At 47.8% G+C, this 57,671-nt stretch carries 45 protein-coding genes (2 of these 45 only partly in view); 43 read left to right on the forward strand and 2 right to left on the reverse strand.

The genetic code is table 11. The features are described 5' to 3' along the window. The 40 genes from NSU14_RS34815 to argH all read left to right on the forward strand — a co-directional run. A protein-coding gene (locus tag NSU14_RS34815; protein WP_340948780.1) for an S-layer homology domain-containing protein crosses the window boundary here: on the forward strand, positions 1–815 show its end. 2,821 nt of this gene lie to the left of the window's left edge; only the last 815 of its 3,636 coding nucleotides appear in the window; its start codon lies off the left edge, out of view; it ends in the stop codon at positions 813–815. Between the two features lie 172 nt (positions 816–987). Then, positions 988–1,329: a hypothetical protein gene (locus NSU14_RS34820; RefSeq protein ID WP_042140234.1), complete on the forward strand. Its 342-nt coding sequence runs from the start codon at positions 988–990 to the stop codon at positions 1,327–1,329. A 584-nt stretch (positions 1,330–1,913) separates the two neighbouring features. Next, positions 1,914–4,736 carry an S-layer homology domain-containing protein gene (locus tag NSU14_RS34825; protein WP_076246377.1) on the forward strand — a complete coding sequence of 941 codons (2,823 nt, stop codon included), beginning with the start codon at positions 1,914–1,916 and terminating at the stop codon, positions 4,734–4,736. An 85-nt stretch (positions 4,737–4,821) separates the two neighbouring features. Continuing rightward, positions 4,822–5,391: a hypothetical protein gene (locus NSU14_RS34830; protein WP_340948781.1), complete on the forward strand. Its 570-nt coding sequence runs from the start codon at positions 4,822–4,824 to the stop codon at positions 5,389–5,391. A gap of 191 nt (positions 5,392–5,582) precedes the next feature. Then, positions 5,583–5,855, forward strand: a complete 273-nt coding sequence (locus tag NSU14_RS34835) for an alpha/beta-type small acid-soluble spore protein (protein WP_039303766.1) — start codon at positions 5,583–5,585, stop codon at positions 5,853–5,855. A gap of 203 nt (positions 5,856–6,058) precedes the next feature. Then, positions 6,059–7,261: a methionine adenosyltransferase gene (metK, locus tag NSU14_RS34840; RefSeq protein WP_076246382.1), complete on the forward strand. Its 1,203-nt coding sequence runs from the start codon at positions 6,059–6,061 to the stop codon at positions 7,259–7,261. A 196-nt stretch (positions 7,262–7,457) separates the two neighbouring features. Then, complete coding sequence (locus tag NSU14_RS34845) at positions 7,458–11,492, forward strand: SwmB domain-containing protein (RefSeq protein WP_340948782.1); 4,035 nt, start codon at positions 7,458–7,460, stop codon at positions 11,490–11,492. Positions 11,493–11,743: 251 nt separating this feature from the next. Then, positions 11,744–14,461 carry a stalk domain-containing protein gene (locus tag NSU14_RS34850; protein WP_340949041.1) on the forward strand — a complete coding sequence of 906 codons (2,718 nt, stop codon included), beginning with the start codon at positions 11,744–11,746 and terminating at the stop codon, positions 14,459–14,461. A 57-nt stretch (positions 14,462–14,518) separates the two neighbouring features. Then, positions 14,519–15,676, forward strand: a complete 1,158-nt coding sequence (locus NSU14_RS34855) for a sensor histidine kinase (RefSeq protein WP_042141753.1) — start codon at positions 14,519–14,521, stop codon at positions 15,674–15,676. 4 nt (positions 15,677–15,680) lie between these two features. Next, positions 15,681–16,403, forward strand: a complete 723-nt coding sequence (locus NSU14_RS34860; protein ID WP_039303779.1) for a response regulator — start codon at positions 15,681–15,683, stop codon at positions 16,401–16,403. A gap of 320 nt (positions 16,404–16,723) precedes the next feature. Further along, positions 16,724–17,167 (forward strand): hypothetical protein, encoded by a 444-nt coding sequence (locus tag NSU14_RS34865; protein ID WP_340948783.1) that lies wholly within the window; start codon positions 16,724–16,726, stop codon positions 17,165–17,167. Between the two features lie 502 nt (positions 17,168–17,669). Further along, on the forward strand, positions 17,670–19,766 hold the full coding sequence (locus tag NSU14_RS34870) for a helicase-related protein (protein ID WP_340948784.1): 2,097 nt from the start codon (positions 17,670–17,672) through the stop codon (positions 19,764–19,766). A 532-nt stretch (positions 19,767–20,298) separates the two neighbouring features. After that, positions 20,299–20,706, forward strand: coding sequence for a ComF family protein (locus NSU14_RS34875; protein ID WP_340948785.1), 408 nt, complete (start codon positions 20,299–20,301; stop codon positions 20,704–20,706). Positions 20,707–20,848: 142 nt separating this feature from the next. Continuing rightward, positions 20,849–21,256 carry a TIGR03826 family flagellar region protein gene (locus tag NSU14_RS34880; RefSeq protein WP_039302660.1) on the forward strand — a complete coding sequence of 136 codons (408 nt, stop codon included), beginning with the start codon at positions 20,849–20,851 and terminating at the stop codon, positions 21,254–21,256. 106 nt (positions 21,257–21,362) lie between these two features. Beyond that, a complete protein-coding gene (flgM, locus tag NSU14_RS34885) occupies positions 21,363–21,650 on the forward strand; it encodes a flagellar biosynthesis anti-sigma factor FlgM (protein ID WP_039302663.1) in 288 nt (95 codons plus the stop codon). A 12-nt stretch (positions 21,651–21,662) separates the two neighbouring features. After that, entirely contained in the window at positions 21,663–22,163 is a 501-nt protein-coding gene (locus NSU14_RS34890) for a flagellar protein FlgN (protein WP_039302665.1), read from the forward strand. Between the two features lie 57 nt (positions 22,164–22,220). Beyond that, positions 22,221–23,816: a flagellar hook-associated protein FlgK gene (flgK, locus tag NSU14_RS34895; RefSeq protein WP_336100735.1), complete on the forward strand. Its 1,596-nt coding sequence runs from the start codon at positions 22,221–22,223 to the stop codon at positions 23,814–23,816. Between the two features lie 14 nt (positions 23,817–23,830). After that, positions 23,831–24,748, forward strand: coding sequence for a flagellar hook-associated protein FlgL (gene flgL, locus NSU14_RS34900; RefSeq protein WP_076246394.1), 918 nt, complete (start codon positions 23,831–23,833; stop codon positions 24,746–24,748). A 30-nt stretch (positions 24,749–24,778) separates the two neighbouring features. Further along, positions 24,779–25,330 carry a DUF6470 family protein gene (locus tag NSU14_RS34905; protein ID WP_256703972.1) on the forward strand — a complete coding sequence of 184 codons (552 nt, stop codon included), beginning with the start codon at positions 24,779–24,781 and terminating at the stop codon, positions 25,328–25,330. Between the two features lie 114 nt (positions 25,331–25,444). Next, entirely contained in the window at positions 25,445–25,900 is a 456-nt protein-coding gene (gene fliW / locus NSU14_RS34910; protein WP_256703961.1) for a flagellar assembly protein FliW, read from the forward strand. A gap of 1 nt (position 25,901) precedes the next feature. Next, on the forward strand, positions 25,902–26,144 hold the full coding sequence (gene csrA / locus NSU14_RS34915) for a carbon storage regulator CsrA (protein WP_076246401.1): 243 nt from the start codon (positions 25,902–25,904) through the stop codon (positions 26,142–26,144). Positions 26,145–26,389: 245 nt separating this feature from the next. Beyond that, positions 26,390–27,772, forward strand: a complete 1,383-nt coding sequence (locus NSU14_RS34920; RefSeq protein WP_076246404.1) for a flagellin N-terminal helical domain-containing protein — start codon at positions 26,390–26,392, stop codon at positions 27,770–27,772. Between the two features lie 1,046 nt (positions 27,773–28,818). Next, positions 28,819–29,220, forward strand: coding sequence for a flagellar protein FlaG (locus NSU14_RS34925; RefSeq protein WP_083705651.1), 402 nt, complete (start codon positions 28,819–28,821; stop codon positions 29,218–29,220). 17 nt (positions 29,221–29,237) lie between these two features. After that, on the forward strand, positions 29,238–30,752 hold the full coding sequence (fliD, locus tag NSU14_RS34930) for a flagellar filament capping protein FliD (protein ID WP_256703962.1): 1,515 nt from the start codon (positions 29,238–29,240) through the stop codon (positions 30,750–30,752). A 29-nt stretch (positions 30,753–30,781) separates the two neighbouring features. Beyond that, positions 30,782–31,180, forward strand: a complete 399-nt coding sequence (gene fliS / locus NSU14_RS34935; RefSeq protein WP_076246406.1) for a flagellar export chaperone FliS — start codon at positions 30,782–30,784, stop codon at positions 31,178–31,180. Further along, the gene (locus tag NSU14_RS34940) at positions 31,173–31,508 is read left to right on the forward strand and encodes a flagellar protein FliT (protein ID WP_076246409.1); all 336 of its coding nucleotides are present in this window, start codon (positions 31,173–31,175) and stop codon (positions 31,506–31,508) included. Before fliS ends, NSU14_RS34940 begins: the two co-directional genes overlap by 8 nt. A 228-nt stretch (positions 31,509–31,736) precedes the next feature. After that, positions 31,737–31,934, forward strand: a complete 198-nt coding sequence (locus tag NSU14_RS34945; RefSeq protein ID WP_019915069.1) for a cold shock domain-containing protein — start codon at positions 31,737–31,739, stop codon at positions 31,932–31,934. A 440-nt stretch (positions 31,935–32,374) separates the two neighbouring features. Further along, a complete protein-coding gene (locus tag NSU14_RS34950) occupies positions 32,375–33,817 on the forward strand; it encodes an S-layer homology domain-containing protein (RefSeq protein ID WP_340948788.1) in 1,443 nt (480 codons plus the stop codon). 260 nt (positions 33,818–34,077) lie between these two features. After that, the gene (gene hpf / locus NSU14_RS34955; protein ID WP_042140221.1) at positions 34,078–34,635 is read left to right on the forward strand and encodes a ribosome hibernation-promoting factor, HPF/YfiA family; all 558 of its coding nucleotides are present in this window, start codon (positions 34,078–34,080) and stop codon (positions 34,633–34,635) included. A gap of 312 nt (positions 34,636–34,947) precedes the next feature. Further along, the gene (gene secA, locus NSU14_RS34960; RefSeq protein ID WP_042140220.1) at positions 34,948–37,452 is read left to right on the forward strand and encodes a preprotein translocase subunit SecA; all 2,505 of its coding nucleotides are present in this window, start codon (positions 34,948–34,950) and stop codon (positions 37,450–37,452) included. Positions 37,453–37,900: 448 nt separating this feature from the next. Then, positions 37,901–38,101, forward strand: coding sequence for a hypothetical protein (locus NSU14_RS34965; protein ID WP_340949051.1), 201 nt, complete (start codon positions 37,901–37,903; stop codon positions 38,099–38,101). Continuing rightward, positions 38,027–39,140 (forward strand): peptide chain release factor 2 gene (gene prfB / locus NSU14_RS34970; RefSeq protein ID WP_152679813.1). Its coding sequence is split into 2 segments (ribosomal slippage): positions 38,027–38,098 and positions 38,100–39,140, totalling 1,113 coding nucleotides; the frame shifts between segments, so codons are not numbered across the junction. The genes NSU14_RS34965 and prfB overlap by 75 nt, the downstream gene beginning before the upstream one ends. A gap of 97 nt (positions 39,141–39,237) precedes the next feature. Next, positions 39,238–40,122 (forward strand): YitT family protein, encoded by an 885-nt coding sequence (locus tag NSU14_RS34975; protein ID WP_042140219.1) that lies wholly within the window; start codon positions 39,238–39,240, stop codon positions 40,120–40,122. A gap of 183 nt (positions 40,123–40,305) precedes the next feature. Then, the gene (argC, locus tag NSU14_RS34980; protein WP_445670077.1) at positions 40,306–41,361 is read left to right on the forward strand and encodes an N-acetyl-gamma-glutamyl-phosphate reductase; all 1,056 of its coding nucleotides are present in this window, start codon (positions 40,306–40,308) and stop codon (positions 41,359–41,361) included. Between the two features lie 22 nt (positions 41,362–41,383). Beyond that, entirely contained in the window at positions 41,384–42,616 is a 1,233-nt protein-coding gene (gene argJ / locus NSU14_RS34985; RefSeq protein ID WP_042141746.1) for a bifunctional ornithine acetyltransferase/N-acetylglutamate synthase, read from the forward strand. A 112-nt stretch (positions 42,617–42,728) separates the two neighbouring features. After that, entirely contained in the window at positions 42,729–43,544 is an 816-nt protein-coding gene (gene argB / locus NSU14_RS34990; RefSeq protein WP_340948789.1) for an acetylglutamate kinase, read from the forward strand. Between the two features lie 151 nt (positions 43,545–43,695). Beyond that, entirely contained in the window at positions 43,696–44,988 is a 1,293-nt protein-coding gene (locus NSU14_RS34995; protein ID WP_340948790.1) for an aspartate aminotransferase family protein, read from the forward strand. Further along, complete coding sequence (argF, locus tag NSU14_RS35000; RefSeq protein WP_340948791.1) at positions 44,985–45,953, forward strand: ornithine carbamoyltransferase; 969 nt, start codon at positions 44,985–44,987, stop codon at positions 45,951–45,953. The genes NSU14_RS34995 and argF overlap by 4 nt, the downstream gene beginning before the upstream one ends. A 687-nt stretch (positions 45,954–46,640) precedes the next feature. Beyond that, complete coding sequence (locus tag NSU14_RS35005) at positions 46,641–47,876, forward strand: argininosuccinate synthase (RefSeq protein WP_039302739.1); 1,236 nt, start codon at positions 46,641–46,643, stop codon at positions 47,874–47,876. A gap of 138 nt (positions 47,877–48,014) precedes the next feature. After that, entirely contained in the window at positions 48,015–49,430 is a 1,416-nt protein-coding gene (argH, locus tag NSU14_RS35010) for an argininosuccinate lyase (protein WP_042140215.1), read from the forward strand. A 234-nt stretch (positions 49,431–49,664) separates the two neighbouring features. Here the strand turns inward: argH and NSU14_RS35015 are convergent, their stop codons facing one another. Next, positions 49,665–50,468: an alpha/beta hydrolase gene (locus tag NSU14_RS35015; protein WP_340948792.1), complete on the reverse strand. Its 804-nt coding sequence runs from the start codon at positions 50,466–50,468 to the stop codon at positions 49,665–49,667. Positions 50,469–50,674: 206 nt separating this feature from the next. On the opposite strand from NSU14_RS35015, the gene NSU14_RS35020 reads away from it, so the two are divergent. From NSU14_RS35020 to NSU14_RS35030, 3 genes are read left to right on the forward strand one after another with little or no spacing between them, the layout of a single operon-like run. Beyond that, positions 50,675–51,277 (forward strand): type IV pilus modification PilV family protein, encoded by a 603-nt coding sequence (locus tag NSU14_RS35020; RefSeq protein WP_340948793.1) that lies wholly within the window; start codon positions 50,675–50,677, stop codon positions 51,275–51,277. Then, complete coding sequence (locus NSU14_RS35025; protein WP_340948795.1) at positions 51,261–51,854, forward strand: PulJ/GspJ family protein; 594 nt, start codon at positions 51,261–51,263, stop codon at positions 51,852–51,854. The genes NSU14_RS35020 and NSU14_RS35025 overlap by 17 nt, the downstream gene beginning before the upstream one ends. A gap of 15 nt (positions 51,855–51,869) precedes the next feature. Beyond that, complete coding sequence (locus tag NSU14_RS35030; RefSeq protein WP_340948796.1) at positions 51,870–53,747, forward strand: hypothetical protein; 1,878 nt, start codon at positions 51,870–51,872, stop codon at positions 53,745–53,747. A gap of 75 nt (positions 53,748–53,822) precedes the next feature. On the opposite strand, the gene NSU14_RS35035 is transcribed toward NSU14_RS35030, so the two are convergent. Then, positions 53,823–57,671, reverse strand: the 3' portion of a protein-coding gene (locus NSU14_RS35035) for a DUF5057 domain-containing protein (protein ID WP_340948797.1). It continues 963 nt past the right edge of the window; only the last 3,849 of its 4,812 coding nucleotides appear in the window; its start codon lies off the right edge, out of view; its stop codon occupies positions 53,823–53,825.

Raw genomic sequence — 57,671 nt, forward strand, 5'->3', positions numbered from 1 at the left:
TGGGCAGATGGATGGAGCCTACCCAGCAAGGGAAGATCACACTGAAATACGACTCGAGCATTGTTAATGCTGCAACGTCTAATATCTCTGTATGGAAGAATGTTGACGGCACGTGGTACAACATGGGCGGGGTAGTTAATACAGGCAGCAAGACGATCACTGCTACTTTTGACGGTTTCGGGTATTACACCGTAATGAGTCTGCGCTACAGCTACGATGACATCGTATCTCATACGTATGCACGCAGCGAATTGGAGACTATTCTCTCCAGAGGGATTATGAACGCAAAGGATGCCAATGAGTTTGGTGTCTATGAGAATGTTACCCGTGGTGAGTTTGCTACCATGCTTGTCAAAATAATGGGTATACAGCTTGATTACGAGCCAAACAATCTAACCTTCTCGGATGTAGTTAAGTATAGTGACTATCACTGGGATTACCGGTATATCGAGACAGCCGTACGCAAAGGGATTATACGTGGGACAGCACCGAGAATCTTCTCGCCTAACCGTACGTTGTCCAGAGAGGATGCAGCGGTGATGATCGCCAGAGCGATGAGCCTTAAGCTGGGCAGCAATGCTACTGACCTGGCAGCCCTACAGAAGCTCTTTACAGACACGGGTTCAATTGGATCAGTTTACTCTGCACCTTCCATCCTTGCGGCCTACAAGGCTGGTATAATATCAGGAATTGAGAATAAGCTGGTAGCGGGACAAAAGAAGGCGACTTACCGGTTTGATCCTCAGGCTAACTTTACAAGAGCGGATGCGGCTGTCATGGCACAACGCATCATGGCTAAAATGAAGAGATTGTAGTATAACACCTCTATATATGAAGCGAAGAAAGCCTCTGACTCCCTGTTTGCGGGAAAGAGGCTTCTCTTTTGCATTTTCCATATACAAATCTTTGAATTGTGGGTTACTTTGCGTTACAATGGCCTAAGAAGCTGTAAGTACAACATTTAAAGCAAGAAGGAGAAAGCCATCGATGAAACCGATTTTATCAAAAGCACAATTGGATTACATGAAAGCAAAGAATATGTTTGAGAATAGAGCTAAGGTTATGGAAAAGGAAATTGCAGCTAAACGGGCGCTGCAGGAGATCACTCAGGAAGTAATGGAAGAACTTGTTCAATCTACAGGATTCCATGACGCCTATAATGAGCTGGTCATTTCCGAGAATGCCTTGATCGAATGGTCCCATACCACAATCAAACATGAGAAGAGCTACCGCGAGAACCGCGCAGCGATCGATGCTATGTATGAGAATGTGAACGCTAGTCCTGAGAAGCGTCAGGAATTGATACAGCTTTCCATGAAGATCCGATAGACCCTTTTGTATAGAAACAGTGTAACAGGCTGCCGGCATACGCTCGGTAGCCTGTTTTTATGTTCATTATTAGATAAATGCATTAGATAAATGCGTTTGTACTATATAAATATGGGTAACTATTATTAACTCATTGAGCTTCTGTATTAGGAAATGTTTGTTTATTATCTTAACAAATATTGCTTAATGACGTTTGGAAAGTGTCTATGCTATACTGATTCCCGTAGCCACCCAACATTAACAATAGTTAGTAGAACATACATATTGTATCTTCTATCGGAACGGGGCCGGGATACAAAAGAAAAAAGTTTTTTTTGAACAAAGCGCAACTTTCTCGAAACTATTGCGTTTAAGGTGTAGAGTCACTTGCACAAGGCAAATGCGGATTGACCCTTAGTGGTACAACGTATTGCCGAATGGAAAAATTAGCTTTACGTGACTAGAGGCACATTGTATAATACTTAGGTAGAATTAGGAATCTAGTATTACTATGCCTTGAAGCTGTTTACAAGTTTCTGTGATACCCGTCACAGACATTATTTATACTTAATATGCTCAACTCGGGAAAGGGGGTGCATCGGCTAATGAGTGACATGAGCTACCCAACTAAAGAAAAATCTCAGTTCATGAACGTCCAAGGAGGAGAAAAAAAGGTTATGAAGAAAATTTTATCCGTAGCATTATCTACAGCAATGGCATTCTCGATGTTTGCCTCTGTAGCATTTGGTGAAACAGCAAAAGCAACTCCACAACAGGCATTTGATGCTTTGGCAGCTAAAGGTATTCTCAATGGGTACCCAGACGGTCAAGCTCATCTTGAAAAAGACTTGACTCGCGCAGAATTCGCTAAGATCGTTACTAAATTGTTCGGTCTTACTGAAGTAACTGGCAAGTTGTCTTACAAAGATAAAGGTTACACAGCTACTAACTGGGCTGTTCCTTACATCGAAGCTGTTACTGCAGCTAACTTGATGCAAGGTAAAGATACTGTTAAAGGTCTTTTCGACTACAACGGTAAAGTAACAGTTGAAGAAGTAGCGGCTGTATTGTTCCGCGCTTTGAAACTGGAACAACCTACAACAACTGATAACTCCGCTTCTGTATGGGCTAAGGGCTATGCTCAAGCAGTTATCAACGCTGGTCTGGTTGCTCAAACAACTAACTTCAAAGCTAACGCTACTCGCTCTTTGGTAGTAGAAACAGCTTATGCAGTTGATCAAATGTCCGTAAAACCTACATTGACTGTAGCTTCTGCTGAAGCAGTAAGCCCAACCAAAGTAGTTGTAACTTTCTCTGACAAAACAACTGCAGACGTTGAATTGACAACTGCTCTGGTAGCAGGCGTTGAAACTACAATTAACTTCAAGCATCTTGAAAAAGACTACACTGCAAAAGTAACACTGCAAGCGCCTAAGGTTGTTTCTGCAACAGCTCCAAACGCTAAGCAAGTGGTAGTTAAATTCAACCGCGCTATTGATGTTGATACACTGGCTGAATCCAGCAAAGTTATCGACGGCGTTGTGAAAGTAACTAAGGTAGGAAGCAAGGATGATGAAGTTTCCAACGCTTATGTAACTTTCAGTGCTGATAATACAGAAGCTACTATTACTCTTCCAGGTGTTAAGGCGCTTAAAGGCAACTACACAGTTGTAGTAAGCGATGCTGTTAAAACTACAGCTGGCGAAGCTATCCCAGCATTCACCACTTTGCTGACTGTGGCTGATACTGTTGCCCCAACTGTTGCTTCTGTTACTTCTTCTGCTAAAGCAACTACTAAAGATGTTTATGTAACTTTCAGCGAACCAGTTAAAACTACTGGTATCGTGGCTTACGTAAATGGTTCTGCTGCTTCCACAACTGTCCAGAATGATACTTACACGGAATTCAAATTGAGTGGAGTAACATTGGATAGCGGAAAAACTTATGACGTATCCCTGCTTAATGTAACTGACTTTGCAGGTAACGTAGCTACACCAAACCCAATCAAAACAACTGTAACTGTTGTATCCGATGTTGCTGCTCCTGTAATCAAGAGCGTAACAGCTGTGAGCGACAAGTTCATTGAAGTTGAGTTTGACAAGAATGTTGACCGCGCATCTTTGGTGGGTAATGTTCGTCTCCTGAATGCTGTTGGTGAAAGCCAAGGTACATTCAGCGTGATTACTACTGCTAACGGCAAAAAGTTCACTCTGCAGAGTCCTTTGACTAGCTTCCCATCCACTGGCACTTTCACTGGATCCGTTGTATTCGGAGCAACTGTTAAGGATACACTCGGTAACACGCTGGGAACTGCTTCGAGTCAAGCGATCACTTTCACTAAGGATACTGTAGCTCCTACAGTTACTGGTGTTACTTACACAACTTCTGGTACTGTTAAAGGCATTAAATTGACATTCTCCGAAGATGTTGTAAATAGTGGAGTTGGTTCTGTAGTTCTGATCAACAACAAAACTGGTCAATCTACTTCGATTGCTAACACTACAAGCGGTAGCGGCAAATCGTTCATCTTGACTGCTGTCAATGTAGAAGCAGGTGAATACACTGTGCGTCTGCCAGAAGGACTCTTCAAAGATAAATCCTTCTCTGCTAACAAACTTGCTGCAACTGTATTGGCGGTGACTATTGGATCCGCAACTACTGATGGCGATGCTCCAGTATTGTTTAACAATGGCATTGTAATCAATGACAGTGCAAAAGCTGCTGTAACTGATACAGTTTACGGTGATGCTACTGTTACTGTTGACCTTAAAGATGCAAGCGGTCTGAACACTGCATCTGTATTGGATATTAACAGCTATACTTTGGATGACAAGGCATTGCCTGCTGGTTCTTATGTAACAATCCAGACTCTTACAGATGCTGGTGTTGTAACTACTCCTTCATCCAGTCCGAAGTTTGCTCGTGCAACAATTCATATCCCTAGCTCTTCTGTCACAGAAACTAAGGCTGATTACAAGTTCGTAGTTAATGGTGTTACTGATACATCTGGTAACCCTATCGAAGCAGTTAGCAAAACTGGTAAATTGACTAGCAGAACTAGCCCGCTTCTTACTTCGGCAGTAGTTTCCAGCGGCAATTCTTATGAGCTTATCCTTGGATTCTCTAAAGAAATTACAGTGCTGAATGATCAGGATCTGCAATTCTACATCAACAATGATGTTGCGGCTTCCAATGTTATCAATCAAGCTAACTACACAGTAACTAAGATTGTTAACGGATCGGATAAAGGCAAATGGTCGGTTACTTTCTTGAAGAAAGCTATCGATCCTAACGCAGCAGCTACGGATACTTTGGATCTGAATTCCAATGATGTTAACAGAATCATCGTTAAAATTGCTGGAACAGCAACTGCTCACGATGGTGATGGCAACATCATCACTGACGGTACTGAAATTTCCGCTAAGTAATCTCCGATTACCGAAGCAAAGAATAGCCTCTTCGGAGGCTATTCTTTTTTTATAGCCATTTATCCCGAGTGGAGGAGGAATTTAGTTGAAAACGGTTTGGAAAGTCTCGATGTCTGCGGTACTGTTAGCTGGTGGCCTATGGGCAGGTTCGATGCTTAATATTACAGCTGAAGGTGCCGGTGTAGGTTCACAGCCAGGTACAGCAGATGATCCTGTTGTCACCAAGAGTTATGTAGATCAACAGATTCAAAAAGCTTTGCAAGGTGGGACCATTACTACACCAACGCAAGCTCCAAGTGCAACTGCAACTAATGAGCCTGCCGCAACTACAGCTCCGACACCTGCACCAACTCAAAGTACCGGAAATACCGGAACTGCTGGGAATGCGAGCGAAATCGTTGATGTAAAACCCGGACAGACTCTAATTGCCGGTGCAGGTGCAGAATTTATTGTCCGCGCAGGTAAGGCGATTATTTATTCCCAGGATGCTAACGGTGTCGCTGATCTGACAGATGGTGTAGATCTGGCAAACGGCGCGGCTGCTCCAACGAATCACCTGTTATCTTTCCCAAGGGATGGACGTGGAATCACGGTCCAGAACGGTCAGACACTAGGTCTTGTTGTTATGGTCCGCGGTTCATACACTTTGAAATAAGCATTTGCACATCGCATTGGTAAGCAGTAAAATGATGTTTTCCTTCCTATATTAAGAATGCCCTGTAATATGCATGAACATACACCCGGAACTCATTCCCACAGCTGACAAACATTGATCGGACTGAGGCCTCTGGAATTCGCACACAATACTACCTGTAATCTTAAAAAATTCACAGGAGGTGCTGTAACATGGCACGCACTAATCGTACAGTTGTACCAGAGAGCCGGGCAATGCTGAAACAAATGCAATATGAGATCGCTTCTGAATTTGGATTATATGGAGCATCATATGGCGGTGGCATGGATACGGAATTTGCTTCTGAGCTGGGAATGACGGGCGGGGCCGGTGCAACCGGTGGTACTCCGTATCTGGGACACCTTACTTCCAGAGATAATGGATCTGTAGGCGGGGAAATTACAAAGAGGTTGATCAAACAGGCGGAGCAGTCTCTTTTCGCATAAGCTGCCTTCAATTGACAGCAACCGGTAAATAAGATAATATGACTTTTGAGGAAAGCCTTAGACCTTTTCCATGTGGAAAAGGTTCATTTTTTGAATAAACCGGCTTATCAGTCTTTATTATTCTACTTAATATATTTGGCCTGTTAATTACTAAGGTGCCCCCTTATACAGTGTCAGACTAACAATATGGGAGGTAGTTGTACATGTCTATTAAAGGGCGTCATTTGTTTACTTCTGAGTCTGTAACAGAGGGACATCCGGATAAAATCTGTGACCAGATATCCGATGCGGTACTCGATGCATTTCTTGCTAACGATCCCAATGCCCGGGTAGCCTGCGAGGTAGCCGTAGCAACAGGCCTCGTGCTTGTTATTGGGGAGATCAGCACCAAGTCCGAATATGTGGATATCCCGGCAATTGTACGTAATACGATTAAGGAAATCGGCTATACCCGTGCAAAATATGGTTTTGATTTTAACACTTGTGCAGTGCTTAGTTCATTAAATGAGCAGTCTGCTGACATCGCCCAAGGGGTAAATGCAGCTCTGGAGAATCGGGATCCTGACCTTGTAGCTGAAGAAACGGCTAACATTGGTGCTGGTGACCAAGGGTTAATGTTTGGTTTTGCTACTAATGAAACTCCTGAACTTATGCCGCTTCCGATTGCTTTGTCGCACCGGATTGCCCGTCGTTTGGCGGAGGTTCGTAAGAATGGAACTCTTGAGTATCTGCGCCCGGATGGCAAGACTCAGGTAACAATTGAATATCAGGATGAGAGACCGGTTCGTGTAGATACGATCGTTGTTTCCACGCAGCATGCGGAAGAAATTTCTCTTGAGCAAATTCAGGCGGACATTAAAGAGCATGTTATTCTTCCTGTTGTCCCGGCTGAGCTACTGGATGAAGCTACTAAATATTTCATTAATCCGACAGGCCGCTTTGTGATTGGTGGTCCTCAGGGTGACGCCGGTCTGACCGGGCGCAAAATCATCGTTGATACATATGGCGGGTATGCGCGTCATGGCGGCGGTGCATTCTCCGGTAAGGATCCAACCAAAGTAGACCGTTCTGCAGCTTATGCTGCACGTTATGTAGCGAAGAATCTGGTTGCTGCAGGCCTTGCTGACAAATGTGAAATTCAACTGGCTTATGCGATTGGTGTAGCTAATCCTGTCTCGATCAATGTAGATACATACGGAACAGGCAAAATCAGTGAAGAGAAGCTGGCGAATCTTATCAGCAGCAACTTCGATCTTCGTCCGGCAGGCATCATCTCCATGCTGGATTTGCGTAAGCCTATTTATAGACAGACCGCAGCGTATGGACATTTTGGCCGTACAGATATTGACCTTCCTTGGGAACGTGTCGACAAAGCAGATATGTTGAAAGCCCAGGCAGGGATCTAAGAATATAATTTAACTATGCCCGTACAAGCCCCTTCTTTGAAGTGAGGAGGTCTGTACGGGCTTTTTGTGCCTTCTTATAAGCGAGGGGATGATGCCCGTGCTGCTTGAGGCTATCTTCTAAACTTTGGAAGCCCTTTAACCGAAATATAACAGTATAGAAGAAATGCTCGAGTGGCTGAAAGGAGCTTTATTAAGAATGAACAAGAAATTATCAATAGGGACGGCTATTATCATTGCAGGCAATCTGCTGTTTGGTCTGGGCAGTCCGGCTATCGGTGTACATACATCTGCGGTATATGCCGCTTCGGAGTTCGGAATAACAACATCTCCAGTTAATGGTGCTGCTTTTGTGAATGTAGGGGCTTCTTTGGGACTTAAATTTGACCGTCAGGTTATTCCGCAAACGGGGAAAATCACAATTACAGAGCAGGACTCCGGAACAATGTTTACGGAAATTGCTATTGGCAGTTCAGGATTGATCGGCAATTCTACTAATTACGAAATCAAATTAGGCTCCAGCTTGAAGTTTGCGCCTTATAAGACATACAGCGTGAGTGTGCCTAAGGGGCTGTTCAAAGATAGCTCAGGTAATGAATCGGCGCTAACCAGCTGGACTTTCACAACGGCTGGAGAGAGTAATCCGGCTATTGTAGCAAGCAGTTTGTTCCCTGCGAACAATTCTAGGGTGGAATCCGGAGCATTAACTCAGTTGAGTCTGCGCTTAGCTGGAGTCCTTACAGGAGGAGGTGGTTCCGTCAGGCTGATCTCTTCTGCGGATAACTCTGTAATACAGGAATTTCTCATCAGGGACGGAGAGCCCAAAGTAGGGCTGTTGAGCGATGCCACTTCCACTACTGTTACATTGACTCTGGCCAATAAGCTTCCAGCAGGCGGAAATTATTATGTGCTTATCGATTCTTACGCGTTCAAAGATGCCAATAATACTAATTTTCCGGGAATATCGAGCGGTAACGGCTGGAGCTTCTCCACGACCGGCAGCGGTACAATTTCAGCATCCACTGCCCCGGCAAATGCTTCATTTGGTGCATCGGCAAGCGGGGCAATCAAACTGTACTTTGACCGTCCGATGAGTCCGGCAGCCGGAACGATTTCTGTCTCACCAGGTACTCAGGATGACTCCAGAACGAGATGGATTAATGTCAACTCGACGAGCGTCACTGGCGGGGGAAGTTCGACGATTACACTGCTGCCAGCCTCGGCGACCTCGCCACTGTTGAATGGTACGTTGTATACAGTTACAATTCCGCAAGGGGCTTTTTATGATCAGGATGGGCATATATTTCCGGCTGCGGGTTCGTATTCATGGACGTTTACAACGGCTTCACTTACAAGTTTGTCGGCAACTGCTATATCGCCAGCAGACCGGAGTGAGTCGGTAGAATTATCTAAGTCGATCACACTTAGCTTTAACAAGGAGGCGGTCTATAATAGCGCCGTCACTAATGGAGTTGTTCTATACAAAAGCAATGGAACAAAAGTGGCGGCAGCTGTCCAGCAAGGTGCTACAGCCAAGGATTTCATTATTAAGCCAACCGTAGCTCTCGAATCAGATACTATTTATTATATAGACATCGCTAAGGGGGCATTCACGGATGCGGGAGATCCCAGCTCACAATATGAGGGATTGAGCGGTACAAAATCATGGAGTTTCCGCACTGTGGCTGTGGATAAGACGGCTCCTCTGCTTACGGGTGCAACGCTGGATAACAACCGGACGATCCGCTTGAAATATAATGAGATGCTCAATTCATCGATAGCTTTGCTGGCATCCAGTTTTACGGTCAGTGTGAATGATGAGAATCGTACTGTAGATAGCGCTTATGTTCAGGGCGACAGTGTCTATCTTACTCTTAGTACAGGGATAGCCGTAGGGCAGAATGTCAAAATAAGCTATACTGGCGGAGTGCGGACCATCCAGGATACCAGCAGCAATGCTGCAGTAACCTTTTCAGCAATGCAAATTACCAACAGTATAGAATCTTCACTTCCTACACCTAAGGAAGGCAGAATTACAGGCAAAACGGTGATGCTGACCTTCAATGATACGCTCAAAACAGTATCTTCTTATGCCCGGGAACAGTTTATAGTAACATCTGAAGGATATTCGCTTGGAGTGGATTCAATTAGATCCAGCGGAAACACAGTATATATAACGACGGGCGCGGAAGCTGGAAATGGAGAGGTGGTAAGGGTATCCTACTATGCAGGCTCGTATCCGCTGCTCAACTCACTGGGACAGAATATTGCCGATTTTTCTGATTTTAATATCCGAAACAGTAATGACAGCGTAGCTCCGGTATTTCAGAATGCAACGGGAAGCGGAACAAAGCTTGTGCTGAACTATAATGAAGGTCTGTCAGAGAGCAATCTGCCGATGAACAGCCAGTTCTCAGTGCTGGTAGGAGGTACTCCTAACTATGTCACCAACGTGGCAGTAAGCGGAAGCAGTGTGAAATTAACGCTTCAGAGCAGCCTGGTTATTGGGCAGACGGTGACAGTCTCCTATGTACCTGGCGTTAAAGGCATTACCGATCTTAACGGCAACCGTGCAGCCTATGTTGATCTTAAACCAGTCGATCTTAGCGATATTGTAGTATCGGAAATCAGCAGTGCAACGGTGTCAGGGAATGAGCTTACACTAACTTTTGCCCAAAGCATGCTGACTTCTTCAATGCTTAGCACCTCCCAGTTTGCGGTCAGAGTGAATGGGACAAGTATGTTAGTGCAGAGCTATACTCTAACAGGGACAGTGCTCAAGCTGGTGCTTTCCGGATCTGTGACGAGCGGACAGACGGTCGATCTTTCTTATACCTCAGGTACATCTTTTATTAGAGATCTCAATGGAAATGCACTGGCTTCCTTCTCGCTGCTGCCGGTGAAGAACCTTACTGGAGTTACGACCGTAACAACGGACGGTAACCGGCCGTCCTATCTGGGTACGCTGGAGGCTAGTGAATTTGGAGAAGCGGTTCCTCTGCTCAAAAGCGATTCTTCGGTGATAGCGGCAGATCATTCCATCTACAGCCAAAATGTCAAAAGATACAGTCTTAATGCGGAGAGATTAGCTGCCAGTTATACTTTTTTAAATACACAAGGGACAGCCGCTCTGCTATTTGAGGTGCCTTCGACAGAATTAGCTGCTTATGTTACAGTACCTCTGCAGCCGCTAATGGATGCGCTCAATCGCAACAAGGCTTCGAACTTTGGTATACGCTACGGGGATCAGATCTTTAGTGTTGATCTCGGAAAGGTAGATTTGAACGGAATTGTGGCCAGCCTCAATACAACTGGCAGTAATATCTCGCTTATCTATCGTATAGAGAAAATGCCATCAGAGGCTTTTGCCCCATTTGCCCAAAGACTGCAAACTCAGGGGCTTACAAGTATAACCCCTCTTGCCGATCTTCGTTTGGCAGCATCGGTGACGGGTAATTATGCGAACGAGAATGCGCTTAGTTTACCCGGGAAATATTCGGTGAGGACGACAACTCCTAATAATAGTGAGCAGACTTCTGTAGCCAGATTGGATCTTTCCTATTACGATGCCGCTTATCTTCCTACAACAAGTATTACTAAAGGGACTTATACGGTCAAGCGTGCTTTGACCAGCGGGAATCAGATTGTGGGAGCATTCACGTCCACACGCTCTTTTACAGATATGGGTACACACTGGAGTAATACAGCTGTAGCGGAACTGGCAGCCAAGAATATTATCGATAATAGCTATGGAAGCCAGTTTAAACCGGAGCAAGCCATAACCCGCAGTGAATTTGCTGTTATGCTGAGCAGAGGGCTGGGGCTGTTAGGGGATAGCGGGACAGCGCAGCGTTTCACGGACGTGCAGTCGTCCAGCCAAACGGGCGATTACATCGGTGCAGCAGCGAAGGCCGGTATTATAACGGGCAACACAGACGGGACCTTCCGTGCGGGGGATAAGATCACCCGTGAGCAAATGGCAATTATGATGGTGAGGGCAATGGAGTATACAGGACAGCCTATAACGCTTAGCGCATCGGTTATGGATACCCTCAGTCCGTTTAAGGATAGGGCGAAAATTCTAAGCCAGAGTACGGAATTCGTAGCCAAAGCGGTCAAAGCAGGAATTATCCAGGGGATAAGCACCACGCAATTTCAGCCGCAAGGCAACGCTACCAGAGGACAGGCTGCTGTAATGCTGCATCGGATGCTGAAGATGGCAGTTTATATGTAAGTGAACTTTATACAATAATGGAGCATCCGGCACAATGTGCCGGGTGCTTTTTTGCGCGGCTGCTTGAGGTCTGATATGACTCGGTATAGTCTGAAATCCCTTCTGGTAATCTCTTTAAATCGCAACTTTTCAGCCGGAAATCAGTCTATTAAAGATGTAGCCTAAAATAGGAACTGATATCCAGATATTGATAGTGAGATTGAAGAGTACAAAATAGATGGGAGAGTAACGCTGAAATGAATGAGCTTTTCATGGGGAAAAAGAGTAAAGAGCAAGTAAACAAAAGTCAATGGTCTCCTGCTAAAAAGTGGATCGCGGCATCAATAGCAGGTGTAATATGGATCATGCCGGTTATCGGAAATGAAGGCATCGGATGGTTAGGCTCAAGTTCCGCTTCAGTAGCGCAAGCTGCTACAGCCTCCTTCTCAGTGACAAAGCTGAGCGAAGAAGTCATTACTTCAGGCGCGATGATGATGAAATATAAATTTACGACCGTGCGGTCCGGAAAAAGTGTAACAGGGCTGGCTGACGTGGTCCGGGTCGATTTGAATAACCCTTATGTCTCTGTAGATGTAATGACGGGCAAAGGCGGTAATCTGACTACGCGGCAAAGTACCGGAGGTATGGCGGCAGAGACCGGAGCAGTGGCCGCAGTTAACGGGGATTACTTCAATACCGGCGGGGAAGGTGCACCGATCGGCGGTCAAGTATCAGGCGGGGTTGTAGTATCTACACCTTCCCAGCTTGATGGAATGTATGCTTTTGCCGTGACCAAAGACCGTAAGCCGGTTATTGATGAATATACATTCGAAGGCATGCTGACTGCTGAGGATGGTTCACAGTTTCCGTTATCCGGTATCAATAAAGGGGCCTATAACCCTGAGGGCGGCAGTTCTACCTACAGTCATGCCAATGCCGCCTATATCTACACAGATGCCTGGACAGCGCTGGAGCGGCCTAAGAACAGCTCTACGACGCCTACAGAGGTACTGGTGGAGAATGATATCGTTACCCAGATTTCCCCTGATGCCGCCTTGCCGATAACCGTGCCTAAAGGGGCGTACATTCTGCGCACTCACGGGCTTGCAGCCCAATTTGTAAAAGCTCATCTGGTGGTAGGCCAGAAGCTAAGCAGTGTCTACACGCTTCGTTCCAAAACTACTCAGCAGGAGCTTGACCCATCCACACTGCAGATGATGATCGGGGGGCATACCATTCTCGTTAATAACGGGAAAGCAGCGCCCTTCTCCCGCTCCACCAGCAGCATCGGCGGATATCGTGCCCGCACAGCTCTGGGTTATTCAGAGGATGGACGATATGTATATGTCATTGCAGCTGAGAAAAATAACAATAGTGCAGGACTGTCTCTGACGGAGCTGCAATCGTTCATGACCAATATCGGTGTCTGGAAAGGGATCAACCTGGACGGAGGTGGCTCTACAACGATGGTAGACCGTCCGCTTGCGGAAACCTCCACTACCCTTACCTTTAATACAGAGTACGGCACAGAGCAGCGCAGCATCGTTAACGGCGTTGGTGTATATACTTCTGCTCCACAAGGTGAAGTGAAAGGAATTAAGATCAGCGGCAGTTCTGTATTGTTAATCGGTCAAAAAGCTACGTATTCTCTAAAAGGCTATGATACTTACTACAATCCAATTGATGTAGCTGCAGCTAATCCTGCCTGGAGCTCTAGCGGCGGTAGTGTTACGGTGAATGCAGGGGAAGCAACCGCAGTCAAGGCGGGAACCGTTAACCTGAAGGCTACCAGCGGTTCGGCCAGTGCAGAGACCAAGGTAACCGTTCTGGGCGGAGATGACCTGACAAGTCTGACTTCAAGCACAACTACTGCGCCGCTTATAGCTGGAGCCTCCGTATCTGTTCCAGTTAATGCGGTGTCGAAGAGCGGGGCAACGATTGCCGTTCCGGCTGCATCGCTGAAATGGGAGTTTATCGGCTTTAAAGGGAATGTAGGTGACGGTAAGCTTACTGTCGAATCCGTGGATCCGGGGGTAACAACCGGATATGCCATTGCCCGTTATGACGGCTTCAGCACAGCTGTTGTGTTCTCTGCAGCGGCGTCAACGGCTTGGGAGAATTTCGAAAATGCCACGTATCCATTTGCCTTCACAACCAACGCGGCAGGGGTAACGGGTACGGCGGTAGTTGTCCCGGGCAGTGCGGAACGGGCTGGCTCGAAGGTATTGTCGCTTAGCTATGACATGACGGCTGGCACCGGTAAAATGTATGCTTATGCCCAGTTCAACGGGACAACAGGCAAGAGTATTCCGGCAACGGCAACGTCTATGTCCGTAGACGTGATGGGGGATATGAGTCTTAACTGGCTGCGTGCAGAGGTAACGGATGCCAGCGGGGCAACAGCGTATATTGATCTGGCCAAAGTGATCGACTGGAATGGCTGGAAGAACCTCAATATTGATCTTTCCGGTTCAGGGATTAAATTCCCAGCTTCCCTAAAGAGACTTTACGTGGTAAATGTAGAGGAAGGCCAGGACGAGCGGGCTAAGACAGGTACGGTAGACTTTGATAATATTTCCTTCGTTATGCCTTCGCTGTCCAGTGAAGCCGGATTGCCTAAGGGAACGGCGTCCATGAGTATCGGAGCCAAGTCGATGCTTGTAAACGGCACAAAGCAGGCGATCGATGTAGCGCCGATTGTAAAGGATGGCAGCACGTATGTGCCGATTAAATATGTGCTTGATGCCTTTGGCGGGAATGCCATATGGGATCAGAATACCAAGAAGATCATGGTGCTTCGCGGAGCGAAAGCGCTGGATCTGACGGTAAACAAGAAGGAATTCCTGCTTAACGGGAAACGCCAGAGTGCTGATGTAGCACCTTTAATCCTGAATGGCAGGACTTTAGTACCGCTTAGACTCGTGACAGAACAGCTAGGACTCACTGTAAAATGGGAACAGATAACGAAGACCGTAACTATCGAATCGTGATATGTTAGTATAAAGGAAAGCCTTTAATACGATCCGATAGAAATGGGGCAAGCATCCGTGGAATTTCAAGCCGATGCGATTGATCGCGTCATTAAGAATACCATCGACGTGATGGAGAGCAGCAAGTATCAGATTTTTGAAATATTGCAGGTTGCACGTGATGAGCTTGCTGCACTCACCAAAGAACTGCAGCGGGTTATGGAAGAAACGGATGAAACATTGCAAAAGGTAGACAAGCTGGAGCTGCAGTATCACCGCTCCCGGATCCGGCTGACTGAGGTCAGCCGGGACTTTGTCCGCTACACGGAGAAGGATATCCGGGTTGCTTACGAGAAAGCGACGGAGCTTCAGTTAGAGCTGATGATGACGAGGGAGAGGGAAGCCTACCTGCGGAGCAGACGGGATGAGCTGCAAATGCGGGCTCGGAGTGTCGAAAATTCTGTGGAGCGGGCCGAATCGATTGGTTCGCAAATGAGCGTTGTCCTGGAATATCTGTCTGGAGAACTAGGTCAAGTGACGAGAATTGTCGAATCTGCGAAAAACACGCAAATGGTTGGACTCAAAATTATCCAGGCCCAAGAAGAGGAACGGAAGAGAATTGCCCGGGAAATTCATGATGGTCCTGCTCAAATGCTGGCAAATCTAGTCCTAAGGACGGAAATTGTAGAAAGAATGCTGGTAAAGCAGGAATTTGGGCTGGTACAAGCCGAAGTAATAGACTTAAAGGGACAGGTAAGGTACAGCCTGGAAGAAATGCGTAAAGTGATTTTTAATCTCCGTCCGATGGCCCTCGATGATCTAGGACTGATTCCGACACTCCGGAAATACGTGCATGATTATGAGGAGAAGACGAAGATCCGCACTTCTTTTGAAACAAGGGGGAAAGAGCACCGTCTGTCCTCAGCGATGGAGGCTGCAGTCTACCGTCTTGTTCAGGAAGCTTTGTCCAACGCGGCGAAGCATGCCTATCCAAGTTATGTTCTGGTGGAAATTACGTATCAGGCACAGTTAATTAAGATCGTAGTGAAAGACAATGGTTTAGGCTTCAATGTGAAAAAGATCAGTGAGCAAGCCAACCGTGAAAGCTTTGGGCTGGTGGGAATGCGTGAACGTGTGGAATTGCTGGAAGGTAGAGTGGAAATACAGTCAGCAGAGAACCAGGGCACAACAATCATAATTCACATTCCGACGAATGTGGACAAAGGAAAGGAGTAATGTGATGGAAAACCAGAATTCTGGAAAATCGCCCATAAAGGTTCTTTTGGCGGATGATCATCAGTTGTTTCGTGAAGGGCTTAAACGTATTTTGAATATGGAGGACGACATTGAAGTCATAGGTGAGTGCGGTGACGGCATCCAGGTGCTTGAATTCTGCAATATCAACAAGCCGGATATCGTGCTGATGGATATTAATATGCCTATTGAGAACGGTGTGGAGGCTACACAGAAGCTGCGGGAAATGTTCCCGGATGTTAAAGTGATTATACTCTCGATCCATGATGACGAAAGTTACGTCTTCGAAACCCTGCGCAAGGGTGCGAATGGATATTTGCTGAAGGATATGGAGGCAGAGTCGCTTATTAATGCGATCCGCTCTGTATGTGAAGGCCATGCCTTCATTCATCCCAAGGTAACCGGCAAGCTGATCAATCAGCTGCGCCGCATGACTTATCTTAACGAGACAGGTGCCATGGCCGAGACTCCGGTTAAGGAAGCAGGCGTGAAATTTGTCGCAGGCGACAACAATCCGCTGACCCGCCGCGAAGCAGAAGTGCTGCGTCTTATGGCTGAAGGCAAGAGCAACAAGATGATTGGAGAATACCTTTTTATCAGCGAAAAAACAGTCAAAAACCATGTCAGCAGCATTCTGCAAAAGATGGAAGTCGACGACCGCACGCAGGCTGTCATCAATTCGATCAAATATGGCTGGGTAACATTATAATTCACACGTAAACTTTTAACTGAGCGTTTTGGAGAATCCTAATGATCCTTATAAAACGGTACATAACTTGATTGCAGCGGTCCAGCTGCAGTCAAAGTATTGTTTCAGTCCGCATGATATTCGAATTTTGCAAAATGCTGATTTAAATATGTACCCGAAACCGGAAGCTTTAATCTGTCTTCCTGCAGGAAGGCGGAAATTCTGTGCTTTGCGATATATAAAGAGTCAGAATAACCGGGTCATCTGTCCCGGGAGGCTGGGCTGTCACCGTCCCTTTATCACCGGCATATAGTGTCGATATAAGAGGGAGGTGCATCTCCATGATCGCCCAGTTAATCTCGATTGTGTCTATCTATGCATCCGCAGCAGCCCTTGTTCATATTCTGCATCGCAGAGAAGAGAGCCGGGAGGCAATGCGGCCTGGAAAGCGGCTTCATTATATTCTGATCACCCGCAATCATGAAGCTGTTGTGGAATGGTATATCCGAATGCTCGCAGTTTATGCTTTTTGGATGGGCAGACCGCTGTATGTCACTTTGATGGATGATGGTTCCCTGGATGGAACGCTGGCGGTTGCCTCACGGTTAGACTGCAGCGGCTCGTCTATCAGGTTCGCCCCGATAATGCCGCACTACAAGACTCTTGGCGAAGCGGAGCACCGGAAGGAAAACGTACTGGATCTGCGGACGCAGGAGCAGCCTTTTCCGCTGAAGATGATGCGGCTGCCGGGAAGCAGGGGATACGGATCGAAGCATGGCGAATGATAATTAAATATGTCGGCAACGGGTGAAGCACACTCTCCATTGATGGGGGAGTGTGCTTTTTTTGTGTTTGATGAGCAAACACGGATTGCTTAGTGGTTCAGCCGGACACCAAACTTAAGGCCAGCTGCTTTAGTTGTATTCCGTGCAGCTATTATTCAGATTTAGACAGGATATCTGGAGATAGCTGCACTTCGTACATTTATTATTGCGGACATGAGGCCAAACTGCGGTTTTCCCGGATTATAGTTGTACGAAATACACTTCAGTGGATAGATAGGCTGTTACAGCAATAAATAGTTGCAGTAACTGCAGTTAGGCTGTCTGCTGTTCAAGTACAGCTAAATCCAAACCTGACAGTGGCCGGAGTCTAAACATTTGCTGTAGTCACGGCTATCGCGGAGTAGAAAAATAAAAAGTTCAATTAATTTAGTGTGGATTCGGGGGGAATCGTAATCTATGGTCTCGGTGATGTGCCACTTTGAAGGAGAGAGGGAAGGAATTGATGAGAGTAGCAGTATATGCGGTAGAGCGCAATGCCGCTTGGGAGATCAGGATATCGCTAAATATGGCTGTGGACAGGTTGTGGTGGAATGCTGAGGGAAATGGAGGTGAAGGCTGGGGTGGCGGGCAAGCGGACAGGCTTGTGCTGTTATCACCATCGCTCCCGTTAGGCTGGGGAGTGAAGCTGCGGGAGGGCTTCAGAGCTTCCCCTGCCATGACGCTATGGAAGAAGGAGGACTGGAAAAGGTATGTTGCCAATTGCTTGAAGGCTGAGATCAGGAAAGAACAGGAGGAGGGAGGTCTGCGGGAAGAGGAGTGGCTGACTGCTGGAAATATCAGTGGAGAATCCATGCTAGACCGAACGGAAGGAGGTGTGAAGGAGGTTGCGATTTCCGGGAACTACGGTGGTCAGCCGGTATTTCCTAAGGAAAGCTTGTTGGGATGGGGCGGGCCCGCTGCATTGGCAGCGGCAGCTAATCAGTTGGCAGCAGTGCTTGCCGGCCGTTCCCTGCTGCAGGGCGAAGTGGATGCGCTGGTGGCAGAGCGGCTGCCTGACCTGGCAGGAAATTGGTCTGCTGCAGTGCAACTGGCGCATCTGCAGGGGCGGATAAGGATTGAGGCGGCAGTTGCCTATAATAACCCGAAGCATGGCGGGGGAGTGCTGGGGTGGAGGAGCAAGATGAAGCAAAGCGGGAAAGAGACGGAGCGGATAGGCAGCCGGGAGCAAGGTGGGGGAGTGTTGGGGTGGGTGAGTCAGGTGAAGCAAAGTGTGCATGTGTTGGGACGAGTGAGCGAGGCAGTTACCCGGCGCGGCGCTGCCGCCCGCCGCGGGGCACCACGCTGCCTGCGCTGCGGCAGCGTACCCACGGGCCGCACGGCCTGCGCCGCGTGCGGCCTTGCCGGCTGCGCCTATTGCGAGGCCTGCCTCGCACTCGGGCGCAGCCGGGCTTGCGCGCTGCTGCTGCGCAGCGCGCCGCTGCCTGCCGTGCGCTGCACGGCAGGCGTCTCCCCCACCGTAGCGGCACGCCGGTGGGGGCTTAGCGCAGCGCAGGCGGCTGCGGCCGCCGCTGCGCTGGGGTTCCTGGCGGAGCCGCGGGAGCGCTCCGCCCCAAAGGGCCCAGAGCGGTTCCTGCTCTGGGCAGTAACAGGAGCGGGAAAGACGGAGATTACGTTCCCGCTCCTGGAGGCGGCGCTCGCAGCCGGAGGCCGGGCGCTGATCGCAACGCCGCGGCGTGACGTCGTGCTGGAGCTAGCGCCGCGTCTGGCTAAGGCCTTCCCGGCGGATACCCCCGCCGTGCTATATGGGGGCAGCGAGGACCGCTGGAATGCGAGCAGTATAACGCTGGCAACAACCCATCAGCTGCTGCGGTTTAATCAGGCTTTTGATCTAGTCATCATCGATGAACTCGATGCTTTTCCCTATCACAATGATCCAATGCTGGCCTACGCTGCCGGGCAGGTTTGTAAGCCCTCTGGATCCTTCATTTTTCTCTCAGCCACACCACCGGCAGAATTACAGCGCCTCGCCCGTTCAGGAAAACTGCCGCATGCGAGAGTACCGGTCCGCTTCCACGGCCATCCCTTGCCGGTTCCATTGCATTTACATATGCCGCCGCTCCACCGTTGTTTGAAGCAGGGGAGACTCCCAATAAGTCTGATCCGTGCCTTGCGTAGATCTCTTGACCGCAAAGCACAGATTTTTCTCTTTGTCTCGCGGATTGCCCACATTGCAGGACTGCTGAAGCTTCTCCGGCGGCTTTTCCCCGGAATAGCTATGGAAGGAACCTCCTCCAAAGATCCGGATAGAGCAGAGAAGGTGCTGGAATTCCGTAACTGTGCGATATCGCTTCTGGTGACGACGACAATTCTGGAGCGGGGAGTTACGGTTCCGCGCAGTGATGTGTTTATTCTGGATGCGGACAGCAGTCTGTTTGACGAGGCAGCTTTGGTGCAGATGGCAGGCCGGGCAGGACGCTCCAAAGATGATCCGGACGGCCACGTCGTATTCGCTTCCGCAGAGTGGAGCAAGTCGCAGCGCAGAGCCATTTCACAGATTCGCAGCATGAACGCGATTGCCCATAGGCAGGGATACCTGTGAGATAAGACGCTACATACACTCTTTTATTCATAATAATGCGCACATCGCCTGAAGGAGGAGGTTATAGATGAATTCCATAATGTCCTGGATAAAAAAAGCCCGACTATTAATCACTCCTTCCCTGCCTCAATGTCTGTTCTGTGGTAAAAGAGGCCGTCCTTCATCCGGACTGCCCGGAATTTGCGTAAGCTGTCATACAGGGATCCCGTGGATCCGCTGTCCCCGGTGCCTGACCTGCGGTCGCCATGTCGGTTGTCCGGATTGCAGCCGCAGCCGCGAGCCTGTACCGATCCGCTGCAACCGCAGCGCGGTGGCCTATACAAGTGAGATGCGAGAGCTGCTGGGTAAGTACAAATACAGGGGGAATGAACGCTTGGCCCCTATACTGGGCCTGATGCTGGACAAGGCATATACCATACTTCAACAAGAGCAGAGTGAGGGAGGGCGAAATGCTCCGCAAGTGGGTACATCTTCTGGCAAACTTTTTTCAGCGTCAAAGAGTAGGTTTCACCAGGCCCTATGGCAAGCCGATTTGCTGGTCCCTGTACCTGTAAGTTCAGCCCGCCTGGCTGAAAGAGGGTTTAATCAGGCGGAGCAACTGGCAGATGTATTATCTCTACGGAGGGGAATTCCGCAGCTTCCGCTGCTGACTCGTACCCGGCATACCGGCAAACAGAGCTTCAAAAGCAGAAGTGAACGGCTGGCCGATATGAAGCAGGTTTTTACCGGGAATACAGAGCAGAAGCTTCTGCAAAGGCTGGGCGAACACTTGGAGTCAAGGGCAAGCCGGCTGCAGAATCGTCCTCTTCAGATTATAATTATCGATGATATTTACACCACAGGGAGCACGATGAGGGCCTGCGCTGAAGCACTTCACCGGCTCATTGGTGATTTGGGCTATGCGGCGGAGATATACAGTCTGACATGGGCACGTTCTTAGCGGTTTCGGCCGTTCGGAAATTAAATTAAACCTGCTCCACAACCGATACTAATCATAGACGGAACTTCAGCTATCATGTAATCTTATTAGCATAAGATATTTATAAGCAGTGCAGAATGTAAGGAAGGGAGCCGCGGTAGAAATGAATGTAGATAATTGTCCAAGATGCGGCCGGCTATATGTTAAGAATTTAATGAACCTGTGCCAGCCTTGTATCAAAGATTTAGAGCATGAATATGAAATCTGTGTAGACTACCTGCGCAAAAATAGAGGCACTAATATTCAGGAACTGTCCGATGCCACGGAGATCTCCATTAAGGAAATCACCCGTTTTATTCGTGAGGGCCGGATTTCCATAGCGAACGCACCTAACATGATGTACCCTTGCGAAGTCTGCGGGACCTTGATCCGGGACGGACATATGTGCGATAGCTGCCGCAGCCGTTTGACCAAGGATCTGGCAAATGCTGCCAAGGAAACTGTAGACAAAAGCAGTACCAAAAAGGCTTCAGATGCCGCTTACCGCGCCGTGGACAAGTTCCGCAACTAATAAAATCTGCAAAAAAACGTTTGCAGCTATAAAGAATGTTTCAACAAAGGCCGATAAACTTAGTAAAGATTATCGGCTTTTTTATATCAGAAGGAAGGTGGAAGTTATGAAAATTAACGAGACCGGACGAATTAACGCGATGAATCCGTATCAACGGAGTGCGGAATCGCAAAGGCAGGAACAAATGAAGAAGAGCACACGCAAGGATGAGGTATCGATTTCGGATGAAGCCATTAAGCTGCTCCAGGCACAGAAAAGCGGCAAGATTGACGCTGAACGTGCGAACAAGATCGAAAGCCTGAAACAGCAAGTATCCGCAGGTACCTACCAGGTTGACGCAGCTAAGCTCGCAGAGACACTCGCCCCCTACTTTAAGCAATCCTCCGAGAATTAGGTGAACACACCCATGGCACTTACGACATTATTAGAATTGCTAGAGCGGCTGGACGAAGCGCATGTGCAAATGCTGGATTTGGCCGCTGTCAAGAAACAGACCATCATGGACAACAAGGTGGAGGGTCTCATCGACATCCTGAACCGTGAGTCCAAGCTTATGAAGGTGATCGGACAGCTGGAAGAGAAGCGTGCAGAAGCCGCATTCGTTTTTCTGCAGGGGGTTGGAATCCGTTCCAATCTGAATCTGAATCTTACCGAGCTGTCCCGCCTTGTATTTGATCCTGAGGACAAATCGCGCCTGCTGCATATCCAGCAGAAGCTTTCCGGCACATTGCAGCAATTGAAACTAGCCAATGAGCTGAATCAGAAGCTGATTGAGCAGTCACTTACCTTTATAGATTATTCCCTGGATTTGCTTGTCGGAAGACCAAATCAGGAAATGACATACCATCATCCGTCCGACAAGGGCAGCAGTGTGACTCGGCCGGGCCTTTTTGATGCCCGAGGATAACCCGTTTATCCTCATGGCCTCTTTCACCGCAGCAATCACAAGGGAGGAACAAGTAGCATGACATCCACATTTCACTCGATTGAAACAGCAAGACGAAGCCTGTTTACCCAGACTGCTGCGCTCAATACAACCGGCCACAACATTGCCAACGCCAACACAGAGGGTTATACCCGTCAGCGTGTGAACATGAAGGCGGCTATACCTATCGAGGCCTATGGTCTCAATAACTCAACGCTGCCGGGACAAATGGGTACCGGTGTGGAGTTCACTTCCATCGAGCGGATCCGTGAGATGTTTCTGGATGATCAGTACCGTGGAGAGAGTTCCGCCAGCGGCAACTGGAGCATCCAATCAGATACACTGGATAAGCTGGAAGCCATCGTTAATGAGCCTTCGGATACCGGTATTCGTACCGTGCTTGATAACTTCTGGAAATCCTGGTCAGATCTCAGCAAGAACCCGGAAGATCCAACAGCCCGCAAGATTGTAGTACAGACTGCACAGTCACTAACTGATGCCATGAACTATATGAGTACACAGTTAAGCAATCTGGATCGGGATCTCAGCACCAACGTTGATGTCAAAGGGAAAGAAATACAGAGCTACCTGAGCTCTATCGCTGACTTGAACCAATCTATTTCTAAAATAGAAGGCATGGGGGATCAGGCGAACGATCTGCGGGATCAGCGTGATCTGATGACCGACAAGCTATCCAAGATTGCCAATATTACAATCCTGGAGACCGATGCCGGATATAACATATCACTGGGCACACAGCAACTGGTTCAAGGAGCAACGGTTACTGCGGCTGTAGACAGTGCCTTTCTCAATACTGCCTATGCTTCTGGTGACCTGAAGGCTGGCGAAGCTTATGGAATGATCTTTTCCAGTAGAACCTATGTGGCTGATTACAGGAAACAACTGGATGCTATGGCCAACACGATCGCTAATGGCGAGGTGCAGGTTACCATTCCAACAGGCTCAACTTTACCTGCAGGTACCACAGTACTTAAAGATTCAGAAATCATTAATGCGGACGGAACCAAAACCTCTCTTCCAGCCGGGAGCGCGGTGCCTATTCCATTGACGGGTGATTTGAAAACTACAGTCAAAGGCTTGAATGGACTACATCAACTGGGGTATGCCATGAATGGAAGCTCAGGCCGGCCATTCTTTACAGCTTCTGTGGCCGGTGAGGCGATCACGGCAGCCAATCTTAAGCTTAATCCCGAAATCGCTGCTGATCCTACGCTGTTTGCTACTTCTCTTCGCACTACTACGGACAGTGCCGGAAATGTATCCGTCGTTAAAGGGAATAACACATTAGCGCTTTTGTTCAGCAATATGAAGGATAACAATACTTTCACTACAGCAGATGGCCTCAAATCAGGTACTGTAGGATCCTACCTTAGCTCAATGGTTGGGCAATTAGGAATTCAATCCCAAGAAGCCACACGTCAAGCGAGCAACGCTGATTATCTGGTGGACCAAGTGAACTCCCGACGGCAGTCTGTAAGCGGAGTTTCTCTGGATGAGGAAATGTCGAACATGCTCGTATTCCAGCATGCCTATAGCGCTGCTGCACGTTTCATGACAACCTATGATGAGTTGCTAGACAAATTGATTAATTCTACCGGCACAGTCGGCAGATAAAGGAGGAACGGCATATGTTGAGGGTGACCTCCAATATGATGAATTCACAGCTGTTGCTTAATTTGAACCGCAATGCACGCACTATGAATGATACACAGCTACAACTGGCAAGCGGCCGCAAAATCAACAAGCCCTCCGATGATCCGGTAGGTATTACCTATTCGCTGCGTTACCGAGCGGAGCTGTCTTCCAATGAGCAATATACCAAGAATGTAGACAGTGCACTGTCTTGGCTTGATTACAATGACACTGTATTGGGACAGGCAGGAGATGTAGTTCAACGTTTGCGGGAGCTTACTGTGCAAGCTTCTACCGGCAGTAATCCACAGTCTGCTTTGGATAGTATCAATGCGGAAGTGATGCAGCTCAAGGAGCAGTTGGTAGATATTTCAAACAGCAAGCTTAATGGAAAGTATATTTTCAATGGTGAGCAGTATACTACCATGCCTTATGATTTTGCCAAGGGTGCCGACGGCACGTACGATACAACACTGGCTGTTACTACGGACACCGGACAAATTCAGTATATTGTTGGTGAAGGGGTTCAGATGCCAATTAATATGACTGGTAACGATGTATTCGGTGCTACAGGTGATCTCGATAATTTATTCTCAACTGTTAATAATATATCTGCTGCATTAAAATCTGGTGATTTTGCAGCAATATCAGCTCAACTTACTAATATCGACTCACGAACTGAAACTATATTAACAGCCCGTTCTGAAATTGGAGCCAAAACTAATCGTGTGGAATTAATGCAGGGCCGTCTGAGTGACTTGAATATAAACCTGACGGATTTACAGGCTAAAACAGAGGATGCTGATTATGAAGGACTGATTATGCAGTCGAAGATTCAAGAGAATATCTATAATGCATCACTATCTGTAGGAGCCAAGATTATCTCTACGACTCTAGTGGACTTCATTAGATAGCGGAGGTGGTTTTCGTTGCTACAGCCTATATTGCAAATTCGACAGGTCTCCGCATTGATCGGAATAGATTCTGATATAGGCAGATTCTCCATAACTCAGCCTAAGGCTGAGGTTAATATTACTACTACACCAGGAGAATTGAATGTTCAGACTTATCGGCCAGTGCTAACGATTGATCAGACCAGAGCACGTGCCGCCTACAACGGAGGCAGCGTGTTAGACATGAACAAAAGAATTTACTCTGGTATTCAACAGCTGTATCTTCAAGCAATTGCGCACAGAGTAGAGCAGGGAAGCCGAATGGCAGAATTCTTTAAACCTGGCAATACCATTGCAGAAGTATATGGAATGGATACTGAGCCTAATTCATTTCCTGATCCATGCGGTCCAGCTTCCTATGACAATGTTGACATTCATTTTGAGAACAGAGCGCCTGAAATTAACTTCAGGGCGTCAAAGGTTGAAATTCAGGTGGAAAGGCATCGTCCACAGACGGAGTATACTCGCGGGAAATTAAATATTTACATGCAGCAGTATGCTTCTATTCAATTTATTCCACCAGAATTGAATGTTCAAATGTAATGTAATAAGCTATGGATGTGCCAGAGAGCGCTTCTATAGCTTTTCTGTTATCTATACAAATCTCCATACGGGTTTATTTAGGAAGTCAGTTTTGCTATGCAGAACTTTTAAGGAGTGAATAACTTGATTATAGAAACATATACAATGGGTAAACTTGAAGTAAATGAAAATCAGATTTATCATTTTTCAAAGGGTATTCCTGGGTTTGATGAAGAAGTTGATTTCGCATTAATTGCTATGCCTGACGCCCCGTTTTGGGTACTGCAGTCTGTACAAGAGCAAGGTCTGTCCTTTCTATTGGGTGATCCATTCGTATTCTATCCATCTTATGAATTTGAACTTCCGGATGATGAAGCAGAGGAACTTGCAATTGAATCAGAAGTACTCGTTCGCTGTATTATTACCCTGAAGGAAGATGTAGAAGCTTCTACAATAAATCTCTTAGCACCGATTGTGCTGAATCCAATCGGATTAACCGGTAAACAAATTGTTCTCCACCGGACACCTTATCATACGAAACATAGCCTGCTGCAAGAGCAAACAGCAATAGATGGAAAGGATGGTGGATGATATGCTCGTACTGTCCCGCAAAAAAGGAGAGACCATCGTCATTCAGGACCAGATTGAACTGACGATCTTAAGTGTGGATGGTGATACTGTAAAGGTTGGCATCTCTGCACCCAAGCATGTCGATATTTTTCGTAAAGAGGTGTATCTCTCTATACAGGAGTCTAACAAGGAATCAGTGGCCCCACAGCAGAATGATTTGAGTGCATTGATTCATAGGCTTCGTGGACCGCAAAGCAACGAATAACATCTAAATTAGAGTATATAGAGGAAATATCTCAGCAGGTTTAAAAATAGCTGCTGTAGTATTTCCTCTATTTTTTGAGATGAATTTCGCATAACTTCAAAAAAACTTTTGAAAAACTCTAAACAGTTGAGGACATCCAGTCGATATATGTATTAGACGCTGATCCGGCAGGGCGGCCGACCTTAATGGTTTGGCGTTTACCACATGGATGTGGAACTAACTTAATTTCAGGGAGGAAATATCAAATGATTATTAACCACAATATTGCGGCGCTGAACACTCACCGCCAGTTGTCTACTAACACTGCAGCAACTAGTAAAAATATCGAGAAATTGTCTTCCGGTCTTCGCATCAATCGTGCAGGTGACGATGCTGCTGGCTTGGCTATCTCCGAAAAAATGCGCGGTCAAATCCGTGGTTTGGATATGGCTTCAAAAAATGGTCAAGATGGTATCTCTTTGATTCAAACAGCTGAAGGTGCTTTGAACGAAACACACAGCATTCTGCAACGTATGCGTGAACTTGCTGTTCAGTCTGCGAATGATACTAACACAGATACAGACCGTTCGGAAATTCAAAAAGAAGTTAGTCAGTTGAAAGATGAAATTGACCGTATTGCGAATACAACTGAATTTAACACTAAGAAGTTGCTTAACGGTGGAGCCGCGGTAGCAGCCAATGTCACTGAAAGCGGTACTAGTACAACCATTGATACATCGATGGTTGCTGTTCTTGGAGGATCTGCTGACACTAAAGTTGCTAGTACTGTAGAAATCACAGCAGCAACAAAAGCAACTAGTGATAAAGCTACTACTACTGCGACTTTTGCTACTAAAAATACAGCACTTGCTGCTGCTAGTGACATTACGATTAATGGAGTATCTTTTAAATTCGATGCAACGGACACAGTTCAAGATGCACTTGATGCTATTAACAAAGCAGGTATTGGTGTAACTGCATCCCATACTGATGGTGCTGGAATTGTTCTTACCTCCTCTGTAGTAGGAAGTAAAGCAGATATGACTACTTCTAATATCGGTGCTGGTTCTTTTGCAGGTGCGACTGTTACTGAAGGTGTTGACGCAACTGTAACTCTTACAGGTGCTGAAGCTTATACAGCAGATGGAAATGTTATTACTGTTCAAAGCGGAAATGCAAAAGGTCTTCAATTGGAAGTGAAAACTGGATTCACAGGATCCGCAGCTGACAATTTGGATGTTACAGTTGCTAGTAATGGTGGCTTGAATATGCACATTGGTGCAAATGAAGGCCAAACTATGTACGTGTCTATTACTGACATGCGCGCTGCTGCACTAGGTGTAAATGCGATTGATGTTTCTACTACTTCAGGAGCTGAGACTTCTATCACTACGATTCAATCTGCTCTCGATAAAGTTTCCGGTGAACGCTCCAAACTAGGAGCTTACCAAAACCGTTTGGAACATACTATTAACAACTTGAATACTTCTTCTGAAAACCTGACGGCTGCTGAATCTCGTGTACGTGACGTAGATATGGCAAAAGAGATGATGACTCAAACTAAGAACAACATTCTTGCACAGGCTGCACAAGCTATGTTGGCTCAAGCTAACCAACAGCCACAAGGCGTGCTTCAATTACTTCGTTAATCCTAAGCAATTACAAGGGACCCTGGAATTATTAGGGTCTCTTTTCTTTTGCTTTCTTTAATGTAACTATTAATCTATCTGAGTTGGGAAAACGGTAATCCTACGTAAATCCAACTCTCTTGAGGTGAGCAGCATGACTACTTTTCTTCGTGACTTAACTCACGAAGAAGGCAACTGACTCCTTCAGACTCCCGTAAGGGAGCCCACCTGTTTCAGGTCCGTCGAGCCTTGCTCATTCTGGCCTCCGCCGACCTTCACTCCAAAACGCAGTGAGATCTTTGAGCTTGCCCAAATCCCTCCAATTCAATAGTAGCCGCTATCCATTTACAAATTAGTCGCTCTCAAAATTGAAACAAGCTCTAGAGGAACGCAAAGTAGTGTCTTCGATCACTATCAAAATGCTCCGGGTAATCCTGGGCGAAGACATGATTACGTAGCAAAATACGTAAACGTGGAAGGATTCAAACGATCCTGAATTTAAGTCTGAAAAAATGAATCGAAGAGTTCTAGGAACCCTCCAGCGGACGGGCTTGTAATTTGTAAGAATAAGTTTGGGCCGCGCTCGCTTCAACCCTTCCGTAGGAAAGGCTGGTTTGAAAAACGTAGTTCCCTTCGACATCGCATCGAATGTCATTTGGATCCTTTCGAAATTTGTCTTCGAAGGTAGAAATTTTTCCAAACACTAAAATTTAGTATTGGCCATTCAAGGATGCCTTTCGCAGGCGAAACAAGAATAAACGCAAAGTCATTATTCTACGTGAGCAAAATAAGATCAAGATTGTCTGAGGGGGCACTAGAGAAGAATAACAAAAAAACAATCGTGAAATACACACGATTCAGCACAGCACATTTAGAGGGGCTCCTGTAGGGCTCTATTTTTTGTTTTCGACTAAAATGGGATAGAGACGCTGATAGAATAAATTGTTTCACTATATTTTTAATGAAACGGAACGTATTATTTTTTATTTGAAGCAAGTCCTAAATTATCCTTCAAATCTACCGATATATACAGTATAAAAATGAGTGTTGTTGGAGGTCGTGGATTCATGAATATACAGTTTTCACTTTCTGCTAGTTCTTCTATAGTCACTGGACAAAGCAGATCTGAAGTTAAACCGAGTGTTGAAACTACCATGCTGGAAAATCCGGTAAAACAAGCTTCTCCAATTCGGGACACCAAAGATATGCAGACGAGAGAGAAGCAGGGTGTTAACGTATCTGTTGCTGAAGAGCAACTCATCCGGACTATTGAGCGGGCCGTAAAATCCTTGGAAGGACCCCAGACTACTCTAGAAATCAGCATTCATGAGAAAACTCATGATATTATGGTAAAGGTACTTAATAAGGACACAGGAGAACTTATTCGTGAGGTGCCCCCAGAGAAGACTCTAGATTTGGTAGCAAAGATGATGGAGATTGCGGGCATACTTGTGGATGAGAAAATATAGTTTTTGGAGGTGTTGTTTTGGTTACACGTATTAATGGATTTTCAGGTATGGACGTTGATAGTATGGTTAAAAGCTTGATGACAGCCAAGAGGGCTCCATTAGATAAACTGAATCAACAAAAGCAGATTTTGAACTGGACGAGAGAAAGTTACCGTGAAGTAAACAGCAAATTATATGACTTTCGGTCGAATAAATTAATAACGCAGTATGGAGTGAATGAGGCGCTTAATTCAAACAAAGCGGTTACCACTGGCAATACTGATGCTGTGAAAGCAACAGCTTTAGCAAATGCAAGTGGTATCGATATGGAGATAAGTGTCAGTCAATTGGCAACAAAGACTACCGTACAGACTGCTGGAGCGGGCACTGGTTTTACCACTAGTTCTACACTGGCACAACTCCAGGCTCCACTTGATGCGTCAGATCCTAAATCTGATGCTGCTAAGGCAAAAGAGTACAAACTGAAGGTAAATGATAGAACTTTTACATTTACAGGAGCAACAAATATATCGACTGTCATCGCAACAATTAATGCTGATACCAAGGCAAATGTTGCTGCTACTTTTGATGAGATAACAGGTAAGCTTACTATAGCCTCCAAGAAGAGTGGACTGGATGGTTTAGTTACACTCGGTAGTGGAGCTAACGATACTTCATTACTCATTCTCTTTAACAAGAAGGATGAAGTTGATTTATGGGAATCGACTCCAGGGGATAATGCCAAAGTAAATATTAACGGAACTGATATGACACCAAGCAGTAATACCTTTACAGTCAATGGAATACAGTTGACACTAATTTCTAAAACTAACTTAGGTGGATCAGATGTAAAAACCAAAATTACTACGCAGATTGATACTGATAAAACTATGGAAACAATTAAAGGATTCATTTCGGATTATAATACGTTGCTTACTTCGTTAACATCAAAAATTGGTGAGGTCAAATATCGTGATTTTACTCCTCTGACAGATGAACAGAAGAAAGAAATGAAAGATGACGATATTACTGCTTGGACTGAGAAGGCTAAGAGTGGGCTTTTAAAAAATGACGATATTTTAAGTAACCTGACTTCTTCAATGCGCTCAATAATATCTGAAAAATTAGGTGGATTAAGCAGTATAGGGGTTACTACTGGATTATATTATGAGGGTGGAAAGTTAGTTCTTAATGAGACTAAACTGAAAGAAGCAATTACGGCCAATCCGCAAAAAATAATAGATATATTTCAAGGGTCAACTTCAGATCCTAACGCAGGTTTATTCGATAAACTTGCTGACAAAGTTACAATAGCTTTAAATAAATTATCAGAAAGAGCTGGTACTGATAAATTCTCAGCTAGTACTACTAGTTCGTTCAAAGCAGAAAGCGTTATGGGAAAAAAGCTCGTAGAATATAACTCTAGGATCAATACCATGTTAACAATGTTGGAAAATACTGAGACTCGTTACTATAAGCAATTTTCAGCAATGGAAACAGCTATGAATAAGCTTCAGTCGCAGTCATCCAGTCTTTTCTCCACTTCTAGTTAAGAATATTTTATAAATAGAGGGTGACACTTTTGCTTACATCTCCTTATGATAAATACAGACAGTCCTCTGTTCAGACCTCAACACCTGCGCAGTTGGTTATTATGCTCTACGATGGGGCTATTCGTTTCGTGAGAACAGCAATGGATGGGTTAGTAAAGAAAGATTACGAGAAAACAAATCTTAATCTTGGGAAAGCTCAAACGATCATAAGTGAACTGATGTCTACCTTGGATCATTCATTTGACGTATCCAAGAACTTATTTTTACTTTATGAATATACTAATTATCTTCTAATAGAAGCCAATATTTACAAATCCATGGAAAAAGCCGAAGAGGCCTTGGGTTATCTTATTGATCTCCGCGAAACCTGGCTGCAGGCGTCTAAGCTTGCCGCAACTCAGACTCAGACTGAGATTGCTAATGGATGAACTAATCCGTAGTCTGGACCTGCTTACCCGTGGGATGATGAGCAGGCTTCAGGAAGCAACATACGAGGAGCTTGTAGTATTTGTAGAGGAGCGGCAGAAACTTGTCGATTCCATTGCAGAAAAAGTCGCAATTTATTCTTCGTCGGCTGCACAAAAACAAGAAATCAATCGGATCCTAGGATACGATAATGAGCTGCTGGACCGGATGAATACTCTTCGTCAGGAAGCCCAGAACTTTCTGCAGAAACGCGGCCAAGCCAAGATGCAGCGTAACGCATACGAGGCAGGTTACACCCCCGACAGCATTCTAATGGACCGAAAAAAATAATAGATTCCAGATGTTTCAGCTGGGGAGCGGGCGGGTATTTAAATAGCGTCTGCTCCTTTTTTTGTATCTTGTATCACAGAATCTGCCTTTTTTATGAGAGATTTAAGGATGGTAAAATATTGCAAGTAAACATTTACTATTCCAATTGACAATAGAGAAGCAGCGGTGGTATAGTCGATTTGTGAGCAAGACTCACGTTCATCTGATGACGAAGGGAATGTTTAGTCAATGGAAGGTAAAGTAAAATGGTTTAACGCAGAAAAAGGTTATGGTTTCATCGAAACTGCCGATGGTGGCGACGTATTCGTACACTTCTCCGCGATTCAAACTGACGGTTTCAAGACATTGGACGAAGGCCAATCCGTAGAGTTCGATATCGTTGAAGGCGCACGCGGACCACAAGCAGCTAACGTCATCAAATTATAATCATCCGGCGAAGCCGACCTACATATATGGTAGATGGTTAGCAATTGAGACAACGCTAGCGTTAGACCTTGGGGATACTTCCCTGGGGTCTTTTTTATAATATAAGACTTCATCTGCGTTGCGTAATAAAGTATCCTTCTATTTCACGCTGAAACAGTACCGTCCTTATTAAGGATGGTACTGTTGTTTCTGCTTGCGTTCACCTAACAAATAACGCGCAACATAAGGCGGAAAAGACACATCATTAGACACTTTGTAAAGTTTTATTTCAAGAATCCGTTAATTCCCTCCAAAATATGGGTAATGAGAGATGTTGGGCTTTTTGTTGCCTAGATAGCACCCCATTATTAGCTTAGGCGTATGCTTCCGAAAAGAACCTAGATAAGAAGACATGCAGTGAAGCCTATGCCCATCAAACACTCAGGAGGATGAACAAAAGAATGAAGAAAACATGGCGTGGCCTTATGGCCGGATTACTTGGTATTTCGATGTTGCTCGGATCATTAGGCAGTGTGTCAGCTGCGGCTACCCCCAAAGACATTCAAGGTCACTGGGCGCAGAAGCAATTGCAGAGCTGGCTGGATAAAGGATACCTGGGCGGTTATCCTGACGGAACGGTGAAGCCGAACAAGGCTATTACCCGTGGCGAGTATGTGGCACTGATCAATCGCCTGTTCGGGTTCACCGAAACGGCTTCCATTAGCTTCACGGATGTCAAAAGCACAAATTGGGTTTACAGCGAAGTAGCCAAAGCCGTAAAGGCCGGTTACATCGGCGGGTATGAGAATAATACCTTCCGTGCCAATAATCCGCTTACCCGGCAGGAAGCGGCTGTCATTGCAGCCAAAGTCCTGAAGCTGAGTACAAGCTCTACTACACTTAAGTTCAAGGACAGTGCCCAAGTGGCAGCCTGGGCCAAAGGTGCGGTGGTAGCAGCAGCAGACAAGAAGATTATTAATGGTTATCCGGACGGAACCTTCGGACCGAAGAGATCACTTACACGGGCCGAAGCAGTCGGAATCATCAGTAACTCTGTTGTCTATAAACCGTCAGGCACTGGTGGAGTGACACCTACACCGGCTCCTACGGCAACGCCTGCTCCTACAGCAACACCTGTGCCAAGCACTAGCCCAACAGCAACCCCGGTCACCGGTGGTAGTGGTGGCGGCACTGGCGGTGGTGGTGGCGGCAACGTTACCTTGCCTTCTGTAAGCAATGTGACCTATGGTCATGTGGGTTCGGTTACTGCAGATGTATATGTTACTCCTTCGGTAACAGGGGCAGTATACTATGTAGTTGCTCCTTACAGCATCAATGTAACAGCACCAACTGTAGCGCAAGTGAAAAACGGATTGACTAGTGCAGGAACAGCAGGCGTTCATTCCGGCACAATCGCAACAACAGCTAATACAACCGTTGCGTTCTCTGTATATGGTCTGAGTGCAGGTACTGAATATACCGTATATGTCGCTCTGGCTGATAATTCAGGCAATTGGTCTGGCGTAACACCGCTTCGATTGAAAACAGCAGCAAGCAGCACCACCTCACTTACCCAGGTGGGAGTGGAAAGCATAGGAACTGTAACTGCCGCTGTGTATGCCAAATATGGGCAGACAGAGGGTCTCCCTGCACCCCTGAAATATGTTGTGGTCAAGGCAACGGAAGCTGATCCTACAGCACAACAAATTTCTGAAGGAAAGGATAGTGCTGGCATTGTCTTAACGGGAACTTTTGCGGGTCCGAATTCTACAGTATCTCCAGGTGTCAAGCATACCTTTACGCTGAGCGGACTGACTTCCAACACAGCCTATAAAGTCTTTTTCATCACTGGTTCTAATGGTAACTTCTCCCCAGTAGAGATTTTGCGCATCCAGACCAAATAAGTAAGACAAATAAATCAGACGCTACTGTCTGCAATATGCAATATGTCAGCAATCATTCATAATCTAGACTTCAAAGTGAGATAATACTGTAGCTGTAATGGTCCGGCCAGGGCGAGTTCATGCGCTAGCCGGGCCTGTTTATTGTTTAGGGAAAGGCTATGACATCTTTTGTTAGCTAAATGTAAAGGCTGTCATGATTTGTTTTTTACTTAGCCCTGACAATTTGCTATAATGAAAAGGTAAACAAAGGAGGAGTGCCCATGCAATTCAGCATTCGAGGTCAACAAATTGAAGTGACCGACGCTTTGAGAGACTATGTTGATAAGAAGCTCAGCAGACTTGAGAAGTATTTCGATGCACCCCCTACCTCAGAAGGATATGTGACGCTTGGCGTCGTTCGCGGCCTTCATACGGTGGAAGTTACAATCCCTCTGGCAGGTGTGACGCTTCGTGCGGAAGACCGCAGCGATGATATGTATGCATCCATCGATGCCGTAGTGGACAAGCTGGAACGTCAGATCCGCAAGCACAAGACCAAACTTAACCGCAAGTTCCGCCAGGAAGGCAGCTTGAAGACCTTGTTCGTAGAAGGTTCGGCCAGTGCCGTAGCTGTTGAGGATCAGGAACAGGATTATGATGATCTTGAGGTTGTGCGGAACAAACGCTTCACCTTGAAGCCTATGGATGTGGAAGAAGCGATTCTGCAAATGAACATGATTGGACATACTTTCTTCGTGTTCTCCAACATCGACACTTCTGAAGTTAGCGTTGTTTACAAACGCGATGACGGCAAGTATGGTTTGATCGAACAGAACTAACCTGCTAACCGGAAATTGCTGGTATAAGGAAGGGCTTCCGTTTCAGCCTGACGTGGACAATTAGACGAGCCCCTATTCGCTTGAAGCGAATAGGGCTCTTGTGCGTATATACAGAAGGTAGAGTTAAGAATACCTGCATCTGTTCCTATGAAAAGGCATTATGCAGAATAAGGTTGCGGCAGCTTGTATTGCGGCTTCTCTTACAAACTGTTACAATTTATGAAGCAGCGGAATCGAAATCATATATGGCCCTTTCAATTTGTTGAGGATGGGCTCGGTTCCACCATCTGTGTTGCATGAAAGGGGTTAACCATGCTAGGACTTGTTAAAAAAATATTTGGCGACGTTAATGAACGTGATGTCAAACGTCTCATGAAGACGGTCGAAGTAATTAATGGTTTGGAGCCGGATTTCGTATCGCTTACGGATGAAGAGCTGCAGGCTAAGACAGTAGAGTTCCGTGCCCGTCTTGAGAAGGGTGAAACCTTGGAAGAGATTCTTCCCGAGGCATTTGCAACCGTACGCGAAGCTTCCAAACGGACGCTGGGCATGCGGCATTTTGACGTTCAGTTAGTTGGGGGTATGGCGCTGCATGAAGGCCGGATCTCCGAAATGAAGACCGGGGAAGGCAAGACGCTGGTAGGTACACTGCCGGTATATCTGAATGCACTCTTGGGCAAAGGCGTGCATGTCGTAACCGTAAATGATTATCTGGCTCAGCGCGACAGCGCACAAATGGGGCAAATCTATAACTTTCTGGGCATGACGGTTGGGGTCAACCTCAACGGCATGGACCATAATGATAAACAAGCAGCATATGCCTGCGATATTACGTATGGCACGAATAATGAGTTTGGTTTTGACTATCTGCGTGACAACATGGTGCTCTATAAGGAACAGATGGTACAGCGTCCGCTGTATTTCTGTATTATTGACGAAGTCGATTCCATCCTCATCGATGAAGCCCGTACACCTCTGATCATTTCCGGACAAGCTGAGAAATCGACAGAGCTGTATTATGCAGCAGACCGTTTCGTGAAGAAGCTGACTGCTGAAGAAGACTACACTGTTGATATTAAGGTGAAGTCTGTTGCCTTAACCGAGAAGGGCGTTGCTGTAGCTGAGCGTGCTTTTGGCATAGAGAATCTGTATGATCACAGTCACGTTACGCTGAACCATCATATCGTACAAGCGCTGAAGGCGAATGCAATTATGCGCCGCGATGTAGACTATGTGGTTAACGAAGACGAGGTTATGATCGTCGATGAGTTCACGGGACGTCTGATGCAGGGCCGCCGTTACAGCGACGGGCTGCACCAGGCTATCGAAGCTAAGGAAGAGATTGAAGTCCAGAATGAGAGCATGACGCTGGCTACAATCACCTTCCAGAACTACTTCCGTATGTACCGCAAGCTCGGTGGAATGACCGGTACTGCGAAGACAGAAGAAGAGGAATTCAAGAAGATCTACGGTCTGGAAGTCCTCCAGGTACCTACCAACAAACCTAATCAGCGTGTTGATATGCCTGACGTGGTCTACAAAAGCGAGAATGGCAAGTTCAACGCTGTAGTCGCTGAAATTGTGGAGCGCCACAAAAAGAATCAGCCGGTGCTTGTAGGTACGGTATCGATTGAGAACTCCGAACGCGTATCTGAAATGCTGAAGCGCAAAGGTGTCAGACACCAGGTGCTGAACGCGAAGCATCATGCTGCAGAAGCTGAAATCATCTCTTTTGCCGGTCAGCCGGGAACCGTAACGATTGCTACGAATATGGCTGGACGCGGTACGGATATCGTACTGGGCGAAGGCGTGACCGATCTTGGCGGTCTGCATATTATTGGTACAGAACGTCATGAATCGCGCCGTATCGATAATCAGCTGCGCGGACGTGCCGGACGTCAGGGTGACCCGGGTTCCACGCAGTTCTACCTGTCACTTGGGGATGAACTGATGAAACGTTTCGGCGCGGACAACGTGCTGAACATGATGGACCGTCTTGGATTCGAAGAAGATCAGCCGATTGAGAGCCGTATGATTACCAAAGCGGTTGAATCTGCCCAGAAACGGGTGGAAGGCAACAACTTCGATATCCGTAAAGTCGTATTGCAATATGATGACGTGATGAATCAGCAGCGTGAGATTATCTACAAACAGCGCCGCGAAATTCTCGAGTCTGACAATATCAAAGACATTGTAGTGGAAATGATCAAACCGGTCGTTGACCGTATTGTGAATGCCCACTGCAGTGACGATATCCCGGAAAACTGGGAGCTGCAGGAAGTCGCGGATTATGTGAACAGCAAATTGCTGGAGGAAGATTCCCTGACCCGTGATGATCTATGGGGCAAAGAAGTAGAAGAAATCATCGAATTCATCTTTGGCCGTGTACTGGAGAAATATGCAGCACGTGAAGAACGTCTCGGCGCTGAGCTGGTGCGTGAATTCGAGAAGGTTATTGTACTTCGTTCCGTAGACAGCAAATGGATGGATCATATCGATGCCATGGATCAGCTTCGTCAAGGGATTCACCTCCGTGCTTACGGCGGTACCGATCCGCTTCGCGAATATCAATTCGAGGGCTTCGAAATGTTCAATGCCATGACGGCGAACATTCAGGAAGAAGTGGCGACCTACATTATGAAGGCACATATTGAGACGAATCAGGAGCGTCAGTCGGTAGTGGAAGAAGATAAGATCTCCACGAACGCTGAGCCTGCTGAGAAACGTCCGGTGCATGTGGAGTCTACTGTCGGCCGTAACGATCCTTGCCCTTGCGGCAGCGGCAAGAAATATAAGAACTGTCACGGTCAGGCGTAAGAGAAGTAATTCACTTGTCTGGTTGTATAATAATTTCCCGCTGAAACGGTGCCATTTATGAAAAGTGGCAAAAATGTTTCTGTTTGATCAAGGTGAAATAATGAGCAGTCATCGCGCTGCGAATACCTTTCACCGTAATGCACCTCGAGTTTTGTTCACTGTCACTTAGGTTATAATGACAATAAAAGCGGCTGGGCCCGGGGGACTCCCCGTTTGCGGCCCGGCCGCTTTTTTGGATGTTTGAAGGAATGGGGCGGTTGCTTCAAGCGAAGCGAACGGAATGGCTCTGTAAAACTGCAATTGAGGTGGGAGTGACGGAGGGGAAGTTTGGAACTGTAGGAGCGGTAGCGTCCGCCTTTAGGATTGAATTTCAACTGCGCTGAGCAGTTTGAATGAGGAAATTCAATCCTAACAGCGGCCGGAAGTCCAAACATTCCCCGCAGTTACGGTGTACACCGACAGGCATTTCTTAAGGGCGATTCATCAGCAGGAAGAAGCTGAATCACCCATTCCGCAAAACACCCAAACCCAGCGGCCGGCGCAATATTTTATTTTGAAAGGTGATGTGATCCAAGTGATCGATCCTAATGTGAAGCAGGACCTGCGTGAAATAGGCAAGAAACTAACCAATCTTAGGGGGTCACTTTGACTTAGACCTTAAGCTGGAGATTATAGCGAACTTTGAAGAGAAGATGGCAGCGCCCGGGTTCTGGGATGAGCCGGAGAAGGCGCAAAGCGTTATTGGCGAGATGAACGCCGTGAAGTCGGTGGTCGATCAATACGATAAGCTGCAGCAGGATTATGACGATGCGGCGATGATGGCGGAGCTGGCGGATGAAGAAGGCGATGACGCGCTTGCGTCTGAGATTGCCGGAACGATCCGCAGTGTAAGCAGCAGGGTAGATGAGTTCGAGCTGCAGCTGCTGCTCAATCAGCCGTACGATAAGCTGAACGCGATCCTGGAGCTGCATCCCGGTGCGGGCGGAACAGAATCCCAGGACTGGGGCCAGATGCTGCTGCGCATGTATACACGCTGGGCGGAGAAGCGGGGCTTCAAGGTAGATGTGCTCGATTATTTGCCGGGTGATGAAGCAGGCATCAAGAGTGTAACGCTGCTGATTAAGGGCTACAATGTATATGGCTACCTGAAGGCGGAGAAGGGTGTACACCGTCTGGTGCGCATTTCGCCTTTTGACTCCTCGGGCAGACGGCATACCTCCTTCGTATCCTGCGATGTGGTACCGGAGATTGCAGACGATGTGGAAGTAGATATCCGTACAGAGGATCTTAAGATTGATACGTACCGGGCCAGCGGCGCGGGCGGTCAGCATATCAATACTACGGACTCAGCGGTGCGGATTACCCACTTGCCAACCGGAGTCGTGGTAACTTGCCAGAATGAACGTTCGCAGATCAAGAACCGGGAACAAGCGATGAAGATGCTGCGTTCCAAGCTCTATGAGCGCAAAATCCAGGAGCAGCAGGCGCATCTCGATGAGATCCGCGGCGAACAATCGGAGATTGCCTGGGGCAGCCAGATTCGTTCCTATGTGTTCCACCCCTACAGCATGGTGAAAGATCACCGCACTTCTGTAGAAACGGGCAACGTCGGAGCGGTGATGGACGGCGACCTGGATGGCTTCATTGACGGCTACCTGCGCAGTCAGATTAAGACGGAAACTGAATAAGGGCATGGATATTCCTACGCGTCTTCGGAGGTGTAGGGATTTTTTTCTGAAAAGAATAACAAGGACAGTAAGATCACATCTAAGGAGCAGGGCATCCATGCAAAAAATCAATTCACGCAACAAACCTCCGCTCATCCCGCTAAACGGGCCGCTGCGTCATACAGTGGATATTGCGCTCATTCTGATCGGCTCGCTGATTACGGGGCTGGCGTTCAACCTGTTCTTCCTCCCGAACCAGATTGCTTCCGGCGGGGTATCGGGGTTATCCGTGCTTGCCGAGGCCTGGTTTGGGGCGGAGCCGGCTTTTACCCAGTGGGCGCTTAATATTCCGCTCTTTATTCTCGGGGTCATATTCCTTGGTAAACAGTACGGCATCCGCTCGCTGCTGGGGAGCTTTGTGCTGCCGCTGTTTATCTTCCTGACGAAAGACGGACCGGTGCCGACTACGAATCCGCTGCTTGCCTCTATATATGGAGGAATTGGTGTGGGTCTGGGGCTTGGCCTGGTCTTCCGCGGACGCGGATCAACGGGCGGACTGACCATACTCGCGCAGATTATTCAAAAGCTTACCGGCTTCAGCTTCTCGCTGTCCGTCGTGCTGCTGGATGGTACGGTGATTACGCTGGCTGCTTTTGTGCTGGGTATGGAGCAGGCAATGTATGCACTGATCGGGCTGTTCGTGACGGGCAAGGTAATCAATGCGCTGGAGGTAGGCTTCAGCACCACGAAGGTGGCGTATATCATCTCCGATCAGACGGAGGATATCTCGCAGGCGATTCTGAATGATCTGGACCGCGGGCTGACCAAGCTGAATGCGCAAGGCGGTTACACTGGAGACAATCGTACTGTCCTGATGGCCGTGGTAGGCCAGAATGAAATTACGAGACTCAAGGCGATCGTCCGCTCTGTAGATCCGAGTGCATTTGTAATTATTACGGAGGCCCATGAAGTGCTGGGCGAAGGTTTCAAAAGAGAAGCGTAGACTCCCTTTAGGGGAGCTCTGCGCTTTTCTTTTGATAAAAGGCATGGCTGTTTCCAGTGGGAACATCGGAATAAAGTTAACGTTACATGTTGTATTTATATTAATTCGGTCGTATAATAATACATATTTGCAGAACGGTTATTCACAGGTAATAATGATATAAAGCAGAAACGGGAAGCGGGGATGACAGTGACAGGTAAGCTGAGAGCGGCGATTGTCGGATCAACGGGATATGGGGGCGTGGAGCTGATCAGGCTGCTGCAGAGCCACCCTGATATAGAGATTACTTCAGTAATATCTTCTTCGAGCGCCGGTGCGCCGATTGAGGAAGGCTTCCCTCATTTAACAGGGATTGTGCAGCGTAATCTGGATGGTGTGGATGCGGCAGAGATTGCCAGCAGGGCGGATGTCGTATTCACAGCTACTCCTTCGGGTGTGAGCGCGAAGCTGGTGCCTCAGCTGCTCGAAGCCGGACTCAAGGTCGTCGACCTGTCCGGGGATTTCCGGCTGAAGGATGGCGCGGAGTATGAGCAGTGGTATAAGCATCCCGCTCCTCCGGAAGCTTATCTGCAGCAGGCGGTATACGGGTTATGCGAGGTATACGGCGAGCGTGCGGCCGGTGTGGATTTCATCTCTAATCCCGGCTGTTATCCCACAGCTACGCTGCTGGGACTGGTTCCGGCACTTGAGGCAGGCTGGATCAAACCGGACAGCATCATTATTGATGCGAAATCCGGGGTGTCCGGGGCAGGACGGGGAACAAGCCTGATGGTTCATTTTGCCGAGATCAATGAGAACTTCAAAGCCTACAAGATCAACAAACATCAGCACATCCCGGAAATTGAGCAGGTGCTTACGGATATCGCGGGGGAAAAAGTAACGGTAACGTTCACTACGCATCTTGTGCCGATGACCCGGGGAATTATGAGCACGATGTATGCCGGGCTGACCGGAGAACACAGCGAGCAGGAGCTCGTGGAATTATACCGTAAGTATTATGCAGGCAGACCGTATGTGCGGGTGCGCGAGCCCGGAGTGGTTCCGGCGACGAAGGAAGTCAGCGGATCGAACTATTGCGACATCGGCTTCGCCACAGACGCACGTACCGGACGGGTCACCATTGTGTCGGTCATCGACAATATCGTTAAAGGCGCTGCAGGACAGGCGATTCAGAACCTGAATTTGATGATGGGATGGGAGGAAACCCGCGGTCTTGGCTACACACCAGTGTATCCATAAAGTGCAGCGGTCAAACTATAACATGAGCGAGAACAAACTATATACCGTCGTGGAAGGCGGAAGTATTACTACACCTAAGGGCTTCACTTCAGGAGGGCTGCATTGCGGTCTCAAAAAAACCGAACGTAACGACCTCGGAGCTATCCTCTGCGAGGTTCCGGCGACGGCTGCTGCGGTTTTTACCACGAATGTGTTTCAGGCGGCTCCGCTGAAGGTGACACGGGAGAGTCTGGCGAATGGCACGCTGCAGGCGGTAATTGTGAACAGCGGGAATGCCAATGCCTGCACAGGTGATCAGGGTGAAGCGGATGCGTATGAGATGCGCGCTGCGGCTGCCCGTTATTTGGGCGTGAACGAGCTGGATGTTGCGGTAGCCTCGACCGGGGTAATCGGGGAGCTGCTAAAGATGAACTGTGTGCGCAGCGGCATTGCCGGACTGCCGGAGAAGCTGGATGGCGGCGCTGCGGGTGCAGAGGAGTTCAGCCAGGCGATTCTTACAACGGATCTGGTCAAAAAAGAAAGCTGCGTCAAGCTAACGGTTGGCGGTACAGAGGTATCGATTGCGGGTGCGGCCAAGGGTTCAGGTATGATTCATCCTAATATGGCGACGATGCTTGGCTTTATGACTACAGATGCTGTCATTGATGCTGAGGATCTGCTTAGCTTGCTGCGCAGTGCAACCAACTCTACTTTTAATATGATTACAGTAGATGGAGATACTAGCACAAATGATATGCTGGTCACTATGGCGAGCGGCCTGGCGGGAAATGAGAAGCTGACGCGTCTGCATCCGGATTGGGAGGCTTTTGCCGCGGCGTTCACACATGTGTGCCGGAGTCTGGCGATGGCGATTGCCCGTGACGGGGAAGGTGCCACGAAGCTGATCGAAGTGCAGGTGAATGGTGCAGTGCATGATGAAGGTGCTGCTGCGATTGCCAAGACTGTAGTCGGATCAAGCCTGGTGAAGTCAGCGATCTTCGGAGCGGATGCCAACTGGGGAAGGATTATCGCTGCTGTAGGCCGCGCGGGAGTGCCGGTATCGCCGGAACGGGTAGATATTAAGCTGGGAGATATAGAGGTGCTGCGGGCGTCGCGTCCGGTGGCTTTTGACGAAGAGAAGGCGCTGCATTATTTGCAAAAAAGTGACACGGTGCTGATTACAGTAACGTTATCAGACGGAAGCGGAAGTGCCACAGCCTGGGGCTGCGACCTCACTTACGATTATGTGCGCATTAATGCCGCATACCGCACCTGATCTGCGCTGGTTGGCGGCGGGCAGCGGCCGGAAGTCCAAATATTCACCGTAGTGACGACTGAGCTTTAAGTTAGTATCTTAAGTTCAGCTTATATAGGGAGGTAACTGAGAGATGACGTTTGAACCTATAAAGAAGCAGCCGGGCAGTGGCCTGTTCGTGATGAAATGCGGCGGGAGTACGCTGGCTGCGCTGCCGGATTCGTTCTTTGAGGATTTGCGGGAGCTGCAGCGAAGCGGGGTTCAGCCTGTAATTGTTCATGGCGGCGGGCCGGCGATCTCGGGGAATCTGGAGAAGCTTGGGATTGAGAGCAGCTTCGTGAACGGCCTGCGGGTGACGACGGAAGAAGTGCTCGATGTGGTAGAGATGACGCTGGCTGGAAGCATTAATAAGGCGATTGTCCGCCGGATTCAAGCCACCGGCGGGCAGGCGCTCGGATTATCCGGAGTTGACGGCAACCTGATTATGGCGCGTCCGGTTGCGAACAGCGATGTATTGGGCATGGTGGGAGAAGTAACCGAGGTCAGAGCGGAGATTGTGACGGGTATCCTCGCGATGGGCTACATTCCTGTAATCGCACCTATCGGTGTGGACGGCGGGGGTCAGCGTTACAACATTAATGCGGATACAGCTGCCGGAGCGGTGGCATCTTTTGTGGAATCGCCTACGATGATCGTGGTTACGGATGTGCCGGGAATTATGCGTGTGCTGGATGGAGAGAAGGTTGTGCTCCCGTCCGTCACGGTGGCGCAGATTGAGGCGCTGATCGAAGGCGGTGAAATCTACGGCGGAATGATTCCTAAAGTGCGTGCTGCGATGGACTGCATTCAGGGCAAGGTGTCCGAGGTTGTCATTGTCGACGGCAAAGAGCCGAATGTGCTCAGCCGGGTGCTGCAGGGCGAAGAGCTGGGGACGCGGATTGTCCGATAATTATGCAGTTAGCAGCTTAGCTGCCGGAGTGGTATAGGGAGTGCAAGGTTGATCTGATTGGCATCTGGCAGATGGGGATCTGGTGTAGTGGAGAGTAAATTAGAAGCGCTGACGGTAATCCGGCAGAAGCATGGTGGGAGAGTGACTGAGAATGAGTGAGCTTACACAGGCAGATAAGGATTCTTTGACGGGGGCGCCGCAGGAACGTTCTGTGGAAACGAAGGAACAGGGGGCCGCTGCTGCTCCTGCCAAGCTGAGTGCGGTATTCCCGTCGTACGCCAGATATGATATTAGTCTGGTCAAGGGTAAGGGCAGCTGGGTGTGGGATGATCAGGGGAACAAATACCTGGATTTCATGTGCGGACTCGCTGTAACCAGCTTGGGCCATGCTCCAGAGAAGGTAGGCGCGAAGCTGAAGGCGCAGATTGATACGCTGTGGCATGTCTCGAACCTGTTCCACATTCCGGGCCAGGACCGGGTTGCTGCGCTGCTTACAGACAACAGCTGTGCGGATCAGGTATTCTTCTGCAACAGCGGAGCGGAAGCGAATGAAGCTGCGATTAAGCTGGCGCGCCGGTATCACCAGAAGGTGAAGGGTGCGGACCGCTATGAAGTGATCACGTTCGAGCAATCGTTCCACGGACGTACGCTGGCTACACTGACAGCAACAGGGCAGGCGAAGGTAAAAGAAGGCTTCCTGCCGCTTCCGGCAGGCTTCAAGACTGTGCCTCTGCATGATCTGGAGGCACTGAAAGCTGCAATCACGGAGCATACGGCAGCGATCATGCTGGAGATGGTGCTGGCTGAGGGCGGCGTGATTGAAGTGCAGCAGGAATTCCTTGACGCTGTAGTCTTGTTATGCAAGGAACATGGACTGCTGCTGATCGTAGACGAGGTGCAGACCGGCATGGGCCGTACCGGCAAGCTGTTCGCCCATCAGCATTACGGCATTGAGCCGGATATCTTCACCTTGGCCAAAGGCGTGGCCAGCGGTTTCCCGGCCGGTGTTATGCTGGGCAAGGGTTACCTTCGTGAAGCGTTCAGCCCGGGCAGTCATGCGACTACCTTCGGCGGCACACCGCTGGCCGCAGCGGTCATGGAAGCGACGATTGAGACGATGCTGGAAGACGGGCTGGCGCAGCGGGCTGCTGAGATGGGCGATTATCTGACCGGCTTGCTTAGAGAGAAGCTGGCGGACACTACCTTCGTGAAGGATATCCGCGGCAAAGGCCTGCTGATCGGAATTGAATGTGCAGAGCCTGTGGCCGAGATTGTGCTGGCCGGACAGAAACGCGGATTGTTGTTCGTCCAAGCCGGACCGAATGTCGTTCGCCTGCTGCCTAATTTATACGTAACCTATGAGGAGATCGACCAGGCGGTGGACATCCTTTCGGAACTAATTCATACTTATGCTAACAAAGGAAACGGGGAGGCAGATTCATGAGTCAGGGAACAACGGGCGTTACAGAGGCTATCGCCGCACAGCTCAAAGGACGTGATCTTCTGGAGCTGAATGATTACAGCCCGGAGGAAATTACGTATTTGATTGATTTGGCGATTGAGCTGAAGCGCAAAGCTAAGAACGGCGAAGTCTACCAGCCGCTGCTGGGCAAGACGATCGGGCTTATTTTTGAGAAATCCTCAACCCGTACACGTGTTTCGTTTGAAGTGGGGATGTATCAGCTGGGCGGTCATGCGCTGTTCCTCAGCAAAAATGATATCCAGCTCGGCCGCGGTGAGACGGTTGGTGATACGGCGCAGGTGATGTCGCGTTATCTGGACGGTATCATGATCCGTACCTTCGGCCATGATAAAGTGGAAGAATTGGCCCGTTATGCATCCGTTCCGGTTATCAACGGCTTGAGCGATCTGGCGCATCCGTGCCAGGTGCTGGCGGATTACCAGACCGTGTACGAGCACAAGGGCAAGCTGAAGGGCTTGAAGCTCGCGTATATCGGTGACGGCAACAACATGGCGCATTCCCTGCTGATCGGCGGTGCCAAGCTGGGCGTACATGTCTCTATCGCCGGACCGGAAGGTTATGAGCCAGATGAGGCTGTAGTGGCCGAGGCGCGCGAGATCGCCAAGGGGACAGGTTCGGTCATCACCGTTACCCGCAGCCCGCAGGAGGCGGTACAGGACGCTGACGTGATCTATACGGATGTATGGGCGAGCATGGGCTTCGAGGCTGAGCAGCTGGCGCGTGAGGCGGCGTTCAAGGACTATCAGGTCAATGAGGAACTCGTGAAGGGTGCAAAAAGCGATTATCTGTTCCTGCACTGCCTGCCGGCCCACCGTGAGGAAGAGGTCAGCACCGGTGTCATTGACGGCCCGAACTCCGTCATCTTCGATCAGGCGGAGAACCGCCTGCATGCGCAGAAGGCGCTTATGGCTGCTTTGATGGGCTAACCTAGTACAACCAGAACTAAAGAAGTAATTTAATACAACAAGGAAGCAATTGATGTATTCAGATCCAAGTGAAATTCAGTGATAGTTGTATACTGTGCAATTAAAAACAGCGAAAAGGGAGGCTTGCCTCTTATAACTGTAGTCTGTACAACTAAATCTGCCTGAATAGGTGAAAACCGCGTACAACTGGCAGTTTAATTGTACGAAATACAACTAAATGGATAATCGGTTGAAAATCAGACGATTTAGTTGTATAAAGTACAATTAAGCTTGCATATATACCGTAACTGGTTTACTGCAAACCATCAGCAAGCGAATTACCAAAGTAGTTTTCACTAGTTTAAATCTGACATTGTACTAGGCCTATGTAAGTTCTGTTAGTTGTTTGAATCTTAGAGTAAAACAGGGGTAAGCCTGTTTGGATCTTATCTTATATACAAACCTATATAAGATGAACTGGATTGAAATAAGAGGGATAGAAGGATCGAAAGGGAATTTTGGAACTGTAGGAGCGGTAGCGTCCGCCTTTGTCTCCGGATATTGTCCGCTACAGCGGTATATTCAAAGATATCTGGAGACAACAGCGGCCGAAAGTCCAAATATTCTCTGCAGGGACGTCTAAAACCCGATTATGAGATTGCAGTTGATCTTATAACCTCCCCCACAACGAAAGGAAGTTGCACCCCCATGGCAAAAGAAAAAATTGTACTCGCCTATTCCGGCGGATTGGATACCTCAGTCATTCTGAAATGGCTGAAAGAAACGTATGACGCGGAGATTATTGCTTTTACAGCTGATATCGGCCAAAAGGAAGAGCTGGACGGCCTGGAGGAAAAAGCACTGGCGACCGGCGCCTCGAAAGTATACATCGATGATCTGCGCGACGAATTCGCGAATGATTTCATCTACCCGATGTTCCAGTCGGGCGCACTCTACGAAGGCCAATATCTGCTGGGCACAAGCATCGCCCGTCCGCTGATTGCTAAGCGTATGGTGGACATCGCCATCGCCGAAGGCGCAACTGCTATTGCTCACGGGGCAACCGGCAAAGGGAATGACCAGGTGCGTTTCGAATTGAACGCCGCAGCCTTGTCCCCAAGCATCAAAGTGATTGCTCCTTGGCGTCTTGAAGAGTTCCGTAACCAGTTCCCGGGGCGCGCGGAAATGATCGCTTACGCTGAAGCCAACGGTATTCCGGTACAAGCATCAGCAGCGAAGCCGTACTCGATGGACCGTAACCTGCTACATATCAGCTATGAGAGCGGCGTGCTGGAAGATCCTTGGTTTGATCCAAGCGCACCGGAGAACAAGGAAATGTTCCTGCTGTCGAATGCGCCGGAAGATGCTCCGGATGAAGCGGAATATCTGGAGCTGGACTTCCTGAAGGGCGACTGCGTAGCGCTGAACGGCGAACCGTTATCCCCGCTGCAAGTCATGGAGAAGCTGAATGAGCTCGGCGGCAAGCATGGCATTGGACGCGTCGATATGGTGGAGAACCGTTTCGTCGGCATGAAGAGCCGCGGCGTGTACGAAACACCGGGCGGAACGATCCTGTTCACCGCTCACCGCAAAATGGAGTCGATCACCATGGACCGTGAAGTCATGAACCTGCGCGACAGCCTGATCACCCGTTACAGCACGCTTGTGTATAATGGCTTCTGGTTCGCTCCTGAACGGCTTGCCTTGCAGGCTCTGGTGAAGGAAAGCCAGAAGAACGTAACCGGTACTGTACGCGTCAAGCTGTACAAGGGCAATATCATTGGGGCCGGTGTGAAGAGTCCGGTCAGCCTGTACAACCCGGATATCGCTACTATGGAAGCAGATCCTACACAGGCATATGATCAGGGAGACGCAACTGGCTTCATCCGTCTGAATGCTCTGCGCCTGAAGGTATCGGCCGGCGTAGCAGAGTCCAACAAGTAGCAGCATCTAGCCGCTTAGCGGTTTTTCAAAATATAAGAATTTATACAGCATCGCACAATATAAGCGGACAGAAGAAGGCCGTTCCTCCCATCCGGACAGGGGCGGCCCTTCTAACGTCAATCGAGGAGGAAACAACAGGTGAGCAAGCTGTGGGGCGGACGGTTTACCAAGGGAACGAACAAGCTGGTGGAGGAGTATACAGCTTCCATCGGATTCGACAAGGCACTTGCAGAAGAGGATGTGCAGGGCAGTCTGGCGCATGTCACGATGCTGGGCAAATGCGGGATTCTGCCGCAGGATGATGTGGAGACGATTAAGAACGGACTGAATAAGGTGCTGGATAAGGTGCGTGCGGGAGAGATTGTGTTCTCCGTAGCCGATGAAGATATTCATATGAATATTGAAAAGAATCTGATCGAAGAGATCGGTCCGGTCGGCGGCAAGCTGCACACCGGCCGCAGCCGTAACGATCAGGTAGCGACGGATATGCATCTCTACTTGCGTAACCGTGTAGTAGAGCTGGTGGCTCTCCTGCATGAGCTTCAGGAAGCGCTGATCGCGCAAGCCAAGGACAATGTGGAGACCATTGTTCCGGGCTACACCCATCTGCAGCGCGCTCAGCCAATTCTGTTCGCGCATCATCTGCTGGCTTATGTATCCATGTTCCGCCGCGATGCGGAGCGCCTGACCGACAGCTACAAGCGGATCAACGTGCTGCCGCTGGGTGCAGGGGCGCTGGCGGGAACAACGTTCCCGATTGACCGCCACTTCGTGGCCGAGCAGCTGGGCTTCGACAGCGTCTATGAGAACAGCCTGGACGCTGTCAGCGACCGTGATTTCATTGTTGAGTTCCTGGCCAATGCAGCGCTGGTGATGACTCACCTGTCCCGGCTCAGCGAAGAGCTGGTGCTGTGGAGCAGCACGGAATTCAGCTTCGTGGAGCTGGACGATGCCTTCTGCACCGGCAGCAGCATCATGCCGCAGAAGAAGAACCCGGATGTGCCGGAGCTTGTACGCGGCAAGACAGGCCGTGTCTACGGCAACCTGATCGGGCTGCTGACCGTCCTCAAATCGCTGCCGCTGGCCTATAACAAGGATATGCAGGAAGACAAGGAAGGCATGTTCGATACTGTAGCCACCTTGACAGGAGCATTGCAGCTGTTCGCGCCGATGATCTCCACGATGAAGGTGAACAAGGCGCGGATGCGCGAAGCCGTGAATACCGATTTCTCCAACGCGACCGATATCGCTGACTTCCTGGTGGGCAAGGGTTTGCCTTTCCGCCAGGCGCATGAGGTTATAGGCAAGACCGTATTGTACTGCATCAATGAAGGCAAATTCCTGCTGGATCTTACCCTGGAGGAATTCAAACAGTTCTCGCCGCTGTTCGATGACCAGATCTACGCTGTACTGCAGCCGGAGGCAGTTGTGAACGCCCGTAACGTATACGGCGGCACAGCTACTGTTCAGGTGCAGGCAGCCATTGAACGGGCCGAGGCAGCTCTGCTGGCGGCTAACGAATGGGTTGTGCAGCATGGGGATGCTGCACAATAAGAAGCAGCTAAGCTGGCAGCGGATATAACTGAATCAACAAGTGGAAACGGCTGTGCTGTCCTTTAATAAGGACGGTATTGCTTCAGCGAGAAAGATAAGGAGCATTATTGTGCAAAGCATATAAATTCTTATCTTTTCAAAAAGACTGTCCTCTACCGCATCGATAGGATGCGGGAGGACAGTCTTTTTTTGCAGAAAATGAAGTTATAATTCACATGCGTGGCGGGTACCCGCTTACAAGTCAGCGGACTTTGCTTTGCCGAGTGGCAGCCAGTTCAGTACATCACGGATCTTGGTATCCCAATACCCCCATTCATGCTCGCCCGGCCCTTCCTCGTAAGTCAGTGACAGCTTGGTCTTGGAGCAGGCCTTACGGAAAGTCTGATTGTCCTCATAGAGGAAATCCCCGGTGCCGCAGCACTGATAGAGAAGGGGCTTCGGCCCTTTGGAGCGGTCCACTTCCTTCAGCAGCCACAGCAGGTCTTCAGGAGTGCCTGCAATGTCCTTGTCTCCAAAAATCTGCACATACTCCTTCGTCTTCTGTGATTTATCTTCCCAGTTCATGAAATGATGGGCCATATCCAGGGCACCGGACAGACTCGCGGCAGCGGCAAAAGTCTCCGGCTTACGCAGCCCCAGCTTCATCGCTCCATAACCGCCCATCGACAGTCCGGCCACGAAGTTATCCTCGCGTTTCGCTGACAACGGGAAGAACGAACGGGCCAGCGCCGGCAGCTCCTCACTGATAAATGTCCAATACTGTCCGCCCGCCGCCATGTCGGTGTAGAAGCTGCGGTGGACCTGAGGCATAACAACGGCAATGCCCATCTGCGCTACATAACGCTCTATCGAGGTCCGGCGCAGCCAGATCGAATCATCATCGGACAAGCCGTGCAGCAAGTACAGCGTAGGGTGAAGGTTCCCCCGTGACACATTACTCATTCCGATCTGTGTAGTAGTCTGTTGCGGCAGAATCACGGTCATCGAGGTGTTCAGCCCCAGCACTTCCGAATAAAACTTGCATTCGATTAAAGCCATTCGCATATCCCCTTTCAGCCCAAATAATAGCACAGCCGCTAAACGATATAAATTGTAGAAATCTCTAGATTTATTCCTTGCAAGCATTGCTGGTGCCGGAGTTGAAAGAATATAATGGAAGTAGGTAGAAAGATTCAGAGAGACGGAAAAGGGTACAGGACTCAAGACCGATGATTGAATTCAATAGAGCATAGGGAGCGAACAGGATGTCTTGGAGAGACAAGTGGAACCGAAACCGGGAAAGGGGCAAGGAAGAGGGATTTACGCTGATTGAGGTGCTGGCAGCCATCGTGATTTTGTCGATAGTTTCTCTGGTGCTAACCTCCTACTTCACCAACGCGCTGTCCTATTCGAAATCGAACCAGAATAAGACGATCATGGTCAATCTGGCGCGTAATGCGCTCTTTTATATGGAGAAGCAGGATTTTGAGAAGCTTGAGCTCTATTTCAGAGGGAAACCCGGATCAGGAGCACAACCCGAGATCATAGGTCATCCTGCGATTCAAGCTGCTGGTTGTGTGCCGTTGACACCCACTGTAGGCTGCAGTGTCTATAGTACTGCGGTTAGTGATGTGACTACTTTGGCAAAGGTGCTGAATCCTACTATAAATAACGTCAATTATCATATAGATATTGAATATCAGTCGTCCTTGCATCAAGGGATGATCGGCTCCTCCGATCCGGTTGAACAAGCCACTGCGGAGTTTCTTTTGCCCGTTCGAATTAAAGTAAAGGATTCAGGCAAGGGTGGGACTAATGTCAAGGAGACAGTTGTGGAGGGGTATATTACCGATGAGAAAATTCGTTGATCTTCTCCGCAGAGAACAGGGTTTCACGCTTATTGAACTTATTGCCGCCTTGTCATTGTTCTCTTTGGTCTCCGGACTGATCTATGGCGTGATGATGTTTGGTGTTCAGAGTTATCAGAGAGTTACGATGGAGAATACATTAAGGGATGAAAGTGACCTGTTGATGTCTGCTATTATTACTGAAATCTATACCTTTGCTCCAAGTACCGTTCGTTCAGACACGAATCAAACCATTTTTCTGCAGAGAGGCAATATCAATGGGGGAACCGATGAGGTGGAAATTGGAATAGCGGGCGGACAGTTGGTGATTAACGAGATTCCTGCATCAAACCCGGCATCCAATCCGGGAACCCCAGATCCTGCAGGCTCTCTAGCAACTCCGGTACCAGCGGATACCTACAATACGCGTACTTCGACTGATTCGAAGCTGGGTCCAGCTTCCTCCATCACTCTGGAATGTAGTGCGAATACAATACAGCCATGTGAGAGTGGTTTGTTGAATATTAATCTTTCACTGGTCTTACAACGCGGGGACAATACACGGCAGCTCAATCTTGAGAGCAAATTCGGATTCTAGGGGCGGTGGGCTGAAATGAAATTTAGCAAAAAGAAAAATTGCAGCTTATCTCAGTTTGTCGCCAATATAGAGTCGGAACGCGGTTCTGCTCTTGTACTGGTCATGTTCGTGGTGCTGCTCCTTACAATCCTTGGATTGGCGGTTCTTGGTGCAACAGTTGGGGGAGCCCAGCGAAGTGAGACGAGGGAGAATGATGTGCAGTCGCTGCATCTTGCCCAGAAGGGACTTAATGAAGCTGCTGCCTACATCCAATCTGAGCTGCAGGGACTCAAGCTGGAGGATATTGATCCCAAAAGCTTGGGAGATATTCTGGAGAAACTAGATGACAATAAATCGAGTCTGAAGGTAGCTACTGAATTACAGTCTACCAGTAGCGGTTCGGTTGATGGTATTGAATACGATGATACTAAGAACAAACAGGTAGGGAAACAGTCTATTAAATACACGATTACTATTAGTTCCAAGGCTGTGGTTAACGGGGTGGAGCGGACATTGAGGCAGCAGGTCATTATAGACAGCTATCCTGACTTCCTCAAATACGTGTTCGGTTCGCAAAAGACGCTTAGACTTAATGGATCGCCTATCCTCAAAGGCAATGTTTATGCGGGGGAGAAGCTGCTAGTAACCAATACACCTTGGTACACGTATTTGGGAAGGAGATATCCCGAGGTCACCACGGATTTCCCTAAGGTCATTAATAATACTGAGGGGACAGCCTCGGGAGAGATACATGTCCAGTCAATAGGCAGTATCAAATACAAGGAGAGATCTCAGCCTGTTACTTCCGAAGATCAAGAAAGCGATATGACTTCTCTTCCTGAGACGGAGACCGAAAGGAATGACATTTTAAATAAGATTCTGCAGGTGAATTCGGCCAATATCAAAATTAAAGAGAAGAACAAATTTGTCCAGATCAACGTAGAGGAGTCGTTCTTCGATAAGCTGGCACAGGGGCTAACCCTCTCAAAAGATGAGGCTGCTCAAAAAACATTAAGAAACAGTATGCGCGCGGAATACAACCAGAGTACCGCTCAATTAAACTCATGGATTATTGGCCGCTCTGAGGTTACACATATTCAAGGAATGCCGGTAGCCCCGGTCAAGGTACTTCCGGACGCTGAGGAAGCTGTCGTTGAGCAGTACGAAAAGGATTTGAATGATTACAATATGAAACTCCAGCAGTTGGAGACTCTGAATTCTACTATGATCTTTAATGGGAATTTGGTCGTTGATGGTTTGGCATATAAGAAACTGTTCTATCCGCCGGAAACGTCTACTCAAAATGACCCCAAAAGCGGAGAGTTGCCACGCTGGTTCATAGTAGCCGGGAATTTGGAGATTAATAACTTTACAGCGGATTTTTTACCGGTCCGGGCCAATATATTAGTTACAGGTAATGTGAAAATCAAAGGGAATGTTGAATTCGATTCAACGATGCTGGTGTTGGGAGAGACGACTGTAGAAGATGCCAACGTAAAGGGCATACGAAGCAGTAACGGATCGAATAATGAGGAGACTAAAGAACTGGTACTGATCTCCAAAGGGAAAGTGCTTATAAACCGCCTGCATGCCTTTGCTGTAAACGAACCAAGCGTAGAAGAAACGATGGAAGCATTTTTCTACACAGACTCCAGCGGAGAATTGTATGGTGTAGGTTCTATGTTCCATCTGATAGGCGGGTTTTTCGCCAAAGGCAACCTGACAGTCAATGCAGTGAAAGGGAACGTTGTTGAGCCCAATCCACCCACTGGGAATCTAGTCATTTCCCAAGCGGATGCACCAGAGCGTTTTGTGATAGATTATAAACCGGATATTTATGAGAATCAGCAGTCCAGCTTACCCAGAGTACAAACCGTTAATGTAAATGTCGGACCTATGCAGTTGGTGAACTGAAGATCTGCAATAAAAAAGGAGCCATTTCGCGGCAGTATCAACTGCGCAAAATGGCTCCTTTTAGTTTAGATTTCTTTAATAACGGTCATCCGTATCAAGAGGGTTTACTTTGACAAGAATAGTTGCTTTGATTAACGGGTTATTGGCATACTGAACAGTTACCAATGTACTTCCGCTTTTGTGGGCATAAATTTTCCCACGGTTGCTTGAGTCCACCGGAGTTTGGAAGGAAGCAATACCTGAGAAGGTGCTTTCCCAGTTCAATTTATTTCGTACATCATCCAGAACAATTTCTCTAGGGGAAAACCAGAGAAGCTGGTCTAGATACCTGGAATCTCCCACGTTCATTTCCACTATAGTACCGGTGAACTGCATATCAGTAAGAGCCAGCGTTTCAATCTTGATTGGCTTGATCCTGGTGATACCTCCTGCTGTAACAGAAATAGTAACGATATCCTTCGGACTGTTGCCGGTGAGTATATACTTGGTCTTTTTTGTATCGGTGGTTGCTCTATTCAGGCTTGCATATTGTTCACCATCGCCAACTAGGTTCCAATCGATATCGAAGTCATCCGCATTATTAGGCACAAAATTCAAGTTCAATTCAATAGATTTACCTACAAATACACTGCCGGCACCTTCAATGGTAAAGTCTGTTAAAGGGTTGGTGATGGTGACTATTTTAGAGGCAGGAGTACCAGCCGTATTACTATTGCTGTATGCAGTTACCGTGATGGTGTAAGTTCCCCTTTGCAGTGCTTCGAAAGTTCCAATAGGTGAAGTCGGACCCGTCGTTGTCAGGTAATCATTAACCTCGTTCCCGCCAGCATCTTTGACTGTCCATCTATAGCTTATCCCCGTCTCAACCGGTTGGCTGGTATATGAAGCTGTGAAGTCTATAGAAGAATTGACGGTTCCCGAATTATCTCCTGTTAGTGTCATCTCGCGTATTGGCTCAGGAGGAGTAAGGGGATTTACAGTAATTGTTGCTGTATTGCTGATAACATTGCTTCCATCTTGGGCCGTAGCTGTGACTTTTGCCTGCCCGGCAGCTATTCCTTTAATCACACCATCACTTGTGAATTCGATGATATTGCTGCCGCTGACGATTGTCCACAGAAGAACTTGGTTAGTTGCATCATCGGGTAGAATTGTTGTTATTGACCCGAGTGTTAACGTATCGTCAATCAGTATAGTTTCGTCATGTACAGAGATAAAACTGATTTCAGTGATTGCTTCAAATCTAACTTCTGCAAATGTCATGGTCACACTTATTAATGGAGCCGGTGTAGCCGTTGGCGCCACGGTTGGTGTTGCGACAGCAGTTGTAGGTGCAGGCGTAGCTGTTGCGGTAGCTACCGGAGTAGCTGTAGTGACTGCCGTTGGGACTGCGGTAGCGGCTGGCGTTGTAGGTAAGGCGCCATTAAAAGGAGTAGTATTATTTAGCGTGATACCACTATTACCTACAGGTTGCATTGTTTTACCTATAATTGTTCCTTCGTAAGTACCGGTAATATTGATTAAAGCATTTGGAGCCAATATAGATTCTTTAACAACCCCGTAACTCTCAAGAGTGAGTGATCGAGCTTGATAGAAATTAAATAAGATGTGATTAGACTTAACATTTGTAACAGTAACTGAGCCATTAGAGATACTATTTGCTGCTCCGGGAATATTTAAAACTACTGTTGAGTCTGCAGGAGCAGTGATGTTTACAGAACCTATTATTAATGTGGGATCTTTAAGGGTTACTGAGAATATATTAAGATCAGCATTTGTACCAGTAAGATTAAGATTATTTCTGCCGTTAGCGAGCGTGCTATCTACCGCAGTTCCCGAAATACTTCCTAAATATGCAGATAGATTGAGCAGATTAGTACTAACCCTATCAAATGGAAGAGACTTATCGTATATAATCTTGTCTTTCAAATAACTCGGATAGCGTAACAGTTGATTTCCATAGTATGCATAGCCTCCTATGCTACCACCATAGGTGCCCCATGTTAAATTGTTCCCTGCTACAAGTACAGCACCACTCAGGCTAGTTCCAACAGTGAATCCTTGAGCTGAAATGTTTCTTCCAGCGGCTGTTCGTCCGTTATTTTGAAATGAAGTATTAGAGTAATTAAGATCCTCAAGCATATATACCGAATAATCCGTAGGGATTCCAAGCCCCGATATAGGTGCCGTAGAGCCCGGGAACACCGGAGGAGCTACGGTCGGAACAGGCGTTGGTATAGGCGTTGGTATAGGAGTAGGAGTCGCTGTTGCGGCAACTGTTGCCACTGCTGTTGGTGAAGCCGTAGCTGTAGTTACAGGTTCAGCAACAGCATGGATTTCATCAAACGTAATGCTGGAGTTATCCAGAACATATTTCTGCGCAGCCTTAGGTATGAAGCTTAAGGTGAATTTATATATAAGCGGGTCCACCGTACTGTTAGGGTTGACAGGCTTATAATATTTGACTCCCTCTACTGTGGTTAACTGGAAAGTAATATCTTCAAAAGTTCCTTTAATTGTGTAACCCTCTGTGAGACTACCGGTTCTGGTAAAACCATGCGGTATTGCTTCTTCACTGATTTCAAGATTTGGAGCAAATGTTTCCTCATAGCGCAGATTGGAAATCACCAGGTTGTCTTTCCCTTGATGTGGAGGTTGAACTTCCGTTAATGGTAATGTTTTTGGAGTAATGCTGTAGTCTATCGTTACCGTCTTGTCTCTACCTATTTTGGTAGCAGATTGGCTTCGGCTGATCGATAAAGAAGAATCCACCTTCTTTACGGTCAAGGGGATGGTAACTGGCGAAGCGGAAGCGCCCTGGTCATCTTTTGCCGTAATCACAATTTGAATATCCCCGCTCTCGGAAAGCGGATTTCGGAAGGTCTGAGTAATTGTTTCTTCCGACCCTACGCGCCGGTCTTGAGTAATATAATCTGGGCTGGTCAGTTCCGTTCCATTCACTATAAATTTCAGACTGGTAGTCAGGCTACGGTCCTTCAGATCCAGATCGGCTACCGAATAGCTTACAGTCAGGCTATCTTGATAAGATGGGATAACTCTTCCGCTGTCAGGTGCATAAACGGTGATTTTGGGAGCGTGATTGGAACCCATGAATGCTCTATACATAGTATTGACGAATAGTTTTTGTTCCCAAACCGGGAATACTGCCTCGCTGCTTGAAAGACCCGATCCAAAAAGGTGGCCGGTGCCGGAATAGGTTACATTACCTTTGGAGTAAGTGTAGTAGTGGTTCCAGCTATCATCGGGTGTCCGCTGGTCAGTGTTACTAGGTTCACTGATAATGTTATACCACGGCACAACTGTCGGATCTTCCAGATCGAGAGTGAAGTACTGGTTATGTGTTTTTGCTACCTTAGGCACATCTACACTGGTCTGTGCACCGTCGCTATTCTGCTGACTCAGGTAAAAAGGATATTGCATAAGCAAGCCATCGTTCACCGGTTTTACTTTGGTTGATGGATTAAGCGCATTATGGCCAAGGTTGATAACAGGGTCCTTTTGGCCCGTAATTTCTTTGAAGTTGTTTACCCAGGTATTGCCGCCATAAAGGTTAATGACAGTGTCATGTGTGAACATAACGCTTTGGTGGGAGATCCCAATAAAATTTTTCACTGCTTCTATAGATCTAGTCTTCATGATTGCTTTTAAGTAATATTCATCACGGAAACCGAACAATAACATATCATAGACGCCATTGAGGCCATAGTTCTGAGTTTTTGTATAGGTGTTCTCAACATAAGAATTGAACTCATCCATAGTCATAACAGTAATATCTAAAGAATAATCAGTTGAAGCCAGATAATCCTGATTCATGTTTACAGTTTTTTTCAAACTGCTTTCGGGAATAGTGCCGGTTCCGGCAGGAGTAACCTGGAGAACCTTTACAACGGTCTTCTCATTCCG

The organism is Paenibacillus sp. FSL R10-2771 (assembly GCF_038000205.1).
GTDB lineage: Bacteria > Bacillota > Bacilli > Paenibacillales > Paenibacillaceae > Paenibacillus_AQ > Paenibacillus_AQ phytohabitans.

What these genes read in the sequence shown, in the direction of transcription:
- NSU14_RS34820 (WP_042140234.1), top strand. Translation starts at nt 988, where the DNA reads ATGAAACCGATTTTATCAAAAGCACAATTGGATTACATGAAAGCAAAG.
- NSU14_RS34825 (WP_076246377.1), top strand. Translation starts at nt 1,914, where the DNA reads ATGAGTGACATGAGCTACCCAACTAAAGAAAAATCTCAGTTCATGAAC.
- NSU14_RS34835 (WP_039303766.1), top strand. Translation starts at nt 5,583, where the DNA reads ATGGCACGCACTAATCGTACAGTTGTACCAGAGAGCCGGGCAATGCTG.
- metK (WP_076246382.1), top strand. Translation starts at nt 6,059, where the DNA reads ATGTCTATTAAAGGGCGTCATTTGTTTACTTCTGAGTCTGTAACAGAG.
- NSU14_RS34845 (WP_340948782.1), top strand. Translation starts at nt 7,458, where the DNA reads ATGAACAAGAAATTATCAATAGGGACGGCTATTATCATTGCAGGCAAT.
- NSU14_RS34850 (WP_340949041.1), top strand. Translation starts at nt 11,744, where the DNA reads ATGGGGAAAAAGAGTAAAGAGCAAGTAAACAAAAGTCAATGGTCTCCT.
- NSU14_RS34860 (WP_039303779.1), top strand. Translation starts at nt 15,681, where the DNA reads ATGGAAAACCAGAATTCTGGAAAATCGCCCATAAAGGTTCTTTTGGCG.
- NSU14_RS34865 (WP_340948783.1), top strand. Translation starts at nt 16,724, where the DNA reads ATGATCGCCCAGTTAATCTCGATTGTGTCTATCTATGCATCCGCAGCA.
- NSU14_RS34870 (WP_340948784.1), top strand. Translation starts at nt 17,670, where the DNA reads ATGAGAGTAGCAGTATATGCGGTAGAGCGCAATGCCGCTTGGGAGATC.
- NSU14_RS34880 (WP_039302660.1), top strand. Translation starts at nt 20,849, where the DNA reads ATGAATGTAGATAATTGTCCAAGATGCGGCCGGCTATATGTTAAGAAT.
- flgM (WP_039302663.1), top strand. Translation starts at nt 21,363, where the DNA reads ATGAAAATTAACGAGACCGGACGAATTAACGCGATGAATCCGTATCAA.
- NSU14_RS34890 (WP_039302665.1), top strand. Translation starts at nt 21,663, where the DNA reads ATGGCACTTACGACATTATTAGAATTGCTAGAGCGGCTGGACGAAGCG.
- flgK (WP_336100735.1), top strand. Translation starts at nt 22,221, where the DNA reads ATGACATCCACATTTCACTCGATTGAAACAGCAAGACGAAGCCTGTTT.
- flgL (WP_076246394.1), top strand. Translation starts at nt 23,831, where the DNA reads ATGTTGAGGGTGACCTCCAATATGATGAATTCACAGCTGTTGCTTAAT.
- csrA (WP_076246401.1), top strand. Translation starts at nt 25,902, where the DNA reads ATGCTCGTACTGTCCCGCAAAAAAGGAGAGACCATCGTCATTCAGGAC.
- NSU14_RS34920 (WP_076246404.1), top strand. Translation starts at nt 26,390, where the DNA reads ATGATTATTAACCACAATATTGCGGCGCTGAACACTCACCGCCAGTTG.
- NSU14_RS34925 (WP_083705651.1), top strand. Translation starts at nt 28,819, where the DNA reads ATGAATATACAGTTTTCACTTTCTGCTAGTTCTTCTATAGTCACTGGA.
- NSU14_RS34940 (WP_076246409.1), top strand. Translation starts at nt 31,173, where the DNA reads ATGGATGAACTAATCCGTAGTCTGGACCTGCTTACCCGTGGGATGATG.
- NSU14_RS34945 (WP_019915069.1), top strand. Translation starts at nt 31,737, where the DNA reads ATGGAAGGTAAAGTAAAATGGTTTAACGCAGAAAAAGGTTATGGTTTC.
- NSU14_RS34950 (WP_340948788.1), top strand. Translation starts at nt 32,375, where the DNA reads ATGAAGAAAACATGGCGTGGCCTTATGGCCGGATTACTTGGTATTTCG.
- hpf (WP_042140221.1), top strand. Translation starts at nt 34,078, where the DNA reads ATGCAATTCAGCATTCGAGGTCAACAAATTGAAGTGACCGACGCTTTG.
- secA (WP_042140220.1), top strand. Translation starts at nt 34,948, where the DNA reads ATGCTAGGACTTGTTAAAAAAATATTTGGCGACGTTAATGAACGTGAT.
- NSU14_RS34975 (WP_042140219.1), top strand. Translation starts at nt 39,238, where the DNA reads ATGCAAAAAATCAATTCACGCAACAAACCTCCGCTCATCCCGCTAAAC.
- argC (WP_445670077.1), top strand. Translation starts at nt 40,306, where the DNA reads ATGACAGTGACAGGTAAGCTGAGAGCGGCGATTGTCGGATCAACGGGA.
- argJ (WP_042141746.1), top strand. Translation starts at nt 41,384, where the DNA reads ATGAGCGAGAACAAACTATATACCGTCGTGGAAGGCGGAAGTATTACT.
- argB (WP_340948789.1), top strand. Translation starts at nt 42,729, where the DNA reads ATGACGTTTGAACCTATAAAGAAGCAGCCGGGCAGTGGCCTGTTCGTG.
- NSU14_RS34995 (WP_340948790.1), top strand. Translation starts at nt 43,696, where the DNA reads ATGAGTGAGCTTACACAGGCAGATAAGGATTCTTTGACGGGGGCGCCG.
- argF (WP_340948791.1), top strand. Translation starts at nt 44,985, where the DNA reads ATGAGTCAGGGAACAACGGGCGTTACAGAGGCTATCGCCGCACAGCTC.
- NSU14_RS35005 (WP_039302739.1), top strand. Translation starts at nt 46,641, where the DNA reads ATGGCAAAAGAAAAAATTGTACTCGCCTATTCCGGCGGATTGGATACC.
- NSU14_RS35015 (WP_340948792.1), bottom strand. Translation starts at nt 50,468, where the DNA reads ATGGCTTTAATCGAATGCAAGTTTTATTCGGAAGTGCTGGGGCTGAAC.
- NSU14_RS35020 (WP_340948793.1), top strand. Translation starts at nt 50,675, where the DNA reads ATGTCTTGGAGAGACAAGTGGAACCGAAACCGGGAAAGGGGCAAGGAA.
- NSU14_RS35025 (WP_340948795.1), top strand. Translation starts at nt 51,261, where the DNA reads ATGAGAAAATTCGTTGATCTTCTCCGCAGAGAACAGGGTTTCACGCTT.
- NSU14_RS35030 (WP_340948796.1), top strand. Translation starts at nt 51,870, where the DNA reads ATGAAATTTAGCAAAAAGAAAAATTGCAGCTTATCTCAGTTTGTCGCC.